This window comes from Streptomyces flaveus, from assembly GCF_014647675.1.
GTDB classification, from domain to species: Bacteria; Actinomycetota; Actinomycetes; order Streptomycetales; family Streptomycetaceae; genus Streptomyces; species Streptomyces flaveus.
Genome location: NZ_BMPQ01000029.1, coordinates 56109 through 111009, shown reverse-complemented (window position 1 = coordinate 111009; position 54901 = coordinate 56109). Strand labels below are relative to the sequence as shown.

The 54901-nt window shown below is 68.2% G+C and carries 62 protein-coding genes (1 of these 62 running past the window's edge); 15 read left to right on the top strand and 47 right to left on the bottom strand.

The annotated features are described in order from the left end of the window. Positions 1–197: 197 nt before the first annotated feature. Together IEZ21_RS37415 and IEZ21_RS37410 are read left to right on the top strand one after the other, a co-directional pair. Positions 198–680 carry a DUF4231 domain-containing protein gene (locus tag IEZ21_RS37415; protein WP_189326277.1) on the top strand — a complete coding sequence of 161 codons (483 nt, stop codon included), beginning with the start codon at positions 198–200 and terminating at the stop codon, positions 678–680. A 78-nt stretch (positions 681–758) separates the two neighbouring features. After that, entirely contained in the window at positions 759–1007 is a 249-nt protein-coding gene (locus tag IEZ21_RS37410) for a DUF7660 family protein (RefSeq protein WP_189326276.1), read from the top strand. Positions 1008–1750: 743 nt separating this feature from the next. Here IEZ21_RS37410 and IEZ21_RS37405 read toward each other — a convergent pair. Continuing rightward, the gene (locus IEZ21_RS37405; RefSeq protein WP_189326275.1) at positions 1751–2002 is read right to left on the bottom strand and encodes a hypothetical protein; all 252 of its coding nucleotides are present in this window, start codon (positions 2000–2002) and stop codon (positions 1751–1753) included. A gap of 27 nt (positions 2003–2029) precedes the next feature. Beyond that, positions 2030–3085 (bottom strand): collagen-like triple helix repeat-containing protein, encoded by a 1056-nt coding sequence (locus tag IEZ21_RS37400; RefSeq protein ID WP_189326274.1) that lies wholly within the window; start codon positions 3083–3085, stop codon positions 2030–2032. Between the two features lie 858 nt (positions 3086–3943). Here IEZ21_RS37400 and kilB point away from each other — a divergent pair. Both kilB and IEZ21_RS37390 read left to right on the top strand, forming a co-directional pair. Further along, positions 3944–4408, top strand: a complete 465-nt coding sequence (gene kilB / locus IEZ21_RS37395; protein ID WP_189326273.1) for a plasmid transfer protein KilB — start codon at positions 3944–3946, stop codon at positions 4406–4408. A gap of 403 nt (positions 4409–4811) precedes the next feature. After that, on the top strand, positions 4812–6584 hold the full coding sequence (locus IEZ21_RS37390) for a hydroxysqualene dehydroxylase (RefSeq protein ID WP_189326272.1): 1773 nt from the start codon (positions 4812–4814) through the stop codon (positions 6582–6584). Between the two features lie 349 nt (positions 6585–6933). Here IEZ21_RS37390 and IEZ21_RS37385 read toward each other — a convergent pair whose 3' ends face one another. After that, positions 6934–8637: a tyrosine-type recombinase/integrase gene (locus tag IEZ21_RS37385; RefSeq protein WP_189326271.1), complete on the bottom strand. Its 1704-nt coding sequence runs from the start codon at positions 8635–8637 to the stop codon at positions 6934–6936. Positions 8638–9207: 570 nt separating this feature from the next. Between IEZ21_RS37385 and IEZ21_RS37380 the strand changes: the two genes are divergently transcribed. Next, a complete protein-coding gene (locus tag IEZ21_RS37380) occupies positions 9208–9813 on the top strand; it encodes a DUF6461 domain-containing protein (protein ID WP_189326270.1) in 606 nt (201 codons plus the stop codon). Positions 9814–10130: 317 nt separating this feature from the next. Here IEZ21_RS37380 and IEZ21_RS37375 read toward each other — a convergent pair whose 3' ends face one another. Continuing rightward, positions 10131–10424 (bottom strand): hypothetical protein, encoded by a 294-nt coding sequence (locus IEZ21_RS37375; RefSeq protein WP_189326269.1) that lies wholly within the window; start codon positions 10422–10424, stop codon positions 10131–10133. 37 nt (positions 10425–10461) lie between these two features. Here IEZ21_RS37375 and IEZ21_RS37370 point away from each other — a divergent pair, with 37 nt between their 5' ends. Continuing rightward, complete coding sequence (locus tag IEZ21_RS37370; RefSeq protein WP_189326268.1) at positions 10462–10752, top strand: hypothetical protein; 291 nt, start codon at positions 10462–10464, stop codon at positions 10750–10752. A gap of 20 nt (positions 10753–10772) precedes the next feature. Here IEZ21_RS37370 and IEZ21_RS37365 read toward each other — a convergent pair whose 3' ends face one another. The 18 genes from IEZ21_RS37365 to IEZ21_RS37280 form a co-directional block, all read right to left on the bottom strand. Then, entirely contained in the window at positions 10773–11255 is a 483-nt protein-coding gene (locus tag IEZ21_RS37365) for a hypothetical protein (protein WP_189326267.1), read from the bottom strand. A gap of 117 nt (positions 11256–11372) precedes the next feature. Then, the gene (locus IEZ21_RS37360; protein ID WP_189326266.1) at positions 11373–12008 is read right to left on the bottom strand and encodes a hypothetical protein; all 636 of its coding nucleotides are present in this window, start codon (positions 12006–12008) and stop codon (positions 11373–11375) included. Then, positions 12005–12400, bottom strand: coding sequence for a hypothetical protein (locus tag IEZ21_RS37355; RefSeq protein WP_189326265.1), 396 nt, complete (start codon positions 12398–12400; stop codon positions 12005–12007). The genes IEZ21_RS37360 and IEZ21_RS37355 overlap by 4 nt, the downstream gene beginning before the upstream one ends. 79 nt (positions 12401–12479) lie before the next feature. Further along, the gene (locus IEZ21_RS37350; protein WP_189326264.1) at positions 12480–13472 is read right to left on the bottom strand and encodes an N-6 DNA methylase; all 993 of its coding nucleotides are present in this window, start codon (positions 13470–13472) and stop codon (positions 12480–12482) included. A 7-nt stretch (positions 13473–13479) separates the two neighbouring features. Further along, on the bottom strand, positions 13480–14130 hold the full coding sequence (locus IEZ21_RS37345) for a hypothetical protein (RefSeq protein ID WP_189326263.1): 651 nt from the start codon (positions 14128–14130) through the stop codon (positions 13480–13482). Positions 14131–14235: 105 nt separating this feature from the next. Continuing rightward, entirely contained in the window at positions 14236–14634 is a 399-nt protein-coding gene (locus IEZ21_RS37340; protein WP_189326262.1) for a hypothetical protein, read from the bottom strand. Then, positions 14634–15005, bottom strand: a complete 372-nt coding sequence (locus IEZ21_RS37335; protein WP_189326261.1) for a hypothetical protein — start codon at positions 15003–15005, stop codon at positions 14634–14636. The genes IEZ21_RS37340 and IEZ21_RS37335 overlap by 1 nt, the downstream gene beginning before the upstream one ends. 95 nt (positions 15006–15100) lie before the next feature. Further along, positions 15101–15616: a hypothetical protein gene (locus IEZ21_RS37330; protein WP_189326260.1), complete on the bottom strand. Its 516-nt coding sequence runs from the start codon at positions 15614–15616 to the stop codon at positions 15101–15103. A 36-nt stretch (positions 15617–15652) separates the two neighbouring features. After that, positions 15653–16387 (bottom strand): hypothetical protein, encoded by a 735-nt coding sequence (locus IEZ21_RS37325; protein WP_189326259.1) that lies wholly within the window; start codon positions 16385–16387, stop codon positions 15653–15655. 34 nt (positions 16388–16421) lie between these two features. Further along, positions 16422–17198, bottom strand: a complete 777-nt coding sequence (locus IEZ21_RS37320; protein ID WP_189326258.1) for a hypothetical protein — start codon at positions 17196–17198, stop codon at positions 16422–16424. 31 nt (positions 17199–17229) lie between these two features. Further along, positions 17230–17913 (bottom strand): SpoIIE family protein phosphatase, encoded by a 684-nt coding sequence (locus IEZ21_RS37315; protein WP_189326257.1) that lies wholly within the window; start codon positions 17911–17913, stop codon positions 17230–17232. A gap of 110 nt (positions 17914–18023) precedes the next feature. Next, on the bottom strand, positions 18024–18704 hold the full coding sequence (locus tag IEZ21_RS37310; protein WP_189326256.1) for a hypothetical protein: 681 nt from the start codon (positions 18702–18704) through the stop codon (positions 18024–18026). 28 nt (positions 18705–18732) lie between these two features. Next, positions 18733–19050, bottom strand: a complete 318-nt coding sequence (locus IEZ21_RS37305) for a hypothetical protein (RefSeq protein WP_189326255.1) — start codon at positions 19048–19050, stop codon at positions 18733–18735. A 99-nt stretch (positions 19051–19149) separates the two neighbouring features. Then, the gene (locus IEZ21_RS37300; protein ID WP_189326254.1) at positions 19150–19419 is read right to left on the bottom strand and encodes a hypothetical protein; all 270 of its coding nucleotides are present in this window, start codon (positions 19417–19419) and stop codon (positions 19150–19152) included. 74 nt (positions 19420–19493) lie between these two features. Beyond that, on the bottom strand, positions 19494–20297 hold the full coding sequence (locus IEZ21_RS37295; protein WP_189326253.1) for a helix-turn-helix domain-containing protein: 804 nt from the start codon (positions 20295–20297) through the stop codon (positions 19494–19496). Between the two features lie 22 nt (positions 20298–20319). After that, the gene (locus tag IEZ21_RS37290) at positions 20320–21396 is read right to left on the bottom strand and encodes a PD-(D/E)XK nuclease family protein (RefSeq protein ID WP_189326252.1); all 1077 of its coding nucleotides are present in this window, start codon (positions 21394–21396) and stop codon (positions 20320–20322) included. A gap of 76 nt (positions 21397–21472) precedes the next feature. Beyond that, entirely contained in the window at positions 21473–22675 is a 1203-nt protein-coding gene (locus IEZ21_RS37285) for a recombinase RecT (RefSeq protein ID WP_189326251.1), read from the bottom strand. 80 nt (positions 22676–22755) lie between these two features. Continuing rightward, positions 22756–23166 (bottom strand): hypothetical protein, encoded by a 411-nt coding sequence (locus IEZ21_RS37280; RefSeq protein WP_189326250.1) that lies wholly within the window; start codon positions 23164–23166, stop codon positions 22756–22758. Positions 23167–23405: 239 nt separating this feature from the next. Between IEZ21_RS37280 and IEZ21_RS37275 the strand changes: the two genes are divergently transcribed. Beyond that, complete coding sequence (locus IEZ21_RS37275; RefSeq protein WP_189326249.1) at positions 23406–24944, top strand: restriction endonuclease fold toxin-2 domain-containing protein; 1539 nt, start codon at positions 23406–23408, stop codon at positions 24942–24944. Positions 24945–24985: 41 nt separating this feature from the next. Then, a complete protein-coding gene (locus IEZ21_RS37270) occupies positions 24986–25432 on the top strand; it encodes a hypothetical protein (protein WP_189326248.1) in 447 nt (148 codons plus the stop codon). A gap of 92 nt (positions 25433–25524) precedes the next feature. Here the strand turns inward: IEZ21_RS37270 and IEZ21_RS37265 are convergent, their stop codons facing one another. Continuing rightward, complete coding sequence (locus IEZ21_RS37265; RefSeq protein WP_189326247.1) at positions 25525–26175, bottom strand: hypothetical protein; 651 nt, start codon at positions 26173–26175, stop codon at positions 25525–25527. A 143-nt stretch (positions 26176–26318) separates the two neighbouring features. On the opposite strand from IEZ21_RS37265, the gene IEZ21_RS37260 reads away from it, so the two are divergent. Together IEZ21_RS37260 and IEZ21_RS37255 are read left to right on the top strand one after the other, a co-directional pair. Next, positions 26319–26783, top strand: a complete 465-nt coding sequence (locus IEZ21_RS37260; RefSeq protein ID WP_189326246.1) for a DUF4365 domain-containing protein — start codon at positions 26319–26321, stop codon at positions 26781–26783. Positions 26784–27026: 243 nt separating this feature from the next. Beyond that, complete coding sequence (locus tag IEZ21_RS37255; RefSeq protein ID WP_189326245.1) at positions 27027–27440, top strand: hypothetical protein; 414 nt, start codon at positions 27027–27029, stop codon at positions 27438–27440. Between the two features lie 3 nt (positions 27441–27443). Here the strand turns inward: IEZ21_RS37255 and IEZ21_RS37250 are convergent, their stop codons facing one another. The 21 genes from IEZ21_RS37250 to IEZ21_RS37150 all read right to left on the bottom strand — a co-directional run bounded on the left by IEZ21_RS37250 (position 27444) and on the right by IEZ21_RS37150 (position 48452). Beyond that, a complete protein-coding gene (locus tag IEZ21_RS37250) occupies positions 27444–27641 on the bottom strand; it encodes a hypothetical protein (RefSeq protein ID WP_189326244.1) in 198 nt (65 codons plus the stop codon). A 49-nt stretch (positions 27642–27690) separates the two neighbouring features. Then, positions 27691–27936 carry a hypothetical protein gene (locus IEZ21_RS37245; RefSeq protein ID WP_189326243.1) on the bottom strand — a complete coding sequence of 82 codons (246 nt, stop codon included), beginning with the start codon at positions 27934–27936 and terminating at the stop codon, positions 27691–27693. A gap of 17 nt (positions 27937–27953) precedes the next feature. After that, positions 27954–28220: a hypothetical protein gene (locus IEZ21_RS37240; RefSeq protein WP_189326242.1), complete on the bottom strand. Its 267-nt coding sequence runs from the start codon at positions 28218–28220 to the stop codon at positions 27954–27956. 27 nt (positions 28221–28247) lie between these two features. Next, on the bottom strand, positions 28248–29117 hold the full coding sequence (locus IEZ21_RS37235) for a peptidoglycan-binding protein (RefSeq protein WP_189326241.1): 870 nt from the start codon (positions 29115–29117) through the stop codon (positions 28248–28250). A gap of 248 nt (positions 29118–29365) precedes the next feature. Next, the gene (locus tag IEZ21_RS48085) at positions 29366–29854 is read right to left on the bottom strand and encodes a DUF6023 family protein (RefSeq protein ID WP_246568532.1); all 489 of its coding nucleotides are present in this window, start codon (positions 29852–29854) and stop codon (positions 29366–29368) included. Then, a complete protein-coding gene (locus IEZ21_RS37225) occupies positions 29851–30486 on the bottom strand; it encodes a hypothetical protein (protein WP_246568530.1) in 636 nt (211 codons plus the stop codon). Before IEZ21_RS37225 ends, IEZ21_RS48085 begins: the two co-directional genes overlap by 4 nt. A gap of 139 nt (positions 30487–30625) precedes the next feature. Further along, complete coding sequence (locus IEZ21_RS37220) at positions 30626–31957, bottom strand: glycoside hydrolase family 6 protein (protein WP_189326240.1); 1332 nt, start codon at positions 31955–31957, stop codon at positions 30626–30628. 22 nt (positions 31958–31979) lie between these two features. Next, a complete protein-coding gene (locus IEZ21_RS37215) occupies positions 31980–34259 on the bottom strand; it encodes a hypothetical protein (RefSeq protein ID WP_189326239.1) in 2280 nt (759 codons plus the stop codon). Positions 34260–34264: 5 nt separating this feature from the next. Continuing rightward, entirely contained in the window at positions 34265–35359 is a 1095-nt protein-coding gene (locus tag IEZ21_RS37210; RefSeq protein ID WP_189326238.1) for a hypothetical protein, read from the bottom strand. A gap of 10 nt (positions 35360–35369) precedes the next feature. Next, a complete protein-coding gene (locus IEZ21_RS37205) occupies positions 35370–36299 on the bottom strand; it encodes a hypothetical protein (RefSeq protein ID WP_189326237.1) in 930 nt (309 codons plus the stop codon). Positions 36300–36315: 16 nt separating this feature from the next. Next, complete coding sequence (locus tag IEZ21_RS37200) at positions 36316–37209, bottom strand: phage tail family protein (RefSeq protein WP_189326236.1); 894 nt, start codon at positions 37207–37209, stop codon at positions 36316–36318. Then, positions 37209–42290, bottom strand: coding sequence for a phage tail tape measure protein (locus IEZ21_RS37195; protein WP_189326235.1), 5082 nt, complete (start codon positions 42288–42290; stop codon positions 37209–37211). Before IEZ21_RS37195 ends, IEZ21_RS37200 begins: the two co-directional genes overlap by 1 nt. A gap of 9 nt (positions 42291–42299) precedes the next feature. Then, a complete protein-coding gene (locus IEZ21_RS48080; RefSeq protein ID WP_246568528.1) occupies positions 42300–42443 on the bottom strand; it encodes a hypothetical protein in 144 nt (47 codons plus the stop codon). A 221-nt stretch (positions 42444–42664) separates the two neighbouring features. Next, the gene (locus IEZ21_RS37185; protein ID WP_189326234.1) at positions 42665–43201 is read right to left on the bottom strand and encodes a hypothetical protein; all 537 of its coding nucleotides are present in this window, start codon (positions 43199–43201) and stop codon (positions 42665–42667) included. After that, a complete protein-coding gene (locus tag IEZ21_RS37180; protein WP_189326233.1) occupies positions 43201–43734 on the bottom strand; it encodes a phage tail tube protein in 534 nt (177 codons plus the stop codon). Before IEZ21_RS37180 ends, IEZ21_RS37185 begins: the two co-directional genes overlap by 1 nt. A gap of 78 nt (positions 43735–43812) precedes the next feature. Next, on the bottom strand, positions 43813–44253 hold the full coding sequence (locus IEZ21_RS37175) for a hypothetical protein (protein ID WP_189326232.1): 441 nt from the start codon (positions 44251–44253) through the stop codon (positions 43813–43815). Continuing rightward, positions 44250–44681 carry an HK97 gp10 family phage protein gene (locus tag IEZ21_RS37170; protein ID WP_189326231.1) on the bottom strand — a complete coding sequence of 144 codons (432 nt, stop codon included), beginning with the start codon at positions 44679–44681 and terminating at the stop codon, positions 44250–44252. Before IEZ21_RS37170 ends, IEZ21_RS37175 begins: the two co-directional genes overlap by 4 nt. A 25-nt stretch (positions 44682–44706) precedes the next feature. Continuing rightward, positions 44707–47094: a tetratricopeptide repeat protein gene (locus IEZ21_RS37165; protein ID WP_213089404.1), complete on the bottom strand. Its 2388-nt coding sequence runs from the start codon at positions 47092–47094 to the stop codon at positions 44707–44709. A gap of 113 nt (positions 47095–47207) precedes the next feature. Beyond that, positions 47208–47594, bottom strand: a complete 387-nt coding sequence (locus tag IEZ21_RS37160; protein ID WP_189326229.1) for a hypothetical protein — start codon at positions 47592–47594, stop codon at positions 47208–47210. Positions 47595–47680: 86 nt separating this feature from the next. Next, positions 47681–48100 carry a DUF6093 family protein gene (locus tag IEZ21_RS37155; RefSeq protein WP_189326228.1) on the bottom strand — a complete coding sequence of 140 codons (420 nt, stop codon included), beginning with the start codon at positions 48098–48100 and terminating at the stop codon, positions 47681–47683. Further along, positions 48090–48452: a hypothetical protein gene (locus IEZ21_RS37150; RefSeq protein ID WP_189326227.1), complete on the bottom strand. Its 363-nt coding sequence runs from the start codon at positions 48450–48452 to the stop codon at positions 48090–48092. Before IEZ21_RS37150 ends, IEZ21_RS37155 begins: the two co-directional genes overlap by 11 nt. Positions 48453–48606: 154 nt before the next feature. On the opposite strand from IEZ21_RS37150, the gene IEZ21_RS37145 reads away from it, so the two are divergent. Further along, the gene (locus IEZ21_RS37145) at positions 48607–49185 is read left to right on the top strand and encodes a dihydrofolate reductase family protein (protein WP_189326226.1); all 579 of its coding nucleotides are present in this window, start codon (positions 48607–48609) and stop codon (positions 49183–49185) included. Here the strand turns inward: IEZ21_RS37145 and IEZ21_RS37140 are convergent. Next, complete coding sequence (locus IEZ21_RS37140) at positions 49167–49877, bottom strand: helix-turn-helix domain-containing protein (protein WP_189326225.1); 711 nt, start codon at positions 49875–49877, stop codon at positions 49167–49169. The genes IEZ21_RS37145 and IEZ21_RS37140 overlap by 19 nt on opposite strands. Positions 49878–50146: 269 nt before the next feature. On the opposite strand from IEZ21_RS37140, the gene IEZ21_RS37135 reads away from it, so the two are divergent. After that, positions 50147–50635, top strand: coding sequence for a hypothetical protein (locus IEZ21_RS37135; protein WP_189326224.1), 489 nt, complete (start codon positions 50147–50149; stop codon positions 50633–50635). A 72-nt stretch (positions 50636–50707) separates the two neighbouring features. Here the strand turns inward: IEZ21_RS37135 and IEZ21_RS37130 are convergent, their stop codons facing one another. Together IEZ21_RS37130 and IEZ21_RS37125 are read right to left on the bottom strand one after the other, a co-directional pair. Beyond that, complete coding sequence (locus IEZ21_RS37130) at positions 50708–50941, bottom strand: DUF397 domain-containing protein (protein WP_189326223.1); 234 nt, start codon at positions 50939–50941, stop codon at positions 50708–50710. Then, positions 50938–51819, bottom strand: coding sequence for a helix-turn-helix domain-containing protein (locus tag IEZ21_RS37125; RefSeq protein WP_189326222.1), 882 nt, complete (start codon positions 51817–51819; stop codon positions 50938–50940). Before IEZ21_RS37125 ends, IEZ21_RS37130 begins: the two co-directional genes overlap by 4 nt. Before the next feature lie 179 nt (positions 51820–51998). Here IEZ21_RS37125 and IEZ21_RS37120 point away from each other — a divergent pair, with 179 nt between their 5' ends. From IEZ21_RS37120 to IEZ21_RS37110, 3 genes are all read left to right on the top strand, one after another. Continuing rightward, positions 51999–52625 (top strand): ATP-binding protein, encoded by a 627-nt coding sequence (locus IEZ21_RS37120; RefSeq protein ID WP_308429678.1) that lies wholly within the window; start codon positions 51999–52001, stop codon positions 52623–52625. A gap of 94 nt (positions 52626–52719) precedes the next feature. Beyond that, positions 52720–53643 carry a TauD/TfdA family dioxygenase gene (locus IEZ21_RS37115; RefSeq protein WP_189326220.1) on the top strand — a complete coding sequence of 308 codons (924 nt, stop codon included), beginning with the start codon at positions 52720–52722 and terminating at the stop codon, positions 53641–53643. Then, a protein-coding gene (locus IEZ21_RS37110; RefSeq protein ID WP_189326219.1) for a B12-binding domain-containing radical SAM protein crosses the window boundary here: on the top strand, positions 53640–54901 show its 5' portion. Its footprint extends 913 nt past the window's final position; the window shows 1262 of its 2175 coding nt (coding positions 1–1262); its start codon is at positions 53640–53642; its stop codon lies off the right edge, out of view. Before IEZ21_RS37115 ends, IEZ21_RS37110 begins: the two co-directional genes overlap by 4 nt.

Here is a 54901-nt window from a genome sequence, read left to right as displayed (position 1 = left end):
ACGCCCCATACCACGTCAACGAGCCCAAGCCCCGGAAGCAACACGTAGATTTCCGACGGCCCCAGGTCAGAGCCACCTAGACCGCGCGATCACCTTCCCTAGTAGGGGCTATTGAGCGGCTACGCTAGGCGCGCGATGCCAGGGCAGCGTCTCCCGGGGGGCGAGCCGCAAGGTGGCGACAGAGCTTTGGGGGCGGAGTGCAGCCGGACAGCGGACTAGATATTGGTCTCAGCCCGAGGGAAGCGGCCGCCCTCCTGCTGGACAAGATTCGTCAGGGCAACGGCTACGCCCGCGGCAAGAAAGAGCGGTTCGGTCGAAGCGCCTCCGTCACCAAGGTGGCGACGCTTGTACTGTCCGCTGCGTCCACCGTCATCCTGGGCCTGCAGAATCTCAACGCGTGGGCTGGTCTGGCCTTGGCGTGTATGGCGCTGGTGACGTTGCTAGGAGCCGTCGAGCCGTTCTTCAATTGGCGCTCCCGGTGGGTTCTGATGGAGGAAGCGCAGTACCGGTTCCAGCGGCTTGCCGATGACCTCGAATACCTCGTGGCATCGACGGCCGCCGACGAGCTCACGTTCGATCAGCTGGACGAGATCTTCGGTCGGTATCAGGCGATCTGGGACGACCTAAGCCGCACCTGGCTGGAGCATCGTCGGGAACCCGCGCCATCGACCAATGCCTAGCGGTGCGCGCATCTCCAGGCTGCGACCCGGTCAAACTCACGTGGCAAACGATCAAGATCACCGAGTACCGTGCCGCGCATGACCGCGTCTCCTGACCACGTCAGCAGTAGAGAAGACCCTGCGTCCTTCGTCCGCGCCCTACACCACAGTCAAGTCGAAGAGGGCCGGTCCTGGGAGAACCAGGACCTCGCTGCGTTCCTGGAGGCCCTGGTTGCATGGATCGACGACGCGGACGGCTGGTACAGCAATGCCGGCCACGAGTTGCCCGCCAACGGTGACTGGCGTTTCTTTGCTCGGGCCCTACGGGCGGCGACCGTGTACGAGTAGAACTCACGCGCTTGGTCAGCGTCCGGCGAGGCACCAGAGGGACGTGCCAGATGCGTGCCAGATCTCGCGGAGAACCACGGGGAACAGCGGGGAACAAGTCGGCAACGCCCCGGGCTCCGTTCCAGGTCTGTTGCAGGTCAGGACAGTTACCGCCTCCCGAGAACCCAAGCTTCCCAAGCTGAGAGCGCGAGTTCGATTCTCGTCACCCGCTCCAGAGAGAAATCCCCAGGTCGAGCACCCGGGGGTTCTTTGTTGTCTAGACCGGTGCGAAGGGCGCGCACAACCGCACCATTAGCTCTCGTCAGCCTCCTCGTTGTGGTGCGCGGGTCGGCGTGGAGGGTCGTCGTTGTGGTGCTTCGCACGCTGCGCGCGCAAGGTCGTCGAGACCGGCGGCGACCTCCCGTTGCCGTTCGTCGTCGGAGTGCTGATAGATCAGTGCGGACTTCTCGCACCGATGAGAGCGAGGCCGCCGGCTGATCTCCGGCCAGCTCTTGCGGCCCTCGGTCCACACCATCCGGCACTGGCTTGGCCGCCACTCGCCTCAATGCCCGCCGCCCTGTGGAGAACCGTCCTGATCTACGAGTTATGGCGTCGGCTCTACCAGACCCGCGCCCTGGCCAGTCATTGCCGACGCCGCGGAGACCCGCTCCCGGACCTCCTCCGACTCTGGTCCCACCACCGGCCGGTCCCGCCCGAAGCGGAAATCACCATGTTGTCGACTCCGTGACCGTTGGCACTGCGAATCACCCGTCCGTGTCGTCGTCACCGCTCCGCCCGGCCTCCGGTTCCCTGGTGAGCCGGGTCGCAAGGTGGTAGGCGACGGTGACGTCCTGGTATTCCTGACCGGGGATGACCGGGTCCGGTAGGTGGGTCCGGTCGCTGTGGCTCGTCGACTCTCGCTTCCTGGTGCCGGGGAAGCGAACGACTGTCTGGGGTTCCTGCGTGAAGCGGAGCCGTTCGGCGTGGACCGTCGACCGGAACAAGATGTCCCCCACTGGGCTCCCGGCTCCCGCCCCTCGCGTTCAGGGCGGCTCCTCCGGCTCCCTGGCGGTACGTAGGCGACTGGATCTTGGCGGCAGCTTCCCGTCCTCTCCGCGCACCCGGCGCGTGCGGGTGCCGCCTTGACTCCGGCCGGCCCGGCCCCGCTCTCCCTCCGCGCCCTTGCGCGCCGCACGCGGCTCGGCCGGCTCGGTCCGTTCAGCGGTGGCGTTCGCCGTCTCAGCAGCGTCCGCAACGGCGTGGCCGCCGCCCTGTACCGTGTCGCCTGCCGCTTCCGTCACACCCGCGGCCTGTCCGGCCACGCTCCCGGCGGTGCTGCCCACCGCCTCGCCGGCGCTTCCGACGGTCCGGCTCGTCTCATGGCCGACATCCTCCACCGCGCGCCCGGCACCACCGCCCACGTCCTGAACGGCCCTCCCGGCTCCCTGACCGACATCCTGCGCCACGGAGCCGACGCCCCGGCCCACGTCCTGGACAGCAGTACTGGCGCCCTGCCCCACGTCCTGAACGGCCCTCCCGGCTCCCTGACCGACCTCCTGGACGGCCCTTCCGGCACCCGTACCCAGCTCCCCCACGGCCTGACGGGCTCCGCCGCCGACATCTTGTACGGCGGACCCGATTCCACGCGCCAGCTCGTGCAGGATCTCCGGGTTGCGGTCGAGAGTGGTGAGCACTCGGTCGATGATCTTCGCGACGTGGTGGAGACGCACCTTGAGCTGGGCCTGTGCCTCGACACCCGAGATGCCCAGGTGCACCCGGCCGAGCGAGACATCGGCGCCCACATTCAGTTTGAGCAGATCCAGCACCTCGGCCTGCAGCGAGACATGAGCCCGCAGATCCTCGACGTCCAGGTCGATCTCGTCGACCTTCAGGATCGGAACGTCGAGGAAGACGTCAGGGCTCGCACCGGCTGCGTCCTCCTCGTCGTAGGACGCCGGCTCCTCTTCGAACGATGCCGACTCCTCGTCGTAAGCCTCGGGATTGGCGTGCTCGTCACTGTCCTCGGCGTCGAGTTCGTCACCGTGTTCGTCGTCGTAGTCCTCGACGGAGCCCTCGTCGTTCTCGGCGTTGCCACGCATCGCCACGCCTCCGCGGTTTTGGCGTATGTTTCGACCATTTTCATCCATTGTGGTCATTGATGCGCGGTAGGTACCGTCCGCCCAAGCGAGGGCGATGGCCGCCAGGCGTGCTTGGATGGGTTCGTCTGACTCAGCAGAGTTGGGCTGACGCGCAGGTCAGATGGGTTAAAGGACTGGGCTGGCAGGCACGCGGAGCGGCAAACGGGCGCTCCGAACGAGACGTGATGATTTCGCCGGACAGCTGACCGGACAGGACGCGGAGTCCCGGCAGCGCAGGCGCACCACATCGCCACGTTGAGCGTCGGCACGAAGGTCCTCGCCAACCGGTGTCCGGCGAACCCTCCCTCGACTGGAACATCCTCACCGTCGGCACTGAGGCTGTGGGGACAGACCGCGTGCCAGATCGCGCGGGGAACCACGGGAAGCGCAGTCAGAGGGTGTGCTCTACAGCGCCTTCCACGCGCCCGACCATGGCCGAGGGCAACTCACGAGCCCGGGGAGGAGAGAGCACGGCGGAAAGGGAGGCGGCAATCCGCGCTGTGGCGCGCCGCGCTGTCCACGTGCACTGGGTACGGGAGCGGCCTGACAAGCCGACCTGGCGGGACCGGCTTCACTCCCAGGTCCGCGACCAGGGAACCCGTGATGGCCGCCCGTCTCAGTTTCCGTCTCATTCAGCGCCGTTCGCGGCCGTTCAGACGAGACCGGAGGCTTCAGCCGTTCAGACGACCGGCCGCCCGTGAACGCAGGTGAACGGCCCCGTCCGAAGCCCTCGGGGCCACCACCACAGTTGGAAATCGTGTTGGTGTGAGAGCGGAACGGGTACTGCGCCCCTTCGGCGATACGTGATCAGCTTGGGGTGTGGAGACCATCATCGCCAGTGCCATAGCCGTTCTGGGGACCCTGCTCGGCTCGGGGCTCACCCTGGCGTTTCAGCACCGCACCACCGACAAGGGGCATCAGTTCACGCGCCATGAGAGGCTCCGCCAGGAGCGACTCGATGCTTACTCCGCCTACGCCGGCGCACTCATCAACTACCGCCGCTGCCTGGTACATCTCTGGTTCTGCGAACACGAACAACCACCACACGAGGACCCCGGCGTGGTGCGAGTCCGCGCATACGACCTGCGCTCCAGCGCCCAAGAAGCTCTCTTCCGGGTGCAGATGCTCACCGATGACGAAGCCTTGAGCGAGGCGGCAGAAGCTGTACTTGCGGACGTAACAGCCCTGCCCAAGACGGACAGCAGAACCGAACTGGACCGGCGCAGGGTGAAGACCCGCGACGACATCAGTCGACTGGTCAGAGCGTCCAAGCGCCATCTCTGATGCGCCTGCCAACGCGCCTGCACGTACGGTCAGTCCGTCAGAGCCGGGCGCCGGGCGGGCCGCACCACAAGCGCACCAGATGAGGCGGGGAACAGCGGGGAATCACGGTGAAAGCGGCCCAGCCTGAGGAGGCGGCAACCGGGGCGTTCCTTGAGGTCATTGCCCGGAAAGCATCGAATGATCGCAGCTTCCCAAGCTGAGAGCGCGAGTTCGATTCTCGTCACCCGCTCCAATGAAGACCCCAGGTCACTGACCTGGGGTCTTCATTGGAGCGGGTGACGCAAACGCGCCACATTCGCGCGCATGCCCACGTCAGTCATGTCCATGCCTTCCGCGTCGAGGGGTACTCCCTTAGGCTCCTCCGCCGGACCACAGGCGTTACCGACGGTAGGGGAGACCGGTCATGGGGCGAACGGGCAGCACTCGACGCACCTTTGTGGTGGGGGCCGCGGCCGCAGGCGGGGCTGTGGCGCTGGGCACCGGCACGGCGGCTTCAGCGGCACCGGCGCAGGGACGGCAGCAGGCCGTCGCCGTGCTCGGCGGTGGCGTCGCCGGGCTGACCGCGGCGCATGAACTCGCCGAGCGGGGCTTCGCGGTGACCGTCTACGAGCGCCGGGCGCTCGGCGGCAAGGCCCGCTCCATGGACGTACCGGACAGCGCGAAGGGAAGCCGCAAGCCACTGCCCGCGGAGCACGGGTTCCGCTTCATCCCGGGGATCTACCACAACCTCCCCGACACGATGCGGCGCATCCCCTTTCCCGGGAACGCAGGCGGCGTCTGGGACAACCTGATCGCACCCAAGGAGATGATGTTCGCGCGGAACAACGGCCGCGAGGATCTGCGGATACCCATCCCCGGGGAGAAGGAGCCCGCCGAGCTCACCCTCGACGACATCAGACGCGCCCTCACCGGCCTCCTGGAGACGGGATTCAATCTTCCTCTCCATGAGATCGCGTACTTCGTGAACCGCGCCGTCGTCTTCCTGACCAGTTGCGACGCGCGCCGCAACTCCACCTGGGAAGCCACCCCTTGGTGGACTTTCGTACGCGCCGGGCAGATGTCGAAGGAGTACCAGCGCATCCTCGCGGTCGGCGTCACCCGCAACATCGTCGCCACCAAGGCTGAGGAGGCCAGCACCCGCACGGTCGGCACCCTCGGCGAGGCCTTCGTTTTCAACGCGCTCGGCCGGGGTGCGGACGGCCCACCCGACCGGATCCTCAACGCACCCACCAATGAGGCCTGGATCGACCCCTGGGTGGCTCATCTCACTTCCCTGGGCGTGGAGTTCCGTATCGGCTGGACCGTGCACGAGGTGAGGCTGGGCGGAGACGGGCGGGTCTCCGAGGCCGTCATCGAGGATACGGACGGCGTCCTTCGCTCCATAACTGCCGATCACTATGTCTCCGCCATGCCGGTGGAGCACGCGCGGCGCACCTGGAGTGCCGGACTACGCGCTGCCGACCCACAGTTGGCACGCTGCGACAAGCTGCAGACGGACTGGATGACGGGCCTTCAGTTCTATCTGACCGAGACGCCGCCCGTGGTACAGGGCCACTTCAACTGCATCGACTCGCCATGGTCGCTGACCGCGATCGCCCAGGCCCGGCACTGGCCAGGGCGTGACTTCGCCGCCGACTACGGCGACGGCGTGGCCAAGGAGTGTCTGTCGGTGGATATCTCCGAGTGGGACAAGCCCGGCGTCCTGTACGGCAAAACGGCTAAACAGTGCACCCGCGAGGAGGTCGCACGCGAGGTGTGGGCACAGCTCAAGGACGCACTCAACGACACCGGCAAGACAGTGCTGCGCGACAGCACGCTGCACTCGTGGTTCCTGGACCCCGGAGTGGACGGGATCGGCACCCCGCACCCGACCAACCAGGACGAGCTGCTGATCCACCCCGTGGGCACGCTGCACAACCGCCCTTCGGCCAGGACCACGGTCCCGAACTTCTTCCTGTCCGGGGATTACGTCGCCGTGGACATCGACCTCGCCACCATGGAGGGCGCGAACGCCTCGGCCCGTCAGGCGGTCAATGCCCTTCTGGATCAAGCAGGTTCGAGTGCGCCGCGCTGCACGGTCACCCCGCTGTTCCGGCCGCCGGAGCTCGAGAGCCTCAAGCGCCACGACCACTTCCGCTTCAAGGCCGGCCTGCCGAACGCGTTCGACCTGGGGTGATCCAGTCGGGAGCGGTCGCTCGACCTGATCAGCCATGACGCCGGCGAGGGCACCCTTCTCGTCGCCCTCCCAGCTGCCAGCCGGGGAGCACTCACTCTGGAAAGCCGGGGCTCTGATCACCTACGGACAGCGGCCTGCTCGCCCAGCAGCCCCAGGTGCGCGTCGGCACAGCGGAACGCGCGCACCGGGCGGCCGCACCACAAGCGCACCAGATCAGGCGGGGAACAGCGGGGAATGGCGGTGAAAGCGGTCCGGCCTGAGGAGGCGGCAGCCAGGGCGTTCCCCCAGTTCATTGCCCGGACAGGCCTCGAATGATCGCAGCTTCCCAAGCTGAGGGCCCCGGGAACTGTCATAGCGGACGGCCGTCGGGACTTGCTCTGGTCGACGACATGCCCTGACGCCGTTCGGCGTTGGAGGCCTCCTCGTGGACCTCACGGACGACGGCACGACGACCTCGGCTGACCTCGATCAATCCGTCCTTCTTCAGCTGGGTGAAGGCCCGGTGCGCGGTGCCGACCGAGACGCCGTGGGCCTGGGCGATGTCGCCGACGGTGGGGACGTCCTCGCCGGGGAGCATCGTGCCGTCCTTGATGGCACCTGCGAGCTCTTGGGCGATCGCCTCCCAGGGAGCGAGTTCGCGAGGTGGGGCTGCCTCCACCTTGGTGGTCCTGCCGATGGGACCTACCTCCGTGTCCGGGCGGGCCTGGACGGCTGCCTCGCACTGGCCGCACAGGGCTTCGGCCCCGTCGTCGGTGACGACGAGCATCGCCCACAGCGACTCGTTTCCGCACCCGCAGACCAGGCGCAGCCCGTTGATGACGGTTGTGACCGGCTGCTCGGCGAGCAGTCCTTCTGGTACCGGGAGTTGCTTGGCGAAAGCGGTGACGGCCTGGCGGTCGGAGGTGGCTAGGAAGGCCGCGTAGTACTTCAGCGTGGTCGCGCCTCCGCCGCCGTGGCCGACGCGGCCGGCGACGGTTCGTACGTCGGCACCGGCGCCCAAGAGCTCGGTCACGTTGTACGCACGCAGGTCCTTCAGGCGGTGAGTGTGGATCTTCAGCTTCTCCGCGAGGCGGCGGTATCGCTGGCTGACGCTCGACGGCACGAGCGGGGCGGAGCTGTCGGCTTCGCCGGAGAACACGAAGGCACCGCGCGCGAGTTCACCGCCGAGCGCCTTGCAGCGTTCTTCAGCACGGGCTCGGTGGGCGACTAGAACTGAACGTGTGATCACGTCGATGGCCTGTTTGCGGCGCTGATGGGTCTTGGTGTCCTTGATTCGGCGGCCGTTGTTGGAGTGCTTCACGAAGAGCTCGAGCCGGTCGAGATTGATGTCCGACCAGCGCAACGCGCACATCTCGCCCCGGCGCGAGCCGGTCACCATCGTCATGAACAGGAACGTCCCCCAGTCCAGGTTCCGCTGCCAGGCCGCGTTGAGAACGAGGACCGCCTCTTCGGGAGTCGGTGGGTCGGGGTTCGGCTTGGGCTGGGAGGGAGGCTCGGCGAGGGCTGCGACGTTCGACGTCACGTAGCCCCAGCGCAGGCCGCGGTCGAGAGCGGGCCGCAGGATGAAGTGAATCTTCCGGATGGAGTTCGGTTCGAGGATCTGGCAGACGTGCTTCTGCTTGGTCTTCGGGTCGGTCTTGCCGTTGCGTCGGCCCTCGCACTGCTCGCGGCACTTCCGCAGCCGGGAGTAGAACAGCTCGAGCATCTCGGCGGTCAGCTTGCCGGTCTTAAGGTCGCCGAAGGTCGGCTTGAGGTAGTTGCGGATGATGCCCTCGGCCCGCTCGTACGACGTCTCGTCGAGCTCGGCGACGCCGAGCCAGCGGTCGAGGAGGAATGACATGGTCACCTGCGTCTTGGGGTGGCGCTTCTCGTCGACCTGGTGGAGGAGCCTCGTGCGCGCCTTCTCAGCCTCGGGCTCTGTCTCGGCCTGCTCGTGGAGGTAGATGTCCTTCTTCGTGAGCGGGTCACGCCCGGCGTAGACCCGGACCTGAAAGCCGGCCCCGTTGGGTCGGATGCTGCCGCGCTGACGTCGCTTGGGTGTCTTGGTCGCCATGGTTCTGGAACCTATTCATGGTTAATGCCATGGCTACGACGAACAGCGCGCCTACCCCTCAGAGGTAAACGCGCTGGTCAGACACTGTGCCCCCGGCAGGATTCGAACCTGCGACACCCGCTTTAGGAGAAAGCCAAGATCGCCTTTGAGGCTGTTGGGAGGGGAGTTGGCTGACCAGGCAGTAAGCCGGGCGCGTGGGTGAGGGGGCGTCAATATGGGCTCTGACCTGCGCGGATCCTGTCCCATCGAGTCCCGAACACTCCTGGGCACTGCCGAGGTGTCCCACGCACTACGTCCCCGTTGTGTCCCCGTCAGATGGGGCACGTCCCCGTTCTGTCCCCGTCGCGTCCCCGGTGGAGCGATACGGAGACTGTCGGTGTCCTGCGGCGATTTGAGGCACTGGCAGAGGGGCGGATCCCGTTCTGGTGAGCACCGCTCGACCTTCGCGGACGGGTTCGCTTTCTCGACTGCGCGGAGGTCGCCGACCCACAACCCCCGGTGGACGCACCTGACTTGGTGGCCAGGTGTGCCACTGCGCTGATGTCAGTGGCGCGTGGCACGATCCGCGGCATGACGAGTGAATCGACTGAGCGGGGCCGTGGTCTGGATCTCCTCCGGTATCACGACTTCCCCATCTACACGTTGACCTTCGCGCGGGAGCTGACGCCGGCCGAACTGCTGACGCGTATGGGGGTCATTCCCGAGACGGTGGCGATGCGCGATCTCCACGACATGTCGGACGACTTCGGGGAGGACATATTCGACGATGACGAGCCGGTGGTCAGCGCGGCAACGACGGGTGCGTGGACATGGGCCTGGGAGGAGGGAGGGATGCACGGACTGGACGAGCGGGTTCAGCGCAGCGTGTCCGTCGGGACTGAAGCGGTGGCGCTGCACCACAACGAGAAGCCGATGGACGTGTTCGCGTACACCGTCGACGGGGACTTGGTCTCGTACGTCAACACCCTGATGCCGATCGCTCTCGAGGGCAGCGATCCCGAGCGGCTGGGGGAGCAGATGCGGGCCGCGGGTCTAGTGCCTGGCGAATCGGCAGAGTTGTACGGCGTGCTGACGCTCGTGGAGAACGCCTTCGGGATCCGGCTCAGCGGGAAGCAGCTGATCGGTGAGCCTCGGCTCAGCGGGCAGCTTCGTCCTCTGTCTGACTGGCCGGTGTGATCGCGGTCGATGGCAAGCCGATGGGTGGTCCGGGACGTGAGTCTGTGCCGCCCACGACCGGGGCCAGAGTGCCCTGCGCCTGTTCGCGGTCACCGCGTTGGCGACGGTCGCCGTGACTGCCGTCGATGGGGCGAGTGGCGCCTGTCTGGTACATCCAGGTTTGCGAACGTCTTGCTGTCGCATAGATCCGGCCAATCTTTCGCGTGCTCGGCGTAGCCGGAGCCGTCCCAGAGGGAGCGCAGGAGCCCCTGCCCCGTAGGGGAGCCGCGTGAGGTGGAGCCTATGACGTGACGCTGTCGTTCAGTTGTCTCCTGGCTCTACGACTCCATCCATTTCCAGGTGATCTTCGTCGGGATGGCGGAGGGGCCGTACTCGTTCTGCGTCATCCGCTTGTCGCAGATCTTCAGGGAGAAGCTGCGCTCGCCGAAGGGGGCGATGCCCGCGGAGAAGTTCGTCGCAGGAAGGGCTACCTCCGCTTCCTGCGAGTCCTCGCCCTTGCTGTGGAGAGTGATCGTGTCCACCGCCGTGTCCGAACGGTTGGCGATGGTCACGTCGAGCTTGGCGCAGGACGCGCTGTACTCGATGTCGTTTTGCCAGTCGGAGATCTCCACAGTGCCCTGAGGAACGCGCGCTTTGGGAGGTGCTGCAGTGGTGAATGTGGGGCTAGCTGCCGCTTCGGCGGCTTTCGGAGTGGCGGTTGGGGTAGCGGTGACGGTGGCAGTTGTGGTGACCGTCACGGTGAGTGCGCTCTGGGTCTGGGATGTCGGAGCCGCCACGCTGGTCGACGTGGAATCGGAGGAGTCAGCGAGACCGACGATCAAGATGGCGGCGGAGATCGGGAGCGAGAGGCCGAGGCCGAATATCAGGGCGCTTCGCGTGCTCAGTGACGGCATAGATGGGTTCGCTCTCATTCCGACCGAGAAGGGCGCTGGACATTAGCACGCGCTGATCGTGGCGGGTCATGAGGCGATCGGGCTTGAGGAGGTGAGCGAGACGTATCCGCGACAGCCGCAATACTCGTAACACCGTGAGTCCTCGGGGGCGGCGGGCGGGACGCTTTGGTGGACTCCGCGTGCGTGGCCGCAGCCCGAGCGGGCGCAGGGTGGGTAGTGCTGGTTGTCGTGGCGGTAGGCGGAGAGGCCGACCTGGTGGATCGTCTTGCCGGTGCCGAGGGTGGGTTCGGTGTCGGTGTAGCAGCCGCCCCAGCCGCGGTCGTGGGTGAAGTGGAAGGTGCCGGCGAAGTCGAGTGCGCCGCAGCGTCCGCAGCGGTACTGGGGGCAGCCGTGCTCGTCGGGTGGGATGGGCTCGCCGGTGGAGCAGTCGATCTTCAGGGATTCGCGGTAGGCGGCGTCGCGGGCGGCTTGGGCGGTGCGTTCTGCTTCGCGGGCGGAGTTGCGGTTGAGGGCGGCTTGCTTCTCGCCGAAGAGATCCAGTTGTGTCATGGCAATTCTCTGTGTACTTAGCATGTGGCGGGTGCGGGGTGGGCTTGTGATGCGTCGTCCCGCACCCGGGGTGTTGATCAGTTACTTGTGACAGATCCGGTGGGCTGCGGCTTTCAGCTACGGTGCGGTGTCCATCGGGTTGGCGCGCCGTGGCCGGGCGGTGGTTGCGTTCTTCTTCGTCGGCTCGGTCTTCTTCACTGGCGTCGTCTTCCTCTTCTGGCCCTTTGCGGGTGGCTTCGAGGCGTCGGTGTCTTTCGCCGAAGTGGTGGGCGCGGTGGCTTTCTTGGTCGAGGTGGGACGCGAGGGTTTCTTGGGGAAGGCGCGCAGCGGCGGGAGCTTGCCGTCGAACGCCGGCAGGAGCCGGGTGCGGATATTTCGTGCGGTGGTTGCGGCGGGTGAGTTGTTGGTGAAGCAGACGCCGACGTTGTAGCGGATGCCGTCGGTCAGGTGCTTGAGGCTGTCGGTGTACGACGCGGCGTCGCCCTCGTCCTTGAACTCGCGGGGCGGTACGGCGAGGGCCCAGGTCTGGACTGCCTCGCCTCGCCAGAGGCGTTTGATGCCGATGCGGCGGCCGTCGGGGTGGGTGAGGAACGCGGTCCGGTCCGGGTGGGGTTCGCTGTCGGTGTCGACGGTCCAGCCGTCGCCGAGTCCCGTTGCGGTGGCGGTGACGAACTCGGCGAAGTCCGCGGGGATGACGCGCTGTTTCTTCGGGGCGCCGGATTCGTTCGGCGCGGTCGGCTTTGCTGGGCTCATGAGGCGCCCTTTTCGTTCGTGTCGCGGCAGGGAGCCGGGCTGGCCTTGGCGCAGATCTCCTGGGCTTCGGCCAGAGCGCTATCAGGCAAGGAGACGAGATGGTCGGTGGAGGTCACGCTCGCGAAAACCACCGGGCCGTGGAGGTCTTCGACGGGTCCTCCCAGGGAGTGGGAGAGCAGGCTGGCGTAGAGGTTCGGCTGGTGTCGGTCGCGGTTCTTGCCGCCGATGAGCACGATGGCGCCGTCCGGATGGTCGAGTCTGCGGATGACGGCGGGGGCGTCGAGGAGCGCTCGGCTGACGGTGCGGGCCTGGTCGCGTGGAGTGTCGCCGAGGGAGATCTCTCGCAATGCTCCGGTGATGTCGATGCGGATGGCGTGTGGTTGGTCGGTCATTTCCTTGGGGCCTTTCGGTTAGGTGGGGTCAGGCCGAGCGCCAGCCGGACTCGCGTTCCCCCGCCGTAGGAGACGGCGTTCACGCTGCGGCTCCCTCGATGAGGCGGTCGAGGGCGCTGAGCATGTGCCGTGCCTTGTGTTCGAAGCGGGCTTGTTCCACGACCGCGTTGCGGTGGCGGATGATCGCGGTGCGTTCCTTGAGGGCCTCGGCGAGGCCGGCGTCCTCGGTGGCGAGGGAGTCGCCGTGCCAGATGACGGTCTTGGGGCCGAGGTCCCAGATGATCGCGTTGACGGCGGCGCAGGCGGTGGCGAGGTGGTCGATGTCGTTGCCGAACCAGGCGTAGTCGTGGGGGTTGAGGGCGAGTTCGCGCATGCGTTGGGCGACGGAGCGGAACATGCCGCCGCTGCCGATGGCGGGTTCGCGTACGGACATGCCCGGTCCGCAGATGTCGTCGTCGACGAGGACGTGTGCCATCAGATCGGTGATGCAGGGCGGGGTGTGGTACTCGCCGCGCCACTTCTTGTCGCTCTTGTGGCGCAGGCCCGTGAGGAGGGGGCTGAGGATGTCCGCGCGGGAGCGCAGGTACGGGTCGTCCTCGGCGGTGATGTCGAGCAGGCCCGTGTTCACCGCGGCGTGCACCACGGCCTGGACGGCGCGTAGTTGATAGTCGTCCGGATTCTCCTCCACCCAGGCGTGGAGCGGGCGTGCGACCTCGATCAGGTCCGGGCGTACGGACCACTGGACGCCCCAGATCTCCCGCAGTAGTGGCGGGAAGTGGGCGGGTTCGAGGGTGAGCAGCCAGTCGGCGATTAGTGGTTCGCGGAAGAAGCAGAGTGCTGCGACGGTGCCGAGGGGGACATCCATGCGGTTGCCGCCGTAGGTGCTGAACCAGGCGGACATCACGTTCTCGGCGATCTTGTTGGCGTGTTGGTAGGGGTCGCGGGGTGCTGCGTACTTCCTGCGACGCCGGGGGACCGGGGCCGGGGTGGGCTTGGCGGCCTGCACCTCGCGATGTCTGGCGCGCTCCTCGAGCTTCTGCTCCACCTCGCCGAACAGGTCGAACTGGACCATTGCCGGGTCACCGCCCCGCCGTCTCGGCGGCTGGTGTGTCCGCCGGTGCGAACGGGTGTGGTGGGGCGTCCGTGGGAGCGGGTACGGGGCCCGCCTGGAGGATCGCCGTGGCGCGGTCGGCGCGCTGGATGTAGTAGGCGTGGTCCTCGCGGAGGCGCCGCATGCGGTCTTCGTGCTGGGCGATGAGTCCGCCGTACCGGTGCAGGGAGTGGGGTGCGCAGTGGTGTTCGTGAGCGCGGCGGAGCTCCGGGACCCAGGGCTGGGCGAGCCAATGGCGGGCCAGGGTGGAGACGATGGCGGAGGTCCGGCGGGCGGTGCCCTTCGGGGCACGTACGAGGGCGCTAATGATGAGTCGGTACGGGCGGAGCCGCAGGCCGCCCGCGACGAGGGCGGCGCGGGTGAAGCACTCGGTGCCCGCGAGCGTGACACCGAAGAGGGATGGAGCCTCGTCCATCTGGAAGCCGGCCGGGCCGGTGCCGTACGCGACCTGGAGGATCTCCTCCATGGGGTCCTGGTCGGGTTCGGGGTGGCGGTCGGGGTCCCAGCCGAGGGTGAAGGCGCCGATACCGGTGACGCGGTAGACGGCTTGTCCTGTGTCGAAGTCTGCGAACTCGGCGACCTCGAGGGCTGATCCACTGCCGATGGTGAAGGTGAACACAGGGGTGCCTTTCTGCTGGTTCAGGCATGGGTGGGGTAGGGGGCCGGCCTCTGCTGCGGGGCGCGGCCCCCTGCTGTGCTGTGCTGTGGTGTGGAGGGGCCGGGGCTATCCGCTGTGCTCGGCGCGCCAGCCGTTGGCGTACGAGCCGATCTCCTCGGCGAGGGGTTCGAGGGACATGTCGCCGGGCGGCTCGCCCTCGTCGGTGGTGGTGTCGTAGATGACCTTGGCCGTGCCGTACGTGTTGTCGACGTGCACGGCCTTCCAGCCGCCGAGCTCGCTGCGGTCGTCGTGCCAGGGGAGCGAGTCGCGGCCCGCGATCGCGATGTACTGCTCGCCGTCGGCGGTGAGTTGGACGGTGATGTTCAGCTCGTTGCCGGGCCAGTCCACGCCGACGTCTGTGCAGTGCTGTTCGAGAGCCTCGATGACGTCGGCGTACAGGGCGCGGGCCTTCTCCTCGTCGGCGTGGCGCAGGAGTTGGACGGCGCTGAGGTAGTGGAGGGCCATCACTCGTTCTCCGTGAGCTCGTCCAGGTCGGGGACGTGGTCGGCGCAGACCAGGGAGAGGGGTTCGCCGTCGTGCGGGAGGTCCAGGTCGATGTCCTGGCTCTTGCGGCACAGCAGGCAGGCGAGGGAGACCGTGCGGAGCATGCGCAGGGCCTTGACGGGCGTGTTGGCGGGGAGGTGCAGCGGCTCGTCGCGGCCGTGGACGGTGAGGTTGAGGAGGGTGAGGTCGGCGGAGAGACCGGTCTTCTTGACGTGGGCCACGGTGAGTGGGGTGCTGGGTGCGTCGGGGAAGGCGAACACGTCGCCGGGGCGCAGCTCGTGGGCGTACACGGGTCTGGTGAAGCCGAGGGTGACCACGGCGTGACCGTTCATGCTGAGTGCTCTCTTTCCGTTGTAGGCACGGGAGTTGGGTGTTGTCGGCGGCCGTCTCGCACACGGCGCCGGTGGTGGTGCGGTTACTGGTTCGGCTACTCGTCGATCAGGTGCACGGGGCCGTCGAGCTGCCCGCGGTCGAGTGCTTCGGCGATGTGCGGAGGAACGCGGGGCACCTGCGTGGCGTGGAGGGTGAGCTCGCCGCTCGCGAAGTCGATGACGACGGTGCCGTCCGGGTCGACGTCGGTGACGCGTCCGTAGAGCGGCAACTCAGGGTGTTTGACCCACTCGTGGACGGCGACGGGTGGCAGATGGAGTGGGCACAGGCCGTGGTCGCGCAGGGAGAGGTGCGGGGCCGACGGGTGCCAGCAGGGTTCTCCGTCGGGGCGTGGGTGTTCGCAGCCGCGGGCGATGTGGCCGTAGCCGTCGCAGCGGATCAGTACGGGGCCGGGCCACGGTTCTCGGGCTCGTACGACGGCGAAGGTGACGGCGCCACGCGGGCCCTGGTCGTGGTGGGCGACGTACTCGATGGTCAGGCCGATCGCCGTGGGCCAGGTCTTCAGCACGTTCGCCGCGATGGTCTGGGCGTGCACGGCGGGGACGGAAGGCACGGCTGGCTGTCTCTGAATGAGCAGGGACATGACACATCACTCTCCGCGCGTGTTCGTCTGGGTGAGAGGGAGCAGGAGAAGCGCCGTGTGCGTCGCCGGGCCCCCGACCCGTACGAGGTGCTGGGCGCGCAGGTGCGGCAGGGCCTGGATCTGCAGGGCGAGTGCCGAGATCTGCCGCTCGGTCTCCTTGGGCCACAGCGAGTCTTCGCCGCCGGACGGCGTGGGCCCGGCGATCAGGTCGATGCTGAGCTCCGTGACGTCCGCGTGCGTGACGTTGAGGACCCGGCACTTGTCGCCGCTGAATTCGACCGTGACCAGCCCGGCTTCCGGATGGTGCGCTCGTACGAGCTCGGCAAGCCGTGCAACCCGGTCGGCAGGTGGAAGGTCGAGGACCCAGCGCCGGTCTGGTCTTGGATCGGGTCGTACGGTGCTCCATGCCGCCGAGTGCAGTCCGGCGAGCGCGTCGCTCAGGTCGTCGGCGAGTTCGTCCAGGTCGAGGGCGGCGGTGTTGCCGTCCTGGCGTACGTCGAGGAGCAGTTCCTCCGTACCGCTGTGGTGCGTGGTCCACAGGGCGTGCAGTTGGATCGTCCGGTCGTGCGGGGAGTGGTCAAAGGTGAGGTGCGTCGTCTCCGGGTACGCCTCGACGATGAGCGCGGCGACGTGGTCGAGGACGGCGATCTCGTAGTGGGCGTGTGCCTCGTTGAAGGCGTCGACGGCGAGCTTGCGGTGACGTAGGGCTGTGGCGGTCCTGGATGCCGCTGTGTTGGTCATTAGGGATGTGTCCTTCCGGGACTGGGTGATCGGGTCAGGAACGGGTCGCCTCGGTGGAGTCCGGCTCGCGGTACGGGAAGACCAGCTGCCACAGGTGCCCCTCGTGGTCCGAGGTGAAGTCCGCGCACGGGGTGAGGTGTCGGCTGCGCAGGTGCGGCAGGGCGTAGAGCTGGCCGAGGAGGTGAGCGAGTTCGTGGGAGACGTCGTGCGGCCACGGGCTGTCGTCGGTCTCCGGCAAGCAGCGCGGGCACGGGATGCTGACCGTCTTGCCGCCGCTGAGCGTGAGCTGCTCGAAGCCGACCGCGATGCCGCCGTGGTCCGCTTCGAAGCGGCAGATCAGCGATTCGGCGTCGGGGATGTGGCGGCGGACGATTTCGGCGACGGTGGCGGCGCGGTCGGCCGGCGGGAGGACGACCCAGCGTCGGCGATTGCGGTGCTCGTAGAGGGGGTGCGGCTGGACGACTCCCCAGCGCTGGAGCAAGGAGTGGGACAGGATCCTGCCGAGGTCCTCAACAAGTTCGTCCAGGTCCAGCGGCCCGTCCTGCCAGTCGTCCGAGGCTCCGTTGTGCGGGCCGTACAAGAGGCGGCAGGTGTCGCGTCCGGGTTCCTGGGCACTCCAGATGCCATGGAGTTCGGCGTCGCCGGGCGTGTGGAGACTGACCTCCAGGTACGCGGCTTCGGGATGGGCGAGGCGTACGCGGGCGGCGATGTCGTCGTGGAGCGCGAGGAAGAGTGTCTCGCCCGCTTGGACGTAGGCGGCTGCGAGTTCGGGGATCGGGAGCTCGGTGGGGCGAAGCTGCTTGTCGTTCAAGGGAGTTACCTCCTGAAGGGGCGTGGGGTGGTCAGGGAGTGCGGCGCAGGACGACGGCCGTCGCGTTGTCGGGGCCGTTGATGCCGGCCGTACCGGCGAGGAGTTCGGCGCCCTCGGTGGGGTCGTCGTACTGGAGGGCGGCGATGATCGTCCGGTCGGTGACGCTCTGGCTGACGCCGTCGGTGCACAGCAGGACGCCGACGGTGCTGCAGGCGGGTAGGGACGTGGTCACGAACTCGTGGCGCGCGACGGTGCGCGTGACCTTGCGGTCGTACAGCGGCAGCGGGCCGCGCTTGCCGGTGTGGCGGCGGATGCGCTCACCGAGCGAGTGGTCGTACGTGGCTCGCTGGAGCTGCTCTTCGGTGGTGAGGACGTAGGCGCGGCACACCCCTGCCCAGGCGATCTGGACGCGGCTGTGGGAAGGGTCGAACAGCGCGGTGATGATGGACGCGTCTGCGGCGATCCTGCTGGCGGCGAGCTGGTTGCGGGCTTGGACGCAGCCGGTCTCGGGCGTCGCGGCGAGCGCTGCGCGGGCGGCCTCCTCGGCGGTCAGGTCGGCCGCTTTGGCGGCCGCGGGTGTGTCGCCGATGCCGTCGGTCACGGCGACGGCGATACGTCCGGTGGCCTGATCGCCTGCGATGGCGAACGCGTCCGCCTGGACCTCGCGGCGGCCTTGGCGTTGTGCGCCGCCTACGAACCAGGGTGTTCGGGACATGGCTGGACTCCCTTGCGTATGACAGGGGTTGGATAGGGATGTGGATGGCCCGCCCGGGGCCGAGCACCGCTCGAACCGGCGCACGGCCCTCGGGCAGGTGCCGTGTGCTGCTACAGCGCGCCAGCCGCGGTCAGCGGGGCGGCGGCGGTGACGAACTGCGGGCAGGAGCCGAAGCGTTCGTGCAGCGTGTGCTCCTGCTCCCACTGGCCGCAGCGGACGCAGCCGGGCTGGGCGCGTCCCGGTGCGGGGCGGGCGACGTACACGCCGCGCAGGTCGCCGTCGGTAAAGACGACGATGCCGGTGGCCTCTTCGAGGCATGCCGCGCCCTGGCGGCGTGCGGTGGCCTCGCGCAGGGTGCGGCGCAGCAGGATTCCGGACCAGTCGAAGCCGGTGCAGTGGCCGTGCTGCGGGTCCTCGTACGTCACGCGGTACGCGGGGAACGTTGCCTCGGCGGGGTCGGTGATGGGGCGGGCCCAGAACTGGACGGGCCGGTCGTCCTCGCGGGTCTCGGGTGCGGGGGCGACGGCGGCGACGATGCGCATGATCACGTCGCCGTCGGGGAGACCGGCGTGATGGGCCGCGCGGGTGCACAGTTCCTGGAAGCCGGAGACGCCGTAAGCGGCGAGCCACCGGTCGGGGGTCAGCTCTCCGCCGAAGTTGGCGCGGTAGTCGGCGCGGTCGCGGCGTTGCACGGCGGCGATGACGCTGACCACGCGGTCGATGACGGCCGGGGCGATGCCGTACTTGGCGGCTTCGGCGTGCAGTAACTGTTCCCGGTTGGGCTGGTCCACTTCGCTTTCTCCTTACGTCAGGCGTGGGCTACGGGAGGATGGGTGGCGGGGTGAAGTGCGCGGCCGCGGTGCCGTGCAGGACGTTCAGGCGCGCCGAGAGGCGCCGGCCGAGGGTGCGTACGTGCATGGCGACGCCGCTCTCGTCGGTGACGGACTCCAGGCACCAGCGGCGGTGGCCGTCGTCGAGCGTGAACTCGTACAGCTCGCCGGGGCGGGTGCCGCGCAGCGTCAGGACGCGTACGGGTCTGCCGTCCGGGCCGGTTCGGAGGGTGGGCGGGCCCTGGATGCGGGCGGCGATGACTATCGCGACGATGTCGGCCAGGGGGATGCTGCTCGTGCTGCTCATCGGTTTCCTCGTGCTCTGGTTGGGGCGCCCGCTCGGGGCGCCAAGGGTCGTTCGTCTGTCACAACACATGTCACGGGCGCGGGAGAACGCCGTACGCGGTCAGATGTCCCGGTACAGGTCCGGACGGCCGGTGACCTCGCGCAGGGCGCAGACGAGGAGACGGCCAGCGCCTTCGACGCCGAGGACGTCGGTGATGAACCGCACCGGAGTGACCGCGCGGCCGAGCGTCTCGCCGTAGGCGCGGGCCAGGGCTTCGCCGCTTGCGCGCGCCTGCTTCTGGGCCTGCGCGAACTGCTCAGCGGTGACGCCCTGGTCGGCAAGCCTGGCGGTAAGCGCCCGCCGTTCATCGGGGGTGAGATGTCGGAACACCGGTCGAATCCTCCAAGTCGGGATGGGCCGATTAGCAATGTTGATAACATTTTATCAACATTGATCAACTGTCGTCAAGTGTTCTTTATTTCGGGTCGTGGCCTACCCACGCTCTGACCTCGACCTTTCCTGACGCCCTCACGCGCGGCCCGTCTCAGGCCATCCAGAGCACCCCGAGCCTTGAGCTCCGCCGCGCGGGCACGGTGGGCCCGGTCCTCCTCGAACCACCGGCGGTCCCGGTCGCGGACTCGCTCGTCCTTCTCGAGCTTCTGCTGAGCCGCAGCGGCGGCGCGACGGGCACGTGGACTGGTGCCGCAGCCACGGCAGTTGGCAGCTGGAGCATCGGGATGGGCTGCGCAGCCGCCGGTCCCGTCGCGACGGTCACCGTCCGCCGGGGGTAGGGGGGTGTTTCTCTGGTGGTTCTCTGACGGTTCCCCGGCCAAAGTGGCCGGTTCCCCCGCTGGTTCTGGCCGCTGGTCAGACTGGCCGGTGGCCGATTTGGCCGCTTGCTTCGCCCGCCCTCCGCCGCCTTTCTTCCCGCCCTTCTTGCCCTCCGGTGCCGCCGCGCCGGGACCGGCGGCCGTAGAGCCCGACGATGGTGGTGTCTGCGGGCGCGGGGCATGGATCGTGTAGCGGTTGCTGGTGCGGCGCCCGTCCGAGAACCGGGCGTGCGACGCGATGAAGCCCTGCTCCTCCAGCCACTCAAGGTGCCGACGGACCGTGCGCTCGCCTTGGCTCGTCTTCGCCGCCAGGGTGGCCTGCCCGGGGAAGCAGGACCACGACTCGTCGGCGAAGTCGCACAGCGCCAGCAAGACCAGCTTCGCGCCCGGCTTGGAGATGTCCTGCCGGAACGCCCAGGCCATGGCCTCGATACTCAACTGCCCTCCTCCTCTTCCGTGGTCAGGAGGTCTCGGGCAGCCGCGTGACACCGATGGTGCGGGAGGTACGACCGCCAGGCTTCAGCGGGACGTCGAAGCCGAGGTCCTCGAGGATGCGCTGCATCGCAGCGGCGTCGGGCTCGGGCGGGCGCGGGTTGCCTCCGGACCAAGAGAGCTGGAAGTTGCCGTAGGTGCCGGCGTCAGCGGCGTCCAGCATCTTGCGGGCCTTGGCCTTGCGCTTCTTCGCGGCGCTTTCAATTTCGGCGGCGTCGGCGTACGCGCTCAGGGCATCGGTGACGGCCGCGGTGTCCTCGGCGAGGATCGTCTGCGGGGCGCGGCCGTCGTCCGCGAGCTCGTTGAGTTGCCAACAGGTGGTTTTGAAGGGGCAGTTGTCGCAGATGACCGACAAGCCGGGGCCGTCGAGGTCGCGCGGCATGGCCTCGGGCTCCGGACTGTCGAGGACGTCCTCGGCCCAGGCGAGCGCCTGCCGCGTGACGTCCTCGTCGTACGCGCGCTGGTGGACGATGACCTGCCCGTACTCGCGCCCGACGTAGCGCAGCCGTACGACGTCGACCTCCAGGGGTTTCCCGGTCGGCAGGTGCGGGTGCTCGGTGAGGCCGCCGGTGCGCAACAGATGGGCGTACAGGTGGACTTGGAACCACTCGTGCTGGCTCGGCCCCTGACGTGCGACGACGTCAAGCGCGCGGGTGGACTTGGTCTTGACGTCCTCGACGACGCCGGGGACCTGTCCGCTCGGCGTCCAGTAGGCGTCGGCATGGCCGAGGATCACGCCGTTGGTGAGCTCCAGTTCGGTGTGGGCGCCGTACTGCTCGGCCAGCACGCGCAGGATGCCCTCGTGCAGCCAGGTGCCGAGGATCGCGGCGTGCATGGTGTCGTCGAGGTCGGTCGGCCAGGTGCCGTGCACCTCGTACGCGGCGCGGCGTCTGCACAGGCCGATGGAGGACGGGCCGAGCTGTCGTTGCCGGGAACGGGGCCGGGAGCGGTCGTCGCGATGTGCTCCCTTCCAAAGGTCGGGGACCGGAACTGTGCTGGCGTCGACGGACGTATCGGTGGACGCGTCGAAGGTGTCGGTGGGCATGAGTTCTCGCACTCTGTCGGGCCCGAGCCGGGCTCTGTCGGGAAGACGACCCGCTCCAACGGCGGGCCGGACATGGCTACTTCGCGGCGCGCGCCGAGGTGCCGCGCGTCTTCGTGGCGCGGGCGGTCGCCTTCTTGGCCGCCACCGTCTTCTTCGCGGTCTTCGTGGCCGGAGCCGCCTTGCGCGCCGACCCTTTTCTGCGGGCGGGGGCTTCGGAGGCTGAGGTGCCGTCCGAATCGCCGTCCGTGATGTCGGCGGTGGAGGCGAGGGCGTCGGCGAGCTCGCCCAACTGCTCGGCGCTGGCGTCCTGGAACGAGACCTCGAAGTCGTCGAAGCAACGGTCGTTGACGGCGTCAAAGCCCAGACCGAGCTGCTGCGCGGCCTTCTGGACGCGGATTCTGGCCTCTTCCAGCTGGTCGCGTTCATACTCCAGCGAGGCCCTACGGTCCTCGGCACTGCCGGCGGCTACGGATGACTCGGCGGCCTCCGGGGCGCGCTGCGCTTCCCCCGCCGTTTCCGCTTCCGCGTCACTGCTCGGCTCCGCCGATTCAACAAGCTCGCCGTCCACAACACCGGCGGCTGACTGGCCAGTTGACGACGCCTTCGGCCGCTGCGCCTGCTCCTTCGCAGGCTGAAGACGAGCCACTGCCGCCTTCACACTCTCGCGGAACTCAGCGACGTCGGCGGCGTGCATCTCCTCGTCCACGTGCAGCCCGGACAGGTCCGCCGGGCAGGCACGACGCAGGGCGAGCGCCTCGGCGACCTTGCTCAACTGGCTGGCGGGCATCTGCGGCCACAGCCCGCCGAGCTTGTACTCCTGCGCCTCGTAGTCCCACACCTTCGGCGCGTACTCCCGCCAGTGGGCGACGGCGGGAAACCGGGAGTCCCCACGCCAGACGACGACCCGGCACGCGGCCGGCGGCTCATCGCGCAGCCATACCGCGTACTCCCCGCCCTCGGCGTCGTACCAGACGAAGTCCTCGTACGCGATGGACTGCCCGGCCCGGTCGGCGGCCCGGCGCGCGATGAGCCGGTAGCCGTCGATGCCGGTCTGGATGGTCCAGCGGATCTCACCGCGCGACTTGCGCTTGATCATGTAGATCTGCCGGCCGAACGGATCGAGCCCGGACGCCTTGCAGTAGTGGAAGAAGATCCCCAGCTGCGCCGGACTGGCTTCCACCAGATCCGGGAACGCCGCGCGCAGCGCGCGTAACTGCTGGTCCTCAAACGCTTTCTGGTCCTCACGGATCGCGAGCCAGGTGACCGGGGTATCGGTCACGTCCCCTCCAAGCATCTCGCCCCTTAAATGGCGTTCAATTGCTGCAACACATGGTGCAATCAATTGAAGTTGATAAAAATCTATTTCAAGTGATCCCTGGCGTCAAGTGCGAGATAATTCTCAGCGCCACTCGTACGCAGGCTGCGCAACTGGAACACGCCCGCCCACTCCGGATGCCGCGCGCACAGCAGGCGCGCGTAGCGCGAGGTGTAGTTGTTGTTCAGCCTGAAGGGCTCGCCGCCCTCGAGGTATGGCGACGACCAGCGCAGATGCTCGAACAGGGCCTTGATCCCGATCTGCCCGCCACCCTCCGCGACCCATTGTGCGGCGAGCTCTTCCAGCGCTTCGAGGATCCATGGGTGCGAGGCATGGAACGCCGCGAAGCGTTCGTCGAGCGACGACCTGTTGGGCGACGGCCCATCACGAAGCTGGATCTGCTCGCCTTCTGACATGTCGAGCGGAAGTTGAGGTTGTCGATACATGCGCGTCACTCCAAGCAGTTCAACACTGTCTGAACACATGTCGAGCCGTCATCCTAGAGGTAACGACTCCGATGCGCGCCAGGTGAGCGAGCATCAATGCGCGGACATTCGCGGTGGAGACCCAAGATGTGCGGCTGAGTTCGCCCAGGAGCTCATCGCGTGCCACAGGTCAATGCCCCCACGGGGGCTCCCATTCGCAACCGTGTACGGTCCCCTGAGTGCGTGTCATGGCTTCACGGGGAGGAACGTTGGATCTTCAGCATCAGACCGCGAACTTCGTCAACGCATCGTGGTCCATGGTGCGGCTACGCGACTTGATCTACGACATGCTGAGCCTGCTCTCCACGGAACTCAGCGATAACGGGGGCATGGCAGGCGACGGCGCGGCGGGCCGGGCTTTCGCCACCGTGTACAAGGAAGCCGTGAAGACGGTCTTCGACAAGGCCGGGTTCGCCCATCAGGTGATGGCCAGTGGCGCGGGCGCGCTACTCAAGTCGTCCGAGGAGTTCCTGAAGCGGGAAAGCAAGATCGCGGCAGAGCTCCTTGAGAAAAGCCCGCAAGGTCCGGGAATCGGTGCACAACCGGCGGGCCCTGACTGCACCCCGCGGGCCAGCCACAACGCCGAAGACCTCCCCGAGGTCGTCGGCGAGACCAGCGGCTTTGACCAGTACCTCTTCAACGAGCGTTTCCTCGGGCAACCGGACAAACTTCGCGCCGTGGCCAAGACCTGGCGGAGCGCGGCCAGGATCCTTGATGACGCGTACTGGGATTCCGACACCGCGTGGAGGACCGCCAACCTCGACCAGGTCGGTGAGACGGCCAACGCGGTCGAGGGGTTCTTCAGGAAGTTCGTCGGCAAGAACCCGCCGCCCGGTGAGGTGGGCGAGGACGAGACCCTCATGGCGAACCTGCCCACCGCCTGCAAGATGATCGCCAACGCCTGCGACGCCTACGCCGATCACGTCGAAACTGCCAAGCAGCGGCTGCCCATGGACTCGAACCCGATCACCGGCGAGTTCCTCCTGCCCTGGGAGCAGCCGAGGTTCGGAGGGGACGGCCACGACGGCGGTCTGCACGACCTCATTGCGGGCGACATGCGGATCGCTGCCCTTGGCAAGATCCCACACGCTCTGGACAGCTCCAAGTCCAAAGTGAAGATGCCGCAGCCGGACAACGACAGTCTCCTGCCCGGCCTGCCCCCGTTCCTGGCTCCCCTCATCCGCGTCCCGACCCTGGTCCCGGTCGCCTACCGCCCGGCTAACGGCCCGCGCGTCCAGCCGATATCCCCCGCCACACCACCCGATCCGCGCTTTCCACCGCTCATGCCCGGAGAGCAGCAGAACTTCCAGACCTGGTTGAACTCCCTACGCCAGGGCGACGTCTCGGGCGGCAGGCCGGCCGAGGTCGCCTACCAGAAGCGTGTGGCCGGTTATCCCGAGTATGAAGTCCACATCCCACCCGGGCACAGCGTGAACAACACCCTGATGGTGGACGGATTCCGTGATCTCGACGGCATGGCGATCGAGGCAAAGTACGTCAACAAGCCGGACCAGCGCTGCTACCGCTCGCTCGAAGAACTCCGCGAGAACCACGAGTCGGGGAAGAAGGACTTCCTCTACCGGTCGGACCGCGACGAGCTCAAGAAGTACGCCGCTGCGCTCGACGACCCGCGGAACACGGAGATGCGCGGGGTCGAAACCGTCACGAACAACCAGGACTCAGTTCAGTACTGGCGCATCATGATGGCCGCCTACGGCGTCAAAGGCCACGCCCGCTACGTTCCCTGACCAAAGCCACCGCTACGCCGCACAGGAAGCACCACGCCACGATGGAACCGGACGAGATCGCAGAACTCCGCACCATGTACGTCTTCACCCCACCGGACGGACAGAGCTGGGGCCTGACGTACGAGGACCTGGAATCCAAGCTGCGGGAGCGGAACCCCGACGAGTTCATCCGCATCGACGAGGGCTTCGACGGGCCGGTCAGCGGCTCGTCGATGCACTTCGGGATCACCCTGGACGAGGAACAGCTGGAGGGCATGGCCCTCCTGTCGCCCGAAGGCGTGTCCGTCAAAGACTGCACCGTCGGCTCGGCGGCCAGATTCGCCGTGTGGCTCAGGAACAACGTGGTGCCGGAGGGCATGGCCGTCATGTTCAACACAGAGTGGGGCCTGGAGGCCGAACTGCCGGACACACCCGTCCCGGACGCCACGCGCCCCCGGATCGCCGCTGCGTTCATGGAGCATCTAGTGGAGACAGGCGACCTCGACTGACAGCATTGCGTACGAAGGGCGACGGGACACCTCGCTCCGACCGCTGCCGCTTCGCCGGCGTGACCGGACGGAGCGGGCGGTGGCCGGTCGCCCTACCGCTTGGGTCGTACGGTCAGGGAGAGCCCGGAGTCCAACAGCTCCGCCGCGAACGCCGCCACATCCTGAGCGGTGTGCTCGCCCGGCCTGAACGTCCGCGCCTCCGGCAGTGGCGGAGGGGTCGGTTTCGGCTCGGCGGACGGCTTCCGCCCGCGGGGCTTGATCTGCTCGCGCTCGCCCGCTCGGATCCGGTCGATGCCCTCCTGCACAATGGCTCGGCCACGCTGCTCGGCGTCCTGCAGCACGGTGTCCAGGAGCCATAGAGGTGAGCCGGAGATCATGGCGTCCTCGGGTACGAAGCTGCGGCGGACTCGCCATTGGTAGACGTCCATGTACTTCTTGCCGAAGATCCAGGGGATCTCCTTCAGCCCGACGATCGGCGGCAGGTCAGCGGAGTCGTTCGCGGTGTACCCGTCGGCGATCCCGGCCTTGTACTCCTTGAGGCGCTCCGGGGAGACCTCCCGCGCCCCGTCCTCGGCGAGGCCAAGGACCGTCGGGAGCAGCCAGTACGGGTTGCCGGAGATGACGATGTCCGGCTCGCCGAGGACACCGCGGGTCTTCCACAGCTGCGACGTCTGCCGTTCGACTTCGTAGAGGGAGGCGATCTCCCCGTGTCCCAGGAGGTAGGGGAACCGCTTCACTGCCACCTTGCCACCTTCACTCGGCTGATAAATGCAACTTGATGGGTCAAGCCTAATTGGCGGAGTGCCGAGTGGGCGCCCGCGTCACGGTTGCACGGCAGCTGATGGGATCCTGGGCCAGGTCCTCGACAGGGCCACATGATGGCGCGATGGACGGCTCTCGTGTACTTCCTCAAGGCCACTGGCAGAACTGTGACAAGCAGGCACTCGGTGCCGCAGGCGAACTGATCGCGGCCGCCCAGTGCGCGCTGCTCGGCCACCAGGTCTACCGACCCGTCGCCGACGACCGTGGCATCGACCTCCTGATCGACCTGGGCGCAGGCCGCCACATCGAGGTGCAGGTCAAGGCCGTCCGGCCTCCCCAAGGCTCCTACACCTTCATGCCCAAGAAGCACTTCCCGCTCGAGCCCTACCGCGCGGTCCTGCTCATCGTCTTCCCCCCGGATGCAGACCAGCCGAGCCTGTTCCTGATCCCGGCGCCTGCCTGGGCGAATGCGAGCAGCCCGCTCACGTCGTACAAGGAGGAGTACGGGATCAACATCAACGCGAAGTGGCGTGACCAGCTGGCGCCCTGGGAGTTCCGCGCCCAGCTCGCCGCCCTCACCGTTGGCTGATGACCGGACGGCGATCGCTGCTTGCCGCGTCCGTCACCAGGGTCATACGCTGAGCTCCTCTTTCCTTTGTGGAACGGCGCCCCGGGATCTGACTCGCACTCTGCCCGGGGCGCTGCCATGCGACGTGCTGTAGGGGGTCGGGTGGCGTCTCAACACGCCGACATGCCAGCGGAGTTTGAGGCTTTCCCCTTGCCGGTTGCCGACGTCACGGTGTCGCGACGTGTCACGGGCAGCTCGGCATATGTGACCGTAGCCATCACCCTGGCCCTGGCGCCCTTCGTCCAAGCGGTCGCCGCAGCGATGGGCAGCAAGCTCGCTGACACCATCGACACAAGCGCACGCGAAGCAGTAGGACGCCTGCTGCAGCGGGTACGGCAGCAGGCGGAGCTCCCGCCGCCCGATCCGCTGTTCCATACACAGTTCAGCGTGGCCCTGACAGACGAGGAGTCTGGCGTTCGCGTACTCCTCGCCGATGATCTGCCCGCCGAGGCCGTCGCCCAGTTGCTCAGGATGGGGCGTACCGGGACGCGGGAGATCCGGGGATCTGTGGTGTGGCTTCCGGAAGGTGCGCGGGACGGGCGCTGGTACGTGGAGTCCGAGGGGAAGCTCACGTGGGCGTGGGATCCCGTCGATCTCGGTTGGACTTCCGTTCCGTAGCGATCAGAAGTTGTGCAGCAGAAACCAGACGGCGACGCTCGTCCAAGTGACTGCGAAAGCCGCGCGACCCGGACGGGCGTGGACGCGGAACCAGGCGCGCACGCGCTCGGAGAAGGTGTTGCCGTCTTCGATGTCCACCAGGGTGAACAGTTCGTACGCGAAGCCGAGCATCAACAGGTTGGCCCAGAACAGGTCGGGCATAGTTGATCCGATCTCCTTGTTCTTTGTGAAGGTCTGTAATCCGGCGCCGTCAGCGGCCCATTGCCGACCAGATGGCGACGCCGAGCGCAGCAAGGCCGGTCAGCGTGCTGATGGTGGGGAGCGGCCACCGGGTGCGTTCGAGGGCGGTGACGCGGGCGTCCAGCTCCTCGACGGCCTTGTCGATCTGGTCGGATCGCTGGACCAGGAGGGCGAGTTGGCCGTCGATGCGCGCGAGCCCGACTTCAAGGGCGCGGCGGAGTGCGGCGAGCTCCAGGGCGATCTCTCCGTCGGGCATGGCGGCTGCTCCGGTGGTCAGTTCAGGGTGGTGGAGGCGGGGTCGGTTCTGGCGGGGAGCCACGACGCCGTACCGGCGCGGCCGAGGAGGGAGCCGACGGCTCCCTTGACCACGGCGAGGCCGGCAGGGATCGCGGCGATGGCCGCCGACTCGAGGGCGGACAGGGTGATGACGTTGGTCGTGCCGGAGGCGAGGAGGAGGCCGAGGAACGCCTCGACATACGTAAGGACGGTGCGCTCGGCGATGTCGGCGGCGAGCTTGGGCGCGCTGTTGATGGTGGCCATGGGGCAGAGATCCTCTCGGGGCGTGGGTCAGGACTTGGGGACGCGGAGCTTGGCCCAGCTCGTGGGGCCCGGGATACCGTCGGCGTCGTCGCCGGAGTAGCGGAGCTTGCACTGCCAGGCGGCGTAGGAACGGCGGTCGGCCTCGGTCCAGGTGGGGCCGGGGCCCTTGGCGTACTTGCCGCAGCCCTCGGCGACCAGGCGCTTGCCCATCGCGGTGATCAGGGTGGAGCGGCGGCCGGTGCGGAAGTAGTCGGCGCCGGGGAAGGGTGCGTACTCCGGCTCGTCGTCCGGGTCCGGGTCTGACTTGGTGTTCAGGAGCCCGGCAACTGCCGTACGGAAGCCATCCATCGCGATGCCCGAGGGGTCCGGCTTGCCGGGCTGCCACTCCTTGTGCGCGATGACCGAGCGCGCCGTCCAGCCGTGCACCCGGCACAGAGCGGCGCTGACCTTGTGCATGGCGTCCAGCTGGGCTGCGGGCCATGCCTGTCCGCCGCCGGTGTTGATGCACTCGAAGCCGTAAAAGTGCGGATTGCCGTCGGTGTTGGCTTCGTTGTCCGGTGGCAGGGGCTTCTCAGCGATGACGGCCTTGAGGACCTCGTCGTCTCCGGAACCGGCGTGGTTGGCGCGGCCGTAGCCAACGAGGTGGACGGTGCCGGAGCGGTCGATGACGCCGTGGCACAGCGGGCCGGGCAGAGAGGTGTAGCCGGTGCGGCAGAGCTCCACCATGCCGGCTTCCGTGGAGTACGGACCGGTGTGGTGGATCATGACGCCGTGGACCGGGCCCCAGGCGCCCTTGTGGTTGCGGTTATGGGTGCGCCAGTTGCCGTGTTCGAGAACGCGGACGCCGGACTTCTTGAGGACGGCCAGGAACTGGTCTGCGGACAGTGGCTGGGCCACGTCGGACGCTTTCTCCCCCGCGCCTCCGTGTGCGCTGCTCGCCAGGAGCCACCTGACGGTCCCTCTTGTGCTTTACCGGCGTACTCGAGCGTGATGGAGGGGCATCTCGATCGAGTGGCGCAGCCTACCCTTCGGAAGGAAGCATCCGCACCTGCGACGGTGCGCCAGACGCCTGCTCTGGGATTGGGCATGCGCAGACTGAGCGCCCTCCAGAGGTCATGCTGGAGGGCGCTCAGTTGTGGTCTGGCTCAGATTGCGTCGATCTGCCAGGCGATTACGCCGGTCGATCCCTTGGTGCCGTCGACGTCGATGCGAATCGGCTTTTGTGCGGTGATCCGCTGCTTTACCACTGACTGATCGCAGGGCACGGTGGTCTCCGTGCCGGTGCTCGCCGGGGTGAATGCCAACTGCGCGCTTCCGCTGCCGAAGCACACCAGGTTGAGCGTGTAGGTCTTGCCCTTGCTCAGGGTGGGCTCGGTGTGGATTCCGTCGGTCACACGTTCCGCTCCGGCCTCGACCATCGTTCCGCTGTGGACGTCGGAGAGAGCCGCCTGAGCCTGTTTGGTGAGCCTTTTCTCCAACGCCCCCGGAGCCGTTGGCGAGGCGCTCGGCGTCGGCGAGGAAGAAGAGTCGGCGGCGTTGTCATCCCCGCTGCCGGAACTGCACGAAGTGAGCAGCAGCGCTGATGCCGCTGCGACGCATCCGGCCAGCCAAGCCCGCGAGCTCACATTGGTCATGTCGAGGTTTCCCAGTACTTCCAGCCGGTCTCGGAGGTGGGAAGCGTGGCCTTACCCCTGCCGATTTCGACGCCGTCGCAGCCGTTGCCGCTGGCCCGGTACTTCTTCCACGTCAGCTTGTATCCCCACGAACCGTACTGCAGGTGGCCGTACTTGTTCCTTTTGATGTCGTGGGTGTAGTTGTGGCCAGTGGTGACGGTCACGCTGCCAGTGATTTTGGTGCTGACCGTAGCCTTGGCCTTGGAAATGATCGCATTCGACTCCCACTCGATCGAGCCCGAGATTTCGAGGCTGACGGTGCCACTCTTGGTCACGGACACCATCATCGTTCCGCCCGGACCGTCCTTGAATTTGGTGCCGTTCCACCACGACGGAATGTGGTACGCCTTCTTCGACGTGATGAGGTACCACGTCGACGGACCGTCACACCGGAGCGGCTTCACCCCCTCGTGAACCGGCTGATCGGTGTCGTCCTCCCAGCCCTGTCTGTCGTTGATTTCCGTTGTCTGGTCGGCAGAAACGGCCGGGACGTCGGCCGCTTCCTCAGCGGCAGCAGTACCCGCAGTCCCGAAGCAGAAAAGCAATGCAGTTGTGGCAGCGCCGGTCGCAGCGCGCCGTGAACTGATGCCCATGTAACACCTTCCGGTGGACCGCCCCCGTGGCGATCAAGTACCTGGACAGTAGGTGCAGGTCATGCACGCAACAAGAGCATGATCAAAACCCTGAGGAGAACTTGAGGAAAGTTCAACTTTTCCTTGACACTGCTACGGGCTACCAGCCGTCGATCAGACGCTCCGCCAAATACGGCGAGAAGGTTCCCGCTGAGATGCCTTCGCCGATGCCGCATGAGCCGTCCGAGTCGCCCGGGACCTTGATCCAGAGAAGGTAATCGGCGCCGCCGACTCCGATCGAACTGGGGACGCCCAGGCGGCGGCCAGCCGGGTTGCACCAATCGACGTGCTGGCCCTCTGCGTTCATCGCGCCGTTGCCGTTGCGGGAGGTGTCCACGACGAAGCCGGTTCCGGGGAGGCCGAGGCGGGCCAGTTCGGTGGTGATCTGGGTGGCGTAGGTGCAGCAGACGTCGACTGCGTCGAAGTTCGCGACGTTCACCGCGAAGCCGCGGACGTGGGCGACTCCTGCGTCCCGCAGGAGGGTGGCCATCTCGGCGGGGCGGATCCAGGTGGCGTTGCCGCCGTCCAGGTAGACCGTGGTCGCGGGGAGGGCGCCGAGGGCCTCGGCGGCGTACGCGATCAGTGCGGTGCGTTCGGTGCGGGCCGTGTCCGTGGGGAGGTTGCCGAGTTGGGCGAGGGAGTCCGGTTCGACGATGACCAGGGCGGGGCGGTCGGCGATGCCGGCCGTGGCCGCGTCGATCCAGGCTCGGTATGCCTCCGGGGAAGGGGCTCCGCCGGAGCTCTGACCGCCGTTGTCGCGGTTGTGAATGTTGTAGAGGGTGATGATCGGGAGTTGACCCTTGGCGGCTGCGGCCCCGACGTAGGCGTCGAGGTCCGTCTTGATGTCCTTGTTCCAGTCGCCGAACCAGCGGGCGCCTGGGCGGCGGACCAGGGAGCGGTCGATCTTCTTCGCGCGGGGGTCGTCCCGGTTGGCGGTGAGCCACTTCGCCGCGTTCGAGTTCGGGTCGACGTAGAAGCCCTCGTCGGCGGTCGAGCAGGTCAGGCGGATCTCGGTGAGGTGGACGGTGACTGCGGTGGACTGGCCGAACTGGAAGGAGAGTTGGCCCGTTGCCGTGTCCAAGGTCGAGGTGAAGGGGAGCGTGAAGCAGGTGTCCGCGGTGCCGAGTGTCAGCGTCTTGTCGAGCGCCGGGGTCCATGGAGCGGCGCCGAGTCCGACTTGGGCGCGGAGGGTGGTGCCGGGCTGGCTGGCTCGGGCCGTGAAGGACAGGGTGTAGCGGCAGCCGGGTCTGAGGAGGAGGTTGTCCTGGCCGAGCAGGGCGTCCCAGAGGTTGGTCGCGTCTGTGGTGGCGGTGGCCTCCAGGCCGGTGCCGGGTGCGGTCACGGTGATATACGTCGGGTCGCCGGTCCACCAGCCTGTCGTTCCGGCCGTGAAGCTGCCGTTCGTGATCAGGTCCCCGTAGAGGGCGGGCACCTCTTCTCCCTTCGTTGGGCGGTCACTTGGTGTACGTGACGCGGAGCTTGGGCGAGTACGTCTGACCCACGCCGCGGGCGCGGCCGTAGTACGTGCGGCTGGTGGTGTTGGGGTCCAGGGCGATGCCTCGCCACTTTGTCGAGTCGAAGACCGAGGTGATGTCGACCCACTTGCCCTGGTTGCGGGACCAGTTGATGCTCTTCGCCTCGGTGTCGCAGGAGAACTTCTTGGGGCGGGTGGCGTGTGAGTGGGCGCGGATGACGGCCGTGCCGCCGGCTGCGTAGTACCAGTGCTCGAAGTAGAGGTAGATCTCCGCCTTCTGGATCGTCGCTCCGGAGAGGTCCGTGGCGAGTTGGGCGGGGAAGCCGATCAGGCTCGCCTGGATGCCGTTGTTGGAGCTGTAGTAGCCCTGCAGGCAACTGTTTCCGTAGTACGCGTTGTAGCCGGAGCGGTTCGCGTACGAGCCGGACCACGACGCCGCGTACGTCTTGGTGTACGTGCGTGCGGGCGGGGCGCTGGTGTCGCCTCCGGTGTTGTAGCCGCCGGTTTCCGGTACGTGGGCGCCGATGTCCTCGACGTACAGGACGCCGGGGCTGTTGGCGGCGCCGTACAGGTCGACGTACTGGCCGTCGGGGCCGTACTCGTTCTTGAAGGTGATCAGGAGGCGGTGCAGGCCCGCGCCGAGTGTGGTGCCGGATCGGATGAGTTCAAGGCGTACGCGGCTGGAGTTGCCGATGGCCAAGTGGTGGGTGGCCAGCTGGAGTTGGGGGGAGGTGATGGTGGGGGCTTCGGGGCCTCCGTCGCGTAGGCGGAGCTGTAGTTCTCCTCCGGCGGCGGATGGGTTGGCGATGGCGTCGAAGATGATCCGGTACATGCGGGTCGTGTCCGCTTCGAAGGCGAGCTCGACGAAGCCGTACTCACTGCCGGTCGTGCGGACGGAGGTTGTTTGGTAGTCGATCGCGATCAGGCCGCGGGCCTGCGCGCCGAGCAGGGCCGTTACCGGGTCGCCGCCGACCGTCAGTTCGCCTGCGACCGCGAGGTCGGCGAAACCGGCGTTTCCGTTGGTGTCGATGGTCGCGACCGCTTGGCCGCCGCTGCGCAGGGTCAGGTACTGCGGGGTGCCGGTGACCAGGGATACGGCCGGTTCGCCGGTCTCGTCGTACAGGCGTAGGCCGTCGGGGCCGAGTTCGGCGCGGGCGCCGCCGACCACGCGGCCGAAGATGGTGTGGGCCTCGGCGTTGTCGAAGACCGCCCAGCCGGTCGTGGCGGCGGATGCCTCCAAGGCGAGTACGGCCTGGGTGGTGCCCTGCGGGGCAGCCACCTGGCCGGTGATGCGCTGCCACATGCCTGGTGCCGGGTTCGGCTTCTCCACGACGCCATAGCCGAAGACCGTTCCGGCCGCGTTCTCCCAGCGGGCGAGGATCTTCACGGCCTGGGCGTCGAGGTCGTCGGAGACCAGGACGTCGACTGCGAGGTACAGCTGGGCGCCGGCCAGCACGGGCACAGTGGCCAGCGGCAGTGTGAAGTACGTTGCCTCGTCCGCGAGGCAGTCCACGCGGACCCCTACTCCGGTGCGGTTGCCGCGGGCCAGGGACCAGGGCGCTCCGGCCGCGGCGACCGCGCCCGCGATCACCGCGCCCTCGAAGCCCGGGTCCGGGATCAGGTTCGTGCCCTGGCCCACCGCGATCTGCTCCGGGGTGACCGAGCCGACCGCCAGGTGGGGTGTGGTGATGGCGCCCACGGCCACATGGCCTTGTTGGATGACGCTGTTGCCCAGGTCGGCGGAGGCAGCTCGACGGGCCGCCGTCTGGACTGCGGCCGAGACGGTGCTTGGCGTACCGGAGGTGTTCACCGCGATCAGGCGGACCCAGAGGTCGCCGTAGTAGTTCGTGGCGATCGTGACCGAAGCGCCTGACGCGGCTTCGATCGTCGCGGCGGGCCACATCATGTCGGGTTCGGTCGTCGGCGATTTCAGGAGGTGGACCTGTATGCGGGACAGGTCCAGCGGAGCGGCGTCCGTGTCGGCGAAGGTGCCGTCCCAGGTGATGCGCAGGCCATTGAGGACCGGTTCCACCTGGGCTGCGGAGGGGGCGGGCGGAGGCGGACCGTTAACCGGGTTAATACCGGTGGTTCCGTCCGACTGTTGGCCGATGATGGCGCGGAGCGAGCCGCCGGCGTCGTACACCTCGACCGCTCCGTCCTCGATGGAGGAGTACGCGAGCCGGGAGGTTCGGGTCTGCTGGGTGAGGCGGCGCTCGAGGGCGGCGATGCGGGCGGCCAGCCGCGCCAAGTCGTTGGCCATCGCGGTCAGCTCCCGTAGGTGAAGCGGTCGGCGCGGGCGAGAGTGAGCGTGATGCGCTCCGGGTCCTGGCCCTGGGGCGGGCGAAGCGTCCAGCCGGTGATGCGGCACCAGCCGTCGAAGTCCGACCACTGGTCGTGCAGGGACACGCGGACGTCGTCGCCGATCTGCCAGCTGCCGATCGGAGCCGCGGGGTGGTCGATGACCTGGATCTCGGTGACCTCGCCGAGGATCTGGCGGGCGGTGCGTTCGGTACGGGCTCGGGCGGCGAGCCGGTCGTTGGCCTTCTCGGCGGGGGCTTCGAGGACGTGTTCCAGGCGGAGACGGCCGTTGCGGATGGCGTCGATGGCGCGGCGGCGACCGCGGCCTTCACCCGCGCCGAGGGCGATGACGACCTGGGCGTAGGCGTCGGCGTCGTAGGTCACCGGGACGGTGGCGGCGACGTTCGTGCCGGAGGCGAAGGAGATGTCGGTGCGGCGGGTACCCAGACGCGGCCAGCCGAGGCGGATACGGCCGCCGGGCCGACCCGTGGCGGTCCAGTCGGTGGTCTCGGTCCACTCGGGGCCGCCGTCGATCTCGGTCATGTCGTCGACGACCTCGCCGAGGACCGGGGCCTCCCACCAGTCGGTGCTGTACGGCTCGGCCGGTGTGCCAGCCTTGGCCTTGCTGGTGGTGGCGTCCACCGTCACGCCGAGGTTCCCGTCGGGCTGGGACTGCGCGTACGCCCACACGTCGCGGATGACCTGGCAGGGATCGGCGTACGTGTACGGGCCGCGGCCGCCCAGATTGCCGTGGATGTCGTGGCGGCGGTGCAGGTAGCTGCCCCAGCCTGCCGCCTCGATCGGGTAGGTGGCGCCTTCCGGCTCGGCTCGCCAGACGATGCCGCCCCACAGCAGCGTGCCGTCCCGTTCGGCGGTCAGCAGCGTGTTGCCGGGGTCGAGTTGGGCGGGGAGCAGGTGGGCGAAGCGCGGCTCCAGGCGGCCGGAGAAGTCGCCGGCCGCGTTGAGGGCCAGCCCGAACTCGACCTGTGACAGCGGCAGGTCGGTGGCGAGCAGTTCGCCGGTCAGGGCGTGCCAGCTGCGGTAGCGGTACGACGCGGTCATCGGCTTGGCCTCACCGCACGCCTTCGGTGAACTCGACGTCCGCGACCAGGGAGGTGGAGCCGTCGACACTGAGGTCGCCGGTCTCGATCTTCGACATGTACGTCTGCACGTACAGGGTCTGGGAGGTGCCGCGCATTGCGGCGGGGATGGTGAGGTTGTCGGCGAGGACGATGGTGTTGCGGCGGGTCTGGCTGCCCTGGTCGTCGTCAATGACGGTGTCCTGGCCCAGGACGGTGCCGAAGGCGTTCTGCATGCGGGCGTACACGTCGGCGCGGGTCATTCGCAGTCCGGCGAAGGTGGTGACCAGCTTGGCGCCGGTCGCCCATGTGGGCACCGGGATCGTCCACTTCGCTGCGGTCGGCCATTTGTGCCATTTGTTGTCGGAGTACGTCAGCGTGCTCAGCGAGCCGGGGAAGGAGGTGTACAGCTTGCGGTCGCGGCGCGGGTTCGCGATCTGCCGCACGTCCTTGATCATCGAGTCCGTGATGACGGACGTGTTGGCCGGGATGTCGAGGCGGGCGAGCGGAACGGCGGTCATGCCGGAGGGCACCGTCGTGGTGGTGGCCGATACGTTGCTGACCACGTGGAAGTAGCCGATCTCGGCGGTTTCCGGGTTGCGGGTGCCTTCGTATTCGGGGTCCTCCACGCGCAGGCAGACCAGATCCGAGCGGGCGCCGGCACCTGTGGGCGCGATGGGCACGGTGGCGTCGCCGACGTTGTACTGCGTGTACGAGCCCTGCCCCCATGTCGCACCCCGGATCACCGCGGAGCCGTCCACGACCCGTACACCGGCGCCGGGCGTGGACAGCTGCTTCACCTTGAGATCGTCGCCCTCGGTCACGCCCTGCGAGCCGCGCGCGAGGTCGCGGACCATCATGCGGAAGGCGCGGGCGGCGTGCGTTCCGCCGTGGGTGAGCAGCGGCGGGTTGATCAGCGTCACGTACGAACTCCTTGCATCACAGGGCGGCGTACGCCGCGCGCCAAGTCACGGCCAGGCGGGTGGCGTTGGTGTAGTCGCGTGCGGTCCACCAGATCTCGCTGGTGCCGGGCGGGATGGTGAAGGTGTCCAGCCGGGAGGCTGGTGACAGGGCGGGGGCGAGGTTGCCGGTGCCGTTCCGGAGCGCCCAGCGGGTTCCGGGACGGGTCTCGATCTCGACGTACTCGCCGCGTGCCAACGCGACGGACAGCTCGATCACCCGGCCGGACTCGACATGTCGGATGCGAGGGTTGACGCACGGGCCGGTGATGCGCAGCGACGGCCAGGCCGGGAGGTCGCCGTCGTTGCGTACCCAGCCGCGCCGTTCGTCGGGGATCGCCACGCCCGTCGTCAGCGGGGCGACCAGTGGGGCGCGGAAGCCGCCCAGGCTGTTGGCGGACAGGGCGAGGGTGAGCGCGGAGGCGTCGTCGGCGTGGAAGCGCGGGTCGAGGGCTGCGAACTCGAGGTCGAGCGGGATCCAGCCGTGTAGCGTCTTCGCGGTGCTGGTGGCTTCCACGCGGCGAAGTCGACCGTACAGGCGGCGAGTTGTGCGGCCGGGCCAGCGCAGGCGCAGTACGGTCTGGGCGCTCGAGTCTGTCCGTACGGCCGGGTCGTCGGCGGCGCGTTGGAGGCGGCCGAGGACGTCGAGGGCCGCGGCCGGGTTGCCTGCGGTGCGGATGCCTGCCTCGATGCGGATGGTCCGGGCCGCGTAGAGGTCGATGCCGGGGAACGCGCCGTCTCCGGCCGGGTTATCCACATCCTGTGTACGAAATTCGGGGATACCGAGACCCTCGACCTCGCTCACCGGTACATCAGTCCCGGCACCGATCAGCACTCCGGCGATCTCGATCTGCCACTCACCGAGCTCCGCCATCACAACCGGCCTCCCCTCTGCGCGTTACGCAGTCGCCGCATGACCTCGGCGCCGATCTGCTGCGGAGTGACCTGAGCCGAGGTGACCGTGACGGGCATGGCGCCGATCAGGGGCTGCTGCTCCCGTACGACGACAACCTGAACCGATCCGGCCGGGCGGGCATCGACCGTGCGCACCGGGGCGAACGTCGGCTCTGCTGAGGCGAGTTGGAGGCCGAAACGCTGCACGACGTCGCCGAGCACCGCCGTCGCCGCCGCGCGCTTGGTCGGGGCGAGCGGGATGAACGCCTCCCCGCCCGTGCTCGCCTCCGCGAACTTGATCAGCGCGGTGGGCGAGGAGTAGATGCCGGGCTCCCAGATGCCGCCGCTCGCGTACGCCAGACCCTTGTTGGCCTTGGCCAGGTCCTCGATGAACTTCGTAGCGCGGGAGCCGAGCGCGGACTTGATGCGGGACTGGCCGAGGTTGCCGACCTCGATGATCCGGTCCTCCTCGAGGCCGGTGGTGTCGGCGACCTTGTGGATGCCGGTGGTGCTCGACTTGATCGCGGTGATGACGGTGAGCAGGTCGGTGAGGTCCTCGTCCGCGAGGGTCTTCCCGGCGGCTTTCGCCGCGTCGTTGGCCTTCTTCGCCTTCTTCTTGTCCTTCACCGCGGCGCTGGCGAGATCCTCGGCGTCCTCGTCTCCCTGCTCGGCGAGCATCGCCGCCAAGTCGCCGTAGCCGAGGGCAGCGAGCCGGGCTAGGTTCTTCTCGAACGTCGACTGGTCCTTGACCGCTTGGGTGAGCTGGCGGGTGAAGTCGCCGAGCGACGCCTTCGCGGTGCCGGCCAGCTTCTCCAACTGCTTGGCCATGTCGCGGACGTACTTCGTCGTCCCGGTGGCCATCTTCCGGGTCAGCTCCACGCCGTCCTCGCCCATGGCCTCCAGGGCGTCGGCTACGTCCTGCCCGGCCCGGCGCGCGACGGTGGCCAGGTCCCTGCGCCAACGGGCTGCCTGGGAAGCTGACTTGCGCAGGTTCTTCTCGAACAGACGCAGGTCGAAGACCTCGACCTCCTTGCCGCGCCGCTTGACCGTGCGCATGGAACTCGAGCGGATCGACGAGGCGGATCCCAGCTCGGGCCCCGACTCCACCTCGTACGACCAACCGGAGAGACCACCAGAGGCGTACCACTCAATCGGGCCGCCACCGAGGCGTCGTACGGTCTCCTCGGCGATCCGGCGCGAGCGGGCGCGCTTCGACTGCGCGAGCGGGATGTACGCCTCGCCGCCCGTCTCCGGCTCTCCCCAGATCCGCCAGGAGCCGGCAGGGGCGATCTGCGCGACGTGATTCTCGCGCCGCACGCCGCCGGCGGCGAAATAGTCGACGACAGCGCCGTCGGCATGCCGGCTGAACCGGTCGGCCTGCTGGCGCAGTAGGTCTGCGGTCGTGGAGGGTCCCCGGCGGATGGTCTCGAAGACGTTCACGTGATGGGTGGTGATGGTCACCGACCTGTCGCGCAGGCTGCGGATTGCCTGGTCCAGGGCACCGACGTTGGCTTTTTGGGTGCCGGTGGGGACGGTGATGGTGACCCGCTTGCCCTTGGTGTTTTTGATCTTGAAGCCGAGTTGTTCGAGCTGCTTGCGAGCCTCCGCGGTCGGGGCGCGCATGGTGATGGTCTTGCCCTTGGTCGACCGGACTCGGTTCTGGACCTCCTCAAGGTCCTTGATCGCGGCCTGGGTCTTCGCGGCGACCGAGACGTTCTTGCTGCCGGGTACTTCGCCGAGCTCGTCGATCAGCGCTTTGAGCGCGCCGCGGGCGCCCTTCGTCGGAGCCGTGATCTTGATTTCGCGGGTGCCGGGGACGGTCTTCACCGTGAAGCCGAGGTCCTTCAGCTTCTTCTGGGCGTCCTCGCTGAGCGAGTCCACACGGATCGTGGTCGCCTTCGGCAGCCGGTCGAACTCGGCCTGCACCGCGAGGAGATCGGCCAGCGTGGAGTCCATACCCTCGGTCTCCAGCAGCAGCGAGACCTTCGACGGCATCAGCCCGAGACTGTCGGCCACCGCCTCGGCCTGCTCGCGCGTGAGCCCGTAACCCTGGGCAGCCCGGACGGCGGCCGTGCGTGCCTTGTCCATCTGGGTGCGGGCGGCGGCCAGGGACTCGGGCAGCGATTTCCCGTTCTGCTGGGCGAGGGCGTACGCCGATACGGACGCGTCGGCGGCTGCGTCGCTCAGGGAGGTGAGGGACTGGTAGAGCTGCTGGCCGTTGCGGGTGGTGGTGTTCAGCGTGCCGTTGTTGTTCAGCAGGGCCTTGGCGAAGCCGTTGGCCTTGTCGATGCCATGGTCCAGAGCCTCGTTCACGTCGAGGATCGCGCTGTTGACGCGGGCCTCAGCGGCCTGGAGGGAGATGCTGCCGCCGGAGAGCAGGTCGAGGGCGTCCTTCAGGGCACGGGTGCGGGTGTCGGCGTCGGCGGTGGTGTCCGCGAGTTCGCCAACCGCTGTCTTCAGCCGGTCGTACGCGCTGGCTCCCGACCCGCTGCCTTTCTGAGCCTGTTCGAGGTCCTTCGCATTACGGGTCGCGGTGGCGGCGTCTCCCGACATGTCCTCGAGCGCTTTGGCCGCCGACGCGTACGCTCCGGCCCGTTCGAGGATCGCCTCACGATCCTTGTCACCCCGGCTGGAGCGGTTGAAGGCGTCCTTCTCCTGGTCGGCCAGTGCTCGCATCTTGCCGGCCAGGTCGTCGATGCTCTCGCCTTGCCCGAGGTAGGAGTCGGTGACGTCCGAGAGGGAGTAACCGAGCTTGCCGAGGACGTCCATGAGGGTGCCGTAGTTTCCGGCGAGCTTCGTGGTCTGGACGTTCTCGGCCGCCTGGCGGCGCACGGTCTCGTCGATGACGCCGTTGGACTCCCGCAGTGCGTCGGTCAGTGAGCTGATGCGCTGTTGGTGCTCGGCGGCAGTCCGTGCCGCCTTTTCCTGCTGCGAGGCGAGGAGTCCGAGGACGACGGTGGCGCCGACCATGGCGGCACCCCACGGACCGCCCATGAACGCCACCAGGCCCCGGCCCGCGCTCAGCAGCCCGGCTCCTGCCGCGCGGGTCACGCCGTTGAGGGTGCCGGTGAAACCCGTCGTGGGTCCTTGGGCGCTGCGGAATGCGGCCGCCATCTGCCCCACGACGGGGATGCGGGACTCCACGACCGCGAACGCCGCGGCGTACCGCGTCAGCGACGTCCCGGCTCGTGCGGCGAGGTTCTGCTGCACCTGCATCTGGGCGCCGAAGCCTCGCCATGCGCCGGTGAGTCGCCCGCTGACCGTTGAGGCGAGGCCGCCCAGTACCGGGGTGAGGCGCCGGGCGAGGAACATGGCGGCGATCGCCGTCTGGACGGGGGCTGGCAGTGCGCCGAATGCGCGGACCAGCGTGCCGACCACCTCACCGACCGGGACGAGTACGGCGGACAGCCCGGCGACCGCGGACATGGCCAGGTTGGCGGTCGTGACGAGGATGTCGAGGCTGTTGCTGACTCCGCTGGACTCGTCGCCGAGCAGGCCGAGTGCAGAGGCGACCGGCGCGGCGCCTTCGGCGGCGTTGCCGAGGACCTCGCCGAGCGCGCGGGCGGTGTTGATGAGGAGGTTCAGGCCGGCGGCCAGGCCGTGCTCGCCGAGCGCCTGGAGGGGGCCGAGGAGTTGTTCGGCCTCGTCGATCAGTTCGCCGAGGCCGCTGCGGGCGTTGGCCTTGAGTTCCGGTCCATAGAGGGTCGCTAGGTCGCGCCCGTACTCGATCGCCGCGACGAGGTACGGCGTCGCGCCGGACAGCCCGCGCGTCATGAGCCGGGTGACGTACTCCAGCCCCGGCGCCATCGCGTCGTACAGCGCGAGCCCGGTCTGCCGGGTCTGCTTCTGCAGCAGCGTCATCGCGCCTGCGAGGCCCTGCCCGCGAGCGGCGGTGATCTGCGCGGCGGCGCCGGATTCGCGTACGGCCTGACTGAGCGCGTCGAAGGATTCGGTGCCCTGGTGGGCGAGGGCGATGGCTCCCGACATGGCGGGCTTGCCCATCGACTTCTTCACCGCGGCGGTGAAGTCCTGCTGGGACATCTCGTGCTGGGCGCGGGAGAGTTCGGCGATGACGTACCGCAGGCCCTTGAACCGGCCCTGCGCGTCCCACGCCTCGATGCCGAGGGCGTGCAGGCCGTCGCGCATCTCCTTGGTGGGCGCGGCGAGGTTGGCCATCATGCCGCGCAGCGCGGTACCGGCCGTCTGCCCGAGGATGCCCGCCTTACCGAGCATGCCGACCGCGCTCGCCGCGTCCTCCATGCTCACGCCGAGGCCGGCGGCGACCGGACCGGCGTACCGCATCGCGTAGTAGATGTCGATGATGCCGCCGGAGGCGTTGTTCGCGGTGGCGGCGAGGATGTCGGAGGCGCGGGCGGCCTGGTCGGCGCCGAGGCCGAACTGGTCCATGATGTCGCCCAAGTAGCGGGCGGAGTCGGCCGCGTTGACCCCGGCGGCGGAGGCGAGCTGGAGGGAGGCGCGGGTGGCGCTGATGGCCTGGTCGGTGCGGAAGCCCGCCTTCGCCAGCTCCACCATCGCTTCGGCGGCGTCGGCCGCGGTGGTGGTCGGGAGGGTGAGGTCGTTGCCGAGTTGGTTGGCCATCCAGGCGGCGCGCTGCATCTGCCCGGCTGTGGCTCCGGTGACCGCCTGGAAGATGTTCATCTGCCGCTGGTAACGGTTGCCCTCCTCGACGAGCTGGCCGGTGCCGAGGACGAGGGCGCCACCGGCGAGGAGGTTGGTGAGGGCGGTGGCCTGCTGTCCGGCGCCCCGGAGGGAGCGTTCCAGCACGCCGACGTCGTTGCCCGCGCGGCGGAGGTAGTTGCCGGTTTGGCCGCCACGGGTGGCGAGGGTGCCGAGTCGGGAGGCGGTTGCTTGAGCTCGGGCGCCGAGGAGGTCGATCTGCCGGGAGGTGCTTCGGCTGGAGGCGTCGAGTGCGGCGAGGCGGCGGTCGAGGTCGCGGGTGCGGCGGCCGAGGTCGGTGGCGGCATCAGCGGCCGAACGCAGGCCGGAGATAAGGCTGTTGGCCTGTGCCGTCAGTTGGACGGTGAGGTTGTACGTTGCCATCCGGTCGACTCACCGCCCGCTCGTCGGGTCGTCGCGGTGCAGCGCCTCGTATGCCTGCCGCGGCAACAGCGTGATCTTGATGCCGTATCCCGCCCGCCCTTCAGGCACCTGGTCGCGCTCCTGGGCGATCAACTCGCAGCCGGGGCAGCGCATGGTGTCGGTGACGTACGCGTGCGGGTGGCCGCCCTTGACCGGGTCCCACTCCTCGGCGCGGGTACGACAGTCCGGGCACAGGGTGCGCTCCCACTGCCGCCAGGCCAGGGCCTTGGCCCGGTCCAGCTCGCTCCAGCGGCCGTCCCCTCCGAGGAACTGCGAGTGCGGAATGCCGTACTGTGCGCACAGCTCCAGCTCCGTCCGCAGCCGTGGGTCGGCCGTCAGCCTTTTCCCAGGTCGGCCCGGTCAGTACGTGCCTCTTGCTGCACCTCCCAGGCCGCTTCCCACAGGGCATTCGCGTCCGGCGCCGACCACGCGTCCAGCAGTTCACGGGCCTCGGCCTCGCTCATGCCGTCGGTACTGGAGGCGGCAATCAAGGCCGCCGGGAAGGTATCGGGGTTGAACGCCGCCCCGTCAGCGGCCTGTTGATCGGTCGGCGGATGCGCATGAAGGAGCTCCTCGATGACCGGGCGGGGCAGCGCCCGGAAGGTGAGATAGACCGACGCCGCACGCAGGGCCTCAGCCGCCGCCTCGTACCGCTGGACGGCGAGCGCCGCACGCTCCGCGAAAACGGCGCTGCCCGTGTCGCTCTCGGCCAACAACCGCGAACGGTCGGCGGCTCGCTTCGCCTCGTCGTACTCTGTCCGCCGCGCTGCGTCGTCACAGATCTGCAGAACGCGCTCTGGCAGTGAGCGACGACGCAGCCGCTCCATCTTCTGCTCCCAGGCCGTCGTCTCCTGACTCTTCGCGGCGGCCATCAGAGAGCCTTCTTGCTGGTGGCGGTGTTTGTGGCGGCGGCCGTCTCAGCCGCGGCTGGCGGGACGGGAGCGTCGAGAGCAGGCGGCGATGTGATCGTAAAGACACCCTGGAACTTCGCGGCCTCGTTCCCCGCGTTGTACTGCGCGGTGCGGGAGGCAACCTGGACGGGGAAACTGTCCATCGACTTCGACCCGGGGATGTCGCCCTTACGCAGGAACACCACATACCCGACCGCGCCCTTGGGCAGCAGCGTCTCCATCGCGTCGCTGAACCGGTCTTCGTAAAAGGTGATCGAGGAGTTGTCGGCCTTGTCGTTGCCGGGGATGGAGGAGGTGAACGTCGACGCCATGTCCGGCGTCTCGATCGCTTCGTTCGTCAGCGACCACCCGTCGACGTCGCTGATCGCCTCGGTCAGCTCAGTGGCGTTCGGGGCCGAGATCTCCGTACGAGTCGGAATCAGATCGTCGGAGGCGATGCTCTTCAACCACAGGATCTTGGTGATACCGCGCCGCATAAAGCGCTGCTGAGTCACGGGCCACTCCCAAAAACAGGGGTTGCGCCGGGCTCGTCGGCCGGGCGTCCGCGTGGCTCCGCGGTGAGAAAAGGTGGTTCAGACAGCCGGTGTCACGGTGATCGTGAACCGCTGCACGTAGGTAACGATACTTCCCTGCGAACCGTCAACCGGTTCCCCCTCGGCGTCGTACGTCAACTCCCGGTCGATGACGCGCAGTCCGGGAGCCGTGATGTCCGTGCGCCATCCGCCGTCGGTGCGCTCGAAGAGCGCCGCACGGACGCGGTCGCCGAGCCACTGCACTTGATCGGCCCGCTCGCCGACGCTGGCCGCCTGGTATGTCCACGCCGCGTCGGCCTGCCAGTCGGCGAACGATGGCCCGGAGAACTCGCCGGGCAGACTGTCAAGGATCAGGTACGGGAAGGCCGCGGGCTTCCCGTCCGCGGCGCGCGGCAGCACCGCGAGCCCGCACGGCCGCCCGGTACCGACAGCGAGCATGCCGAGGAGCGCCCGAGTCAACGGCAGCCTCGGCGGACTCATCGCGGCAGCACCCTCGTGCGCAGGGCCTCCAGGAACCCGGGCTCGGTCTGCCGGAACGCAGGCTCGATGTGCGGGTAGGGCGGCTGCCGATACTGACGCCCCAAGCGATCGACGCCGACGAATCCGTACTCCAGCCGCCGCGACTGTGGAGCGTCCGTGAAGATCACAGCGCTCACGCGCCCTGCGGCCACGGTCACCTTCACATCCCACGACGCCCGGTACTGCCCAGTGATGACGTTCGGACCTGGCCGCCCGGAGGCGTTCTTCTGGATCCGGACGCGCAGCAGCATGGCGTGGTGCCGGGTGATCGCCCTGGTACGCGCCCGGGCAGCCGGGCCGAGCCCGGCCAGAGCGCTGGCCAGCGCGATTGGGTCGCGGAAGGTGGGGGCCTCTGGGTGGGACTTGGGGTGTGGGTTGGGGCTAGGCATGGCGGAGACTACTGGACAGTCGCCATCACACGCCGCCTGCGGCTTCCAGATTGCTCCACACCGTTCTCGTCAGAGGGTGTTTTCGTCCGAGGACGCGTTCGCAGTCGGCCAGGGTCTGCTCGAGCAGGGGGACAGCGCGCGTGAGGTCACCCGCCGACTCATACACGCCCGCCAGATTGTTCCGCGAGATCAGCGTGTTGGGGTGGTCCTCGCCGAGCACCCGGACGCAGTCGGCCAGGGTCTGCTCATATAGGGGGACAGCGCGCGTGAGGTCACCCGCCGACTCATACGCGCCCGCCAGATTGTTCCGCGAGGTCAGCGTCCTGGGGTGGTCCTCGCCGAGCACCCGGACGCGGTCGGCCAGGGTCTGCTCATATAGGGGGATAGCGCGCGTGAGGTCACCCGCCGACTCATACGCGCCCGCCAGATTGTTCCGCGAGATCAGCGTGTCGGGGTGGTCCTCGCCGAGCACCCGGATGCTGTCGGCCAGGGTCTGCTCGAGCAGGGGGACAGCGCGCGTGAGGTCACCCGCCGACTCATACGCGCCTGCCAGATTGTTCCGCGAGGTCAGCGTGTCGGGGTGGTCCTCGCCGAGCACCCGGACGCGGTCGGCCAGGGTCTGCTCGAGCAGGGGGACAGCGCGCGTGAGGTCACCCGCCGACCGGTACGCGCCCGCCAGATTGTCCCGCGAAGTCAGCGTGTTGGGGTGGTCCTCGCCGAGCACCCGGACGCGGTCGGCCAGGGTCTGCTCGAACAGGGGGACAGCGCGCGTGAGGTCACCCGCCGACTCATACGCGCCCGCCAGATTGTCCCGCGAGATCAGCGTGTCGGGGTGGTCCTCGCCGAGCACCCGGACGCGGTCGGCCAGGGTCTGCTCATATAGGGGGACAGCGCGCGTGAGGTCACCCGCTGATTCATACGCGCCCGCCAGATTGTTCCGCGAGGTCAGCGTGTTGGGGTGGTCCTCGCCGAGCACCCGGATGCTGTCGGCCAGGGTCTGCTCGAGCAGGGGGACAGCGCGCGTGAGGTCACCCGCCGACCGGTACGCGCCCGCCAGATTGTTCCGCGAGGCCAGCGTGTTGGGGTGGTCCTCCCCCAGCACACGCTGGGCGATGGCGAGGGCTCGGAGGAAATACGTGATGGCGCCCGCTATCGCGCCCTGGTCCTGTCGGAAGGTTGCGACCCTGTCCAGCAAGTACGACAGGTCGAGGACGTCGTGTTCGGGATTGCTGCGCTCGGCCAGGGCATCGGCGTGAGGCAGCAACGCCTGACATTGGGGCCAACGCTCGGGCGATACGACGTCGGTGGGGAACGCGTTCCTCAAACGGCCGGTGGCCTCCTGGCAAGCGTGTGTGATGTCGCTTTCCTGGCGGTGAGGGTCGTCATCCTGGGGTGTGCGAGCGAGAGCCTGAACGAGGCGGTGGACCGAGAGGGTGCCGTCGGGACTCTTGGTGATCATGCTGTATGCGGCCAGCCGGCCGATCGCGGCCGCGAGGGCGGGCGGCGACGCGAGGCCGTCGAGCAGAGTGCGAGGGATGTGGTCAGGGGCGTACCAGGCCAGTATCCGCAGCACCTGGCCCGCGAGAGGCATGTCGGCGAGGCGGTCGAGAGTGATGCGCCAGATCCGTGCGACTGTCCGTTCGGAGTCCGCGTGGGCGGGACCAAGAGCGTAGGTCTCGGCCGGCCCCTGGCGCAGCATGTCCAGGTAGGCGCGGGGAGTGGTGCCGCTCTCGTGGCAGAACGCGGCGGCCTGCTCGACGGCGAGTGCGAGGTGCCCGAGCTCCTCGCACACCTCGCGGGCGCCGTCAGTCTCCCGGGGCCCGTCGTGGGTGAGGATGCGGGTGAACAGCTCGACCGACTCCGCCGGGTCGAACACGTCCAGGCGCAGGGTGGTCGTGAGCCTGTGCCAGCCCGTCGCCCGGCGTGTGGTGACCAGGATGCGGCCACGATCACGGACCCGGTCCAGAAGCGGGCCGATGTGGTCGGGATGGTCGACGTTGTCCAGTACCAGCAGCCAGTCGCCGTGCCCGGCGAGCCATGCCACCGCCCGCTCTTTCTGCAGTTCGACGGGCAACCCGGCCAGTCCTGGCTGTAGCGCGCGGGCGAGTTCGGCGAGGCCCGTGTCGACGGCGGTCACGCTGTCGGCGGTGATCCACCACCGCAGCCGAGCCGTGGCGCGGTGGTCGACCCAGTGGGCGGCGAGCGTGGACTTGCCCACTCCGCCCAGGCCGCTCACCGCCCGCAACACCACCCCTCCCGGGGTGGCGAGGGCCGCGTCCAGTTGATCGAGTGCTGTGTCCCGGCCGACAAAGAGCTCGGTGATGGGGATATTCGACACCCCGTCATCCGCGGCATCGTCCGGAATGGGACCGTACGCCTCCGGGGGTAGCGCCTGTTCGGCATGCACCGCCACGGAGTTCACCACATCTCGCCCCGCGGCATTGGAACCCGAAGAGGCTGACACTCCGGGCGCCATTTCCGGTTCGGCCGTGACGTCTTCGTCGGGCCGCTTCTTGCGTCTACTCATCACTGACCGTGCCGCGCCGTCGATCCGTCGATGTCCCCACCCGCCGCGTTCGACCCGCCGCTGGCCCGGATCCCCGAACCGCCTGCCGGTGAAGTGCCCGTACCCGGTGCCGTGTCCCGCGCCTGGGCGTTGCGAATGTTCCCGCGCGCCGCGTTCGAACCGGCCTCAGCCGTCACCGGCTCCCCAGACGATGCGCTCCCCGCCGACATGGTGACCTGCCACAGCCCCACCCCCACCGCGGCGATCCCAGCCACAGAGCCGACAATCCCGGCGACCTGACTCGACTGCTCCAAGTCCGCAGTCAACACCCACACCATCAGCACGACCGCCGCCACGGCGCCGACTGCCGACAACGCCCACCAAAGGACCTTCTGCCACCCCGTCATGAGGACATTTTTGCCCAACTCCCAAGATTAAGTTCACTTCTTCCACGTCCCGATTCGGTCCCAGAACGGCGTCTGCTGACACCGCGTCAATCTGCCAGCAGCTCAAGGCGCATCACGCGTACCACGGTGTACGTCCCGAGGCCGACATCGACGACTCGGAATCGGCGCCCGGTGAGTTGCGGGTCGCGCGCCGTGCGAGAAACGACCAACACGTCGTCGACCGCTGCCGACGGCGCGGTCAGGGGTAGCAGAGCCTGGTAGGCAGTGGATGAGGGCCCTGCTGCTGCGAGCGAGTCCAAGTGCGGCACGACTCCGAGTGATCCGGGACGCACGATCGCACCCACGCCCGCCCACAGAAGGACAGGCACTGAGCCGCCGAGCTTCAGTTCTCCCGTCCCCTCGTCAAGGACGTCTCCAGAGACCCCATCCACGTCCCGCCACAGCTCCAGCCGGTCATCGAGCAGCCTCTCCACGACCCGCCGCACCCCCGACAGATCAAGCGCCACGCGCCCACTCCGCCAACTGCCGCAGTACCGCAGCCGTACCCCCACCCGGCACGTTCTCCAGATCCATACGCGCAAGAGCCTCGCGCTCCACCTCCAGCGGATCCAGCGCCTCCAGGAAAGCAGCGGCAGTAAGCCCGGGCTCGGGCGGCGTACCGATCTCAACCCGGGCAAGGAAGTCCAGTTCGGCCGGCCATGTCCCAGTTGGGCGCAAGTGCAATACGACGCGCGGTACATCATGTACGTCAGCGTGGACATCGACAGCCGTAACGTGCTCGGTCACGTCCTGACTGTCCACCACTACGCGGTGGGAACGGCCGTCGAAGGACATATGGAATCGGTTCGGTGTCGTCACCGGCGGAGCCTACTGAGCCGCGACCCTGCTGCTCTGCCCGGATCCCCTTTGTTCTACCTCCCGAGTGGCTGCTGTCGTTTCCGTCCAAGACGGCCGCCGCGACCGCGATCTAGCGTGGGCCCAGCAGCTCGCCCGATCATGAGGAGACAGCACCATGCGTGACCTGGTCTACACCGGTTTCATGTCGCTCGACGGCGTCGTGGACTCGCCCGGCGGCGGGCCGGGGGAAGAGCACCGCAGCGGCGGCTGGGTGTTCAAGGACCTCGAGTTCGTCCCGGAAGCCTGGTCACTGAAGGGCGAAGAGCTCGCCGACACGACGGCGCTGATGTTCGGCCGCCGCAGTTACGAGGCGTTCGCGCGGGTCTGGCCCGGCTCGGAGGACCACGCCGACTACAAGGAGCTGCCCAAGTATGTGGCGTCGACCACGCTGTCCGACGATGCCCTCGTCGACGGGTGGGGGCCGACGACCATCCTGCGCTCGACCAAGGACGTCGCCGCGCTCAAGGAGGGCGAGGGCGGCGCGATCTTCATCCACGGGAGCGCGGAGCTGGCCCGGCGATTGTCGGACGCGGGCCTGATCGACCAGTACAACCTGCTCGTCTTCCCCGTGCTGCTCGGTGCCGGGAAGAGCGTGTTCGGTCGGGCCGACCGCGACAAGCAGATGCTGACGCTGCGGGAGTCGGAGAGCTACGCGAACGGGATCCTGAAGCTGGTCTACGACGTCAAGCGCTGATCCAGGTCGAGGGCGATCGCACCGCCGGTGCCCTCGCGCAGCTGCCTGGCGGTGCGTCCGACGTAGGAGCGCAGTGCCCGGGCCAGGTGCGGCTCGTCGAAGTAGTCGAGCTTGGCGACGACGTCGGCGGCCGGGTGGCCGGCCGCCAGCAGCTCCGCCGCCGTGCGGGCCCGCTCGATCTGCCGGACGGCGCCCCGCGTCAGCCCGGTCGCGGCGCGGAACCGGCGTTCGACCGTGCGCCCCGAGACGGCCGGGCGGTGCCCCCGCAGCACCTCGGCGACGAGCGGGTCACGGACCACGATCCCGGCCCGGACGAGACGCTCGACCAGGGCCTCGGCGTCGTCGGGGCCGGGCGTCTCCCAGCGCGCGCCGTCCAGCCGGAACGTCCGGCGCGTGGTGTCGGGGAGCTCGACGCCGCCGTCCACCAGCGCTGGCGTGGGCACGGCCCGCAACGAGGTGCCCACGGCGAACTCGATGCCCGTGAAGGTCGCGCCCTCCGGCACCGGCGCCGTGCCGGTCCGGGTCTCGGGACCGGTGATGCCCGCGTACGCCCGGCCGCCCTGCTCCCAGAACACCAGGCCCCAGCGCACCGCTGCGACGGACGTCATCGCCGCGACCTGCTCGCTCGTGCAGGTCCACACGGTGTCGACCCACGGCGAGTCCGACCGGCGCGTCTCGAAGCGCAGTTCCACGGGCGAAGAATACGCCGCGCCGTAGCCGACGAACCCACCGGACAGATCGCGAAACCAGACTGGAGTACTAACGCCGCCAAGGGCGGGGTTTGACCGCGCTGCGGGCACCCCCGCCCTTCTCACGTTCAAGTCTTCGCAGGCCAGAGGCGTGTTCTGTGCGAGCGAGACTGACCGGCCATCACAGGAAAGTCACTATTCCCTCAGATAGCCGACACATTGGCTCCTGGGCAGTACGGTCATCCCCTCCAGAACGCCCGCAGGGGGACGAGATGACCCATCCGTACACGTGGCCGCCCAGACCGCAGCCACCGCGCCCGACCCAGAGGTGGGCACGCAAGAGGTACGTCCTGCCTGCGCTCAGCTTCGCGTTCTTCCTTGTCTACCTGCTCGGCTTCGTCGCCGGAGCCAGCGGCGACGACGGCACGACCGACGACGCGGAACCCGCGGCGGCAAGCCCCGGCCCGACCGTCACTGTGACAGCAGCCGCAACCGCGAAGACGAAGCCCGCGCCCACGGTCACCGTGACAAAAACGGTGGAGGTGACCGTCACTGCACAGCCCGCCGCAGGCAGCGGCAACGACTCTGGCAGCAGCGGGACCAGCGGCGAGAGCAGCTCTGGTGGCGAGCCAGGCATCCAGTTCGGATATGCCTGCTCCCCTGTCGGCACGCTCGGCACCGCCGAAGACGGGCGGCCCGCCAAATGCTTCATGGGCAAAGACGGCCGGGCCCGATGGGGCTACGACTCGAGCCGTGGCTAGCCGACTGCCCACTCCTCCCGGCGGCACGACGACGAGTACGGTACGAGGCCCCCAGCAGCTGGGGGCCCCTTTCTACCGTCCTTGTCGGACGCCCTGGACGAACGCCGCGAACGAAGCACGACCGACAAGCAGCGCAGCCCCCTGGGAGACCTTGCTGTCCCGGATCGCAATGCCGACGTACGCCGTGTCAGTGAGGTCCGCAACCTCCACGCAGTTGTTGCCGGCGCCGTCTGAGTACGACGACTTGAACCAGCGCGCTCCGGCGCCGGTGAACTCGCGGGCCATGTGGGTACGGGTGTGGGTCATTTGGTGATCTCTCGCATGAGTTGTTGCAGGAACTCGGGCGTGTCCTCCGGCGGCAGCGCGGACGCCGTGAGGGCGTTGAACTTGCGGGTGAACCGTCCGACTTCGCGTTGCTTGTCGGAGACCGACGTGGCGCTCCACGCGTTGTCCACCTGCACCGAGGTCGGCATTCCGTCGTCCAGGTGCAGGATGCTGAAGTCGTGCACGGACAGGTATCCCCGAAGGGTCTGGGGAAGGACCTGAACGCTCACGTTGGGCAGGGACGCCAGCCTGGCGATCTCGTCGTACTGCTCCCGCATCACGTCCGTGTCGCCGACCACGTACCGCAGTGCCGGCTCGTACAGAACGGCTCTCAGCCGCAGGGGCTCCTCGTCCCTGGTGAGGAATTCCTTCCGCTTGATGCGGACCTGGATGTTCTTGTCGATGAACTCGCTGGTGGTCTCCTCGATCGGCTTCGCGAGTTCGTACAGCGCGCGGGCGTACGCCTGGGTCTGCAGCAATCCGAGTACGAGCGCCGGGTGGAAAGCCCACATCTCCCGTGCCGCCGTCTCGATCCCGACGAAGCGAGGCATGCCCGACGGCATCGTGGACCGGAAGGGCGTCCACCAGTCCTGACTCGCGCCGTCCCGCTGGATCCCCAGCAGTTGCTCCACGTCGCCGTCGTCGGTCACGCCGTACAGCTCCAAAAGGGCGCGCAGATCACCGGCGCTACGGAGGTCCTGAAGCCCCTTCTCGACGCGGTGCAGCTTGGTGACGTACAAGCCCTTGACTGCGCCGCTTCCGACGACGTCCTCGAGCGTCATCCCTGCCTGTTCGCGCAACTGCCGCAACTCGTAACCGAGTTCGATGCGCCGCACGGTCGGTCTGGGTTTGGCCGCCATGTGCTCGCCCCTCCATCGCTTGCGTTCGCCGAAGCCGCGATGCGCGCAGTCTGACACGCGATACGCGCGCTGCAACAGACCATGCGCTTGCGGAGTCATGTGCCACTTTCGTTCTCGAAGAAATTTCTAGAGCCTTTTCGTTGCGAAGCAACTTTCCCACGGGGCACGGTGATTGGGCCATGGAGAGCGCCTCTGCGCTCCCGGTCTCCCCTCACCTGCGGAAGGACTGGGCGATGGTGCCTGCAGTTCCGACGACAGCCTCAGCAGCTCCCGCGCTCGCTGCAGGAGCCTGCGCCACATCCGCGACTCACGCAGCCGCAGAGCACGAAGGGCACCACTCCTCCGTCGACGTCGCCTTCGTACGGGACGTGTCACGCGTCGAGCACGCCCGGCGTATCGGAGCCACCTGGCTCCGGAACGTCTGCCGTATGTCGGCCGCACGGGTCGAGTCCGCGGAGGTGGTGATCTCGGAGCTGATCAGCAACGCGTTCCTCCATGCACGCAGCACGACGGTCGGCCTCCGGCTGAGACACGTCGACAGCCAGGTGCGGCTGGAGGTCAACGACCACTCCCCGTCCGACGTCCCCCGCCCGAAGCAGGTCGGCCCGGACGAGGAGAGCGGACGCGGCCTGTGGCTCGTGGATGCCCTCGTCGACGAGCTGGGCGGGAGTTGGGGCTTCACCGACGACGGGACCGTCGCCTGGTGTGTCTTCCCGCTCGACCTCCGCTCCGTGGGCGACAGCCGCAGTCAAGCGTCACATGGTCGGGCCACGGAGCCCGTTGAACCGGAGTTCAGGGCGCGCTGATCGAGGCCACCTGCCGTGGCGGTCCTGAACGCCACGTGCCCCCTTCCTCTCCGTACACCGCCGTTCACCACACACTTCCGATTCGAGGAGTGCCATGCCGAAAACACCGCTGCCCGAATACCGCGTACCACTGCCACAGGGACTCGTCGCCGACCTGACCGCGAGCGCGGCGATCCTCCCCGATTGGGAGCTCGAGAAGGGTCTGCTGTCCACTGAGACCGCTGCGGCCTACCGCTGGACGCTGTCCAGCCTGTCGCAGGTCCCGCAGTTCGTCGCCACCTGCGATCGGTTCCTGAACTCTCCCGCCGGTGAGGGCTTTGCCGTCCTGGAGCTGTCCGAACTCCTCGACACCGCTGGCTCACAGGACGACGCCCTGCGCACCGTCACCGCGCTGCTGTCCCTGCTCGCCACACCCCTGCGCGCCTTCGACCGCTGGCCGTTGTGGAAGGCGCTGGGCACCAACCTGACGAAAGACCCCATGCGCGCCACCGGTGCCGGCTACAACCCGCTCCACCTCGACATCGTCAACTCCACCTGGCCACCCGACTACAGCGCCCTGCTGTGCCTGCGCCCGGACCCGAAAGGCCAGGGCCACAGCCTCGTATCGCAGATCCGCCGAGCCGTGGACCGGCTCGACTACGCCGACGCCGAGCTGCTCACTCACCCGAAGTACGAAGACGGCGCCTTCTACGCCCTGACTGGCGTCGGCGAGGAATGGAAGCCGTTCCCCATCATCGACGGGCAAGCTCCGCTCACCGGCTTCGTCCGCTTCACGGCGAAGATGCTCGCTGACGCCGACCCGGACGACCCGTACACCAAGGCGGCCCGCGCCCTCGAGCGCGAACTCATCAGCGGACAGCGGCGGTTCCCGCTCGGCCGCGGCGACCTGCTGATCGTCAACCAGCACCTGTGCTGCCACGGCCGTGAGGCACTCGGCGACGGCCAGGAGGACGTGCCCGAGGACGAGCGCCGACTGCTCCTGCAGATCTTTCTGCGCCGTGAGGAGGCCCTGTCATGACGGCGCCTGTCTCGCTGCCGACGCCGACCGTCGCCTCGTCCGCACGGCCACGGGTCACATTGACGGTGTGGCTGGCCGACCTCACGTACACCCAGCAGACGATCTCGGCGGAGACGATGCCGCAGGCGATTGCGGACCTGGCCACCTACGCGGCTACGAAAATGGACCTTGCCCACCCCGTACGGATCTTCAAGTACCCCGAGGCGCTGGCGGCCGCGCTGGAGGCGGACGGGCCGCCCGACGTGATCGGGTTCTCGCACTACATCTGGAACAGCCAGCTCTCGCTCGTATTCGCCGAGTTGATCAAGCGGCACTTCCCACGTACGACGGTCGTCTTCGGTGGCCCGCACTACCCGCTCCGCCGCCCCGAGCAAAACGAGTTCTGGCACGAGCGCCTGACTGGGAAGGTCGACTTCTACATCGACGGTGAGGGCGAGCCCGCGTTCGCCGACCTCCTTCGCACCCTCAACGACGTCGACCGCACCGAGATCCGCGGACACATCGACGGGGTGCACTGCCTCGGCGACGACGGGATACTCCATGCCCCGCGCCCGCGGCTGCGCATCCACGACCTGTCCGTCGTGCCGTCCCCGTACGTCGCCGGTCTCATGGACGAGTTCTTCGACGGCAAGCTCGTCCCCACCGTCCAGACCAACCGCGGCTGCCCCTTCAAGTGCACCTTCTGCCAGGAAGGCACGTCGTACTTCCAGCGAGTCGCCAAGAAGCACGCCGAGCAAATCCGCGACGAACTGCACTACATCGGCCGCCGCATGAAACCCCTGGTCGAAGCGGGGGCTGCCCGCAACGAACTCCTCATCACCGACAGCAACTTCGGCATGTACCCCGACGACCACGACACCTGCCGCGTGATCGCCGAATGCCAGCAGCTCTACGGCTGGCCGCGCGTCGTCAACGTCACCACCGGCAAGAACCAGCGCGACCGCGTCTTGTCCGCCGTCGCCCAAGTGCCGGGCGCGATCAGCCTGTCGGGCGCCGTGCAGTCCCTCGACCCCGACGTCCTACGAAGGATCGCCCGGTCGAACATCGATGCCGGCAAACTCATGGACATCGCCCTCGCCGCCTCGGACGCGGGAGCGGGTACGTACAGCGAGGTGATCCTCGCCCTGCCTGGCGACTCCAAGGCCAAGCACCTCGGCACTCTGCGCCAGCTCGTGGACGCGGGCTTCGACCGCCTGAACATGTTCCAGCTCACCCTGCTGCCGGGCAGCGAGATGTGCACGGACTCCTACCGCCGCGA

Coding starts and splice junctions, on each gene's coding strand:
- IEZ21_RS37315 (WP_189326257.1), bottom strand. CDS start 17,913: ATGTCCCGAACACCCTGGTTCGTAGGCGGCGCACAACGCCAAGGCCGC.
- IEZ21_RS37350 (WP_189326264.1), bottom strand. CDS start 13,472: ATGGTCCAGTTCGACCTGTTCGGCGAGGTGGAGCAGAAGCTCGAGGAG.
- IEZ21_RS37360 (WP_189326266.1), bottom strand. CDS start 12,008: ATGAGCCCAGCAAAGCCGACCGCGCCGAACGAATCCGGCGCCCCGAAG.
- IEZ21_RS37390 (WP_189326272.1), top strand. CDS start 4,812: ATGGGGCGAACGGGCAGCACTCGACGCACCTTTGTGGTGGGGGCCGCG.
- IEZ21_RS37410 (WP_189326276.1), top strand. CDS start 759: ATGACCGCGTCTCCTGACCACGTCAGCAGTAGAGAAGACCCTGCGTCC.
- IEZ21_RS37385 (WP_189326271.1), bottom strand. CDS start 8,637: ATGGCGACCAAGACACCCAAGCGACGTCAGCGCGGCAGCATCCGACCC.
- IEZ21_RS37240 (WP_189326242.1), bottom strand. CDS start 28,220: ATGGCCACCATCAACAGCGCGCCCAAGCTCGCCGCCGACATCGCCGAG.
- IEZ21_RS37115 (WP_189326220.1), top strand. CDS start 52,720: ATGCCGAAAACACCGCTGCCCGAATACCGCGTACCACTGCCACAGGGA.
- IEZ21_RS37225 (WP_246568530.1), bottom strand. CDS start 30,486: ATGGGCATCAGTTCACGGCGCGCTGCGACCGGCGCTGCCACAACTGCA.
- IEZ21_RS37125 (WP_189326222.1), bottom strand. CDS start 51,819: ATGGCGGCCAAACCCAGACCGACCGTGCGGCGCATCGAACTCGGTTAC.
- IEZ21_RS37185 (WP_189326234.1), bottom strand. CDS start 43,201: ATGGCCGCCGCGAAGAGTCAGGAGACGACGGCCTGGGAGCAGAAGATG.
- IEZ21_RS37135 (WP_189326224.1), top strand. CDS start 50,147: ATGACCCATCCGTACACGTGGCCGCCCAGACCGCAGCCACCGCGCCCG.
- IEZ21_RS37215 (WP_189326239.1), bottom strand. CDS start 34,259: ATGGCCAACGACTTGGCGCGGCTGGCCGCCCGCATCGCCGCCCTCGAG.
- IEZ21_RS37340 (WP_189326262.1), bottom strand. CDS start 14,634: ATGGCCCTCCACTACCTCAGCGCCGTCCAACTCCTGCGCCACGCCGAC.
- IEZ21_RS37355 (WP_189326265.1), bottom strand. CDS start 12,400: ATGACCGACCAACCACACGCCATCCGCATCGACATCACCGGAGCATTG.
- IEZ21_RS37195 (WP_189326235.1), bottom strand. CDS start 42,290: ATGGCAACGTACAACCTCACCGTCCAACTGACGGCACAGGCCAACAGC.
- IEZ21_RS37145 (WP_189326226.1), top strand. CDS start 48,607: ATGCGTGACCTGGTCTACACCGGTTTCATGTCGCTCGACGGCGTCGTG.
- IEZ21_RS37325 (WP_189326259.1), bottom strand. CDS start 16,387: ATGACCAACACAGCGGCATCCAGGACCGCCACAGCCCTACGTCACCGC.
- IEZ21_RS37365 (WP_189326267.1), bottom strand. CDS start 11,255: ATGACACAACTGGATCTCTTCGGCGAGAAGCAAGCCGCCCTCAACCGC.
- IEZ21_RS37210 (WP_189326238.1), bottom strand. CDS start 35,359: ATGACCGCGTCGTACCGCTACCGCAGCTGGCACGCCCTGACCGGCGAA.
- IEZ21_RS37380 (WP_189326270.1), top strand. CDS start 9,208: ATGACGAGTGAATCGACTGAGCGGGGCCGTGGTCTGGATCTCCTCCGG.
- IEZ21_RS37160 (WP_189326229.1), bottom strand. CDS start 47,594: ATGACGGGGTGGCAGAAGGTCCTTTGGTGGGCGTTGTCGGCAGTCGGC.
- IEZ21_RS37200 (WP_189326236.1), bottom strand. CDS start 37,209: ATGGCGGAGCTCGGTGAGTGGCAGATCGAGATCGCCGGAGTGCTGATC.
- IEZ21_RS48080 (WP_246568528.1), bottom strand. CDS start 42,443: ATGCGCTGCCCCGGCTGCGAGTTGATCGCCCAGGAGCGCGACCAGGTG.
- IEZ21_RS37400 (WP_189326274.1), bottom strand. CDS start 3,085: ATGCGTGGCAACGCCGAGAACGACGAGGGCTCCGTCGAGGACTACGAC.
- IEZ21_RS37260 (WP_189326246.1), top strand. CDS start 26,319: ATGGACGGCTCTCGTGTACTTCCTCAAGGCCACTGGCAGAACTGTGAC.
- IEZ21_RS37305 (WP_189326255.1), bottom strand. CDS start 19,050: ATGAGCAGCACGAGCAGCATCCCCCTGGCCGACATCGTCGCGATAGTC.
- IEZ21_RS37270 (WP_189326248.1), top strand. CDS start 24,986: ATGGAACCGGACGAGATCGCAGAACTCCGCACCATGTACGTCTTCACC.
- IEZ21_RS37335 (WP_189326261.1), bottom strand. CDS start 15,005: ATGAACGGTCACGCCGTGGTCACCCTCGGCTTCACCAGACCCGTGTAC.
- IEZ21_RS37130 (WP_189326223.1), bottom strand. CDS start 50,941: ATGACCCACACCCGTACCCACATGGCCCGCGAGTTCACCGGCGCCGGA.
- IEZ21_RS48085 (WP_246568532.1), bottom strand. CDS start 29,854: ATGACCAATGTGAGCTCGCGGGCTTGGCTGGCCGGATGCGTCGCAGCG.
- IEZ21_RS37170 (WP_189326231.1), bottom strand. CDS start 44,681: ATGCCTAGCCCCAACCCACACCCCAAGTCCCACCCAGAGGCCCCCACC.
- IEZ21_RS37290 (WP_189326252.1), bottom strand. CDS start 21,396: ATGCCCACCGACACCTTCGACGCGTCCACCGATACGTCCGTCGACGCC.
- IEZ21_RS37250 (WP_189326244.1), bottom strand. CDS start 27,641: ATGCCCGACCTGTTCTGGGCCAACCTGTTGATGCTCGGCTTCGCGTAC.
- IEZ21_RS37120 (WP_308429678.1), top strand. CDS start 51,999: ATGGAGAGCGCCTCTGCGCTCCCGGTCTCCCCTCACCTGCGGAAGGAC.
- IEZ21_RS37175 (WP_189326232.1), bottom strand. CDS start 44,253: ATGAGTCCGCCGAGGCTGCCGTTGACTCGGGCGCTCCTCGGCATGCTC.
- IEZ21_RS37245 (WP_189326243.1), bottom strand. CDS start 27,936: ATGCCCGACGGAGAGATCGCCCTGGAGCTCGCCGCACTCCGCCGCGCC.